Source organism: Microbacterium sp. WCS2018Hpa-23, from assembly GCF_031843845.1.
In the GTDB taxonomy this organism is placed as follows: domain Bacteria; phylum Actinomycetota; class Actinomycetes; order Actinomycetales; family Microbacteriaceae; genus Microbacterium.
The window spans coordinates 226,882-284,552 of record NZ_JAVTIZ010000002.1 but is presented as its reverse complement, the minus strand read 5'-3'; the positions used below and the strand labels follow the sequence as shown (position 1 = coordinate 284,552).

Genomic DNA, 57,671 nt, shown 5'->3' with positions numbered 1-57,671 from the left:
TGCCCGACACGTCGCTGACGATCAGCTCGGGTGCAGTTGCGCCATGGGGAATGTTCGGCCTCACCGTGATGCCGCAGGTCGTCGCCGAGTTCGGCGTACGTACCGACGTGCCTTACTCAGAGCTCTCCGATGCTGAGCGGGAGATCGTTCTGCACGGTCCAGAAGAGAAGAAGCACATCGCCGTGCGCTCCAAGAACGGCAAGCTGTTCGAGCTGGACTTCACCTACCGCAACGCGCGACTCGCGGTGCAGGAGGCGCTCGACAATGCGGCGAGCGAGAAGGGGCTGGCCAGGGTCAACAGGTTCATCACTTCGCAGACGTGCTCGGCGTGCCAGGGCACGCGCTTGAGCGACGCAGCGAGACTCCCCCGCGTCGCCGACAGGAATCTGGCCGAGGTGACCGCGATGTCTCTCGACGACATCATGCCGTGGCTGCAGACCATCCCCGCGACTCTCCCGCAGGAGATGCAGACGATGACCAAGTCGATCATCGGTCAGTTCACGCAGATGGCGACACGACTGCTCGAACTCGGTCTGGGTTACCTGAGCCTCGATCGCTCCAGCTCGAGCCTCTCGACAGGGGAACGACAGCGAGTGCAACTGGCCAGAGCCGTGCGCAACGAGACCACTGGCGTCCTCTACGTCCTCGACGAGCCGTCCGTCGGACTCCACCCGGCGAATGTCGACGGTCTGATCGGGGTGATGCGCGATCTCCTGTCGAACGGTAACTCGGTGGTACTCGTCGACCACGATGTGCAGGTGCTCCGCGAGGCGGATTGGATGATCGAGATCGGCCCGGGGTCAGGGGCTGCCGGCGGAACTGTTCTCGCCGCAGGCACTGTGTCAGAGCTCGGCACACTGCCTGAGTCGCTGATCGGCGGATTCCTCGCCGATCGTGAGCCGCTGTTAGTGCGCGACCGCGCCGAAGAAGAGAATGTCTTCGCTCGTGGCCGCATGGAATTGCGCACGCGGGAACTGCACACCGTGCGAGCCCTGGAAACTGCGATCCCTCGCGGTCGCTTGACCGCAGTGACAGGGATGTCCGGCTCGGGCAAGACCACTCTGGTGTTGGACAGTCTGGTGCCGGCGCTCCAGTCGCTCGTCGGCGACACGAGCCGCCCGGCACATGTCCTCGACCTCATCGCACCGGGCATCGCGCACGTGCACGTCGTGGATGCCGCGCCGATCGGCACGAACGTGCGCTCCACCATCGCCACGTACAGCGGAGCTCTGGACGATCTTCGCAAGGCCTATGCAGCGTCACCCGATGCTCAGTCGCGCGGACTGAAGGCCGCCGACTTCTCCTACAACACCGGGTCTCTGCGCTGTCCACGATGCGAGGGCACTGGCCAAGTCGTCCTGGATGTGCAGTTCCTTCCTGACGTGGACATTCCCTGCCCCGACTGCGCCGGCAGCAGGTACGGCGCCGAGGGCCATGCGATCCGGCGAACCCCATCCGATGCTCCCCCGATCTCGCTTCCCGCACTGCTCGAGCTCTCGGTTGCGCAGGCACTGCCCTACGTGACGGACCTTCCCAAGGTGCGGAAGAAGTTGCAGACCCTCCTCGACCTCGGACTCGGATATCTCACGCTCGGCGAAGACACCCCCGCGCTGTCCGGCGGAGAGGCGCAGCGGCTGAAACTCTCCACAGAACTCGGACGCGATCAGTCCGGTTCGCTCTTCGTGCTGGACGAGCCCAGTGTCGGCCTGCATCCGCTGGACACGCGCGTGCTCCTGAGCGTGCTTGATCGGCTACTCGAACGCGGAGCAACGGTGATCGTGATCGAACATGACCTCGACGTGATCGCGAATGCCGACCACGTCATCGACATGGGTCCGGGCGGCGGCGTCGCCGGGGGACGCATCGTGGCCACCGGAACTCCCGAACGGATCGCCGCTGCCGCGGACAGCATGACCGGTCGCTATCTCGCCGCAGCGTTTGCGCGTCACACCGCCGGCACCTCTCAGGCATAGAGGCCACTGCTGCACGGAAAGCATCAAGTACAGATCACGCACTGAAGGCCGTATCCTGAGGCCATGAGATTCGATCATTGCTCACTGCAGGAGTGCGGCGTCGCGCGGTTCCTCAGTCTGCTCGACGGCCCCTGGGCGACACTCATCGTGCGCGAGCTTCTCAAGAAGCCGCATCGGTTCAACGAGCTCCTCTCTGCTCTGCCGGGAATCAGTGCGCACACGCTCTCGAGCCGACTGCGCAAGTTCGAAGCGCACGAGCTGGTGACCCGCACCGCCTACGCCGAGATCCCTCCCCGCGTCGTCTATGAGCTGACGCCGGTGGGGATGCAGCTGCGCCCGGTGCTCGACGCCATGAACGCCTGGGCAATGACCGTCCCACCCCACCTCTTCGGCCTCGAGGAGGAGTCTGTGTCCCCGGTCACCGTCGACTGACCGGGGCCCGGTGACGGCGAACGGCGTCGTAGTTGCCGCACTTCGCCGAACAGTACGAGCGCCGCCCATTGCGACTGGTGTCCACGTACACGACAGGGCAGCGATCCCGCTGGCAGGCGCCCAGCCGAGCCCCGTCCGACTCGACGATGAAGAGCGCGAGTCCGCCCGCGGTGACAGCACGCACCCGTGCGACGACATCCTGGGCATCAGGGGCGAAGTGCAGGTGCGGACGGAGTCCGTCGTGCGTCGTGAGATACGGACGAGATGCGCCGGCCGCGAGAAGGCGATTGATGGCGCCGCAGCGCTCGTCGACGGTGACTGCGAGGAACACCGAGACGATCTGATCCGCCCATTCCCGCAGTTGCTCGCCGCCCCGTTCGTTCAGCTCTGCTCGCCGGATCTCGTGGGCGTCCAGGACTGCGGTCGCGGCGCCGACGTCCCAGCCCCGCCGCACGAGGGTCACGAGATCCGCGGCGAGCAGTGGGCCGGTCATATTGTCATGGTTGAACTGCATTGACACATTGCATCACAGTGAGGGGATGGACGTCATCACCGCGGGGATCGCCCCGATCATCCTGCTCCTCGGGGGCGGCCTGATTCTTCGGCGACGCGTGCTGACAGACGTCGGATTCTGGTCGGGACTGTCGTGGGTGAGCTATTGGGTCTTCACTCCCGCGCTCTTCCTCACGTCGATCGGCGGCGCAGATCTCACGGCCGTGGCCGCGGGTCCACTTGCGCTCAGCGTCGGCATTCCCACACTGGTGGTGGCCGCACTGTCGTTCGGCGCGGCGCTCCTCACCCGGGCGGATGGCCCCCAGCTCACATCCCTGATCCAGGGATCCATCCGCATCAACACGTACGTCGGGCTGGTCTTCGCATCCGCGCTGCAGGGGCGAGAGGGAGTGGCGACGTTCGCACTCGCCAGCGCCGTCGTCGTGCCGCTGGTGAACGTGATCTGCGTCACGACGCTCTCGCTCTTCGGCCAGCACGACACCGAGCGACGGAGTTTCGCGCTGTGGAGAGACCTCGCATCGAATCCCCTCATCCTCTCCTGCCTGGCCGGAGTGGCGCTCAACCTGGGCGGCGTCGCGATGCCTTCGCTCCTGCAGACGACGATCGAGATGATCGCGGCCCCCGCCCTCGTCGTCGGCACCATGGTCGCCGGTGCCGCACTGCGATTCACTTTCCACCTGCGAGACCTGATCGATGTCGGCACCGCTGCTGTCCTCAAGCTGGTCGTGCTGCCGCTCGCGGCATTGTCCATCGCGCTGGCGTTCGGAATCACCGGTGCGACTCTCACGAGCATCATTCTCATCACAGCGGTTCCGACTGCACCCAGCGCCACCGTCCTCGCATCGCGCATGGGCGGTGACACTCGGCTCATGGCGGCGATCACCGGCGTCCAGACCGTGCTCGCCATCGTGACGATCCCGCTCCTGCTTCTTCTCGCTGGCACCCTGTCCGCGTGATCTGATCACGCGGACGGGGTCGTCGTGCGGGGCGGGGTCAGCGCGCCCCGTAGCTCAGCCCATGCCCGTAGCGCAGCAGCGGATCGGCAGTGTCGAACGGCACATCGGAGCGCGAAGCCTCCACTGCCGCCATGCTGGACGGAAGATCGAAGGGGAGACGCCCACGTGGCTCGTCGCGACCGAACAGCACGTCGAGCACCGCCCGCGGGTGAGCCCCGTAGTTGGCGACGACAGCATCCGCCGATTCCAGGATCGGGGTGAGGATCGCCGGACGATCGAGGAAGACATCGACGACCGTGGTTGTCGATGCGCTCAGCTTCGCGATGTGCGACACGGTCTCGTCATCCATCTCGAGCGAACCTGCGTGGAAGTAGTTCTCGAAGGCCGTGGACCGCTTCTCATACGGTGCATGGATACGCACGATGGCGAGGTCCGCCTCGAGCGGATCGGCGACGAGAGTGCCGTACTCCGCAGCGATGTCCTCGGGAATGCCCTCGACGTACAAGCGCCGTCGCTCTGCGGCGGGCAAAGTGGAGCGCCCGCCCTCGGAACGGTTCGTGAGCAGCGTCAACGACGCACGCTGAGCCGCGAGGCCCGCGGCGATGAATGCTGGCGCACCGACCACACGAGAGGCTTCCACCGGATCGACGTACGGGTCGTCAAAGAGACCGAGCACGAATTTCTCGGCGAGGAGCCTGCGCGCCGAGACATCGAGCCGAGCTTCCGAGATTTCCCCCGCCTCCACCAACTCGACCAACATCGCGGGACATGCTTCTCCGCCGAACTGATCCACGCCCGCATCGACGGCCTTGCGCATCCGCTGCCGCGGAGTGAGGTCTTCCACGCCCCAGGCCCGCGCGGGGAAGGGCTCGCCTTCCACCGTGGCGTCGTTGATCAAGCCCCAGTCCGTGCAGACGATTCCGTCGAAGCCCAGCTGTTCGCGAAGAAGTTCCGTGATGATCGAGCGGTTGAACCCGAAGCCCACTTCTTCGTACTCCGTGCCGACCGGCATGCCGTAGTACGGCATCATCTGCGACGCGCCTGCGGCGATCGCCGCACGGAACGGCTCCAAGTGCAGATCGAACCGACCGCCGGGATACACCTGCTCGCGTCCGTAGGCGAAGTGCGGGTCCTCGCCATCCTTCTGCGGCCCGCCACCCGGGAAGTGCTTGGCCATCGTCGCGACCGAGTCCCGTCCGAGCGCCTCGCCCTGGAAGCCCTGGATGTACGCGACACCGAGCCGACTCGTCAGTTCGACGTCCTCACCGAAAGTGTCGAGCTGGCGCGCCCAGCGCGGCTCGGTGGCGAGATCGATCTGCGGGTGCAGAGCAACACGGATGCCGACGGCGAGATATTCCTGGCGAGCGATGTCAGCGAACTGCCGAACGACGCCCTCGTCTCGGATCGCGGCGAGCCCCAGGGCTTCCGGCCACACGGAGAACGCCCCGGCGAGAAGTCCGGCGAGCGGATTGTCGCTGTAGGAGTTCCGAGGGTCGGTCGACACTGTCACCGGAATCCCGAGCCGCGTGGTGAGCGCCAGGTCTTGGATGTGATTGTTCCAGCGCGCCATCGCCTCCGGCGACCCTCCGGTGAGGAGGTTGAAGTGACTCATGTGCCGATGTGACACATACTCCGCGTTCGATGGGAGGTCGAACTCTTCATCACCATCGGAGAGAGCACCGTCCTCCCCCATCGAGATCATGGCGTGGAAGAACAGGCCGGCCTTCTCCTCCAGCGTCATCTGCGAGAGGAGGATCTCCACCCGCTCCTCGACCGGAAGACTGCTGTCGCGGAAGCGTACGTCGATGCTCAGATTGTCTGAATCCATGAGTGCGCCTTACTTCGTGCCCTTGACTCGGAAGATGAGAACTGCGCCCGCCAAAGCGGCAGCCGCGCCGACCAGGTAGAACAACGAGTAGCCGCCGATCGCGGTCGCCGCGCCCAGCGCGATGACTCCCGGCGCGATGGCCGGAGCGATGGACTGCGGCAGCGCATTGGCGATGTTGATGACGCCGAGGTCCTTGGCCGTGTCTTCGACATCGGGGAGCACCTGCGTCGCCAGGGCGAGCGAGACCGAGAGGAAGGACCCGATGCCGAGTCCGATCAGTCCCTGACCGACGATCACCATCTCGACGGTCGGCGCGAAGGCGAGAACGACGAGCCCGGCCACCATGATGATGCCGGCGGCGAGGACGAACGGCTTCCGGCGCCCGAGCTTGTCGGAGAGGTACCCCGCGAGCGGCCCGGAGATCGCCTGCGCGCCGACTGCCGCGAGGTTGCAGATCAGGACGGCCGTGATGGCCTCCGCTTCCGTCAGGAGGAACTTGTCGGTCAGATAGAGCGGCAGATACGTGGCGATACCGGCGTAACCGAACATCACCAGGAATGTCGTGAGCCAGGTCCAGCCGAAGTCGGGGTTCTTGCGAGGGTTGAAGACGAAGGATCCGGCGAAGTCCTTCCAGCCGTAGCTCGTCGACGGCGGCGTGAGACGCACCCCATCCTTCAGCAGCATCGCGAACAGCACCGTCAACACCAGACCGATGAGCGCGGGTACCGCGAATCGCGAGAGATCCGAGTCGAGGAAGTTGACCGCGAACGTTCCGCCCAGGATACCGAGCGACGTGGTGATCCCGATGATTCCTGACGCGAGGCCGCGCTTCCAGACCGGCATGCGATCCGCGATGGTGGCGTTCAACGCGGCCAGCGTGCCATTGAGGGCGGCCTGCGCGACGCACCATCCCACGAGGACCATCCAGACCTCGCTCGCCAGACCGATCGTCACGAGAGCCGCGAATCCGACCACGGCACCGAGTATCAGCCAGGGGCGTCGCATACCGAAGCGCGACATGGTGCGGTCAGACAGACGCCCGACGAGCGGGTTGAAGATGATCGCGAAGAGCGTGCCGACGCCCATGACGAGGCTGAGCGCGGCGACCGACTCGCCGCGGTTCGCGGTGATGTGCTCGAGCTTGAAGGCCAATGAGACGAACACCGGCGTGAGCAGCGCCAGGTAGACGCCGAAGTTGGCAAGACCCAGCGTCGGCAAGTAGGCCGGAGAAACGGGGCCGGCCGGCACGGTCCGGGTGAGGGGTGTGGTGGTGGAGGGTTCAGTCATCGTCGACTCCTTGGTCGCGCCCGAAGGGGGTGGGCTCGGGCAAGAGTAGCGTAAAATCGAACAGATCGTAAGTCAATATCGAACTATTTGTAGATTAAGTACGCGTGCGATCATGAGACGGTGAGATCTTCCGAGCACGCTTCGTCCCGCGCCGCATCGACCGCGCTGACGCGACGGCGGATTCTTGCCTCGGCCAGAGCGTTGATCGGCTCACGAGGCGGCGCACAGGTCTCACTCGAGGACGTCGCAGCCGCATCGGAGATCACACGCCCTGGCCTCCTCGGCCACTTCCGCTCGACGGATGCACTGATGACAGCAGTGGAAGCCGAGTTCTGCGTCGAGACCGGGCGGCAAATGCCCCTCGGTCCCGATTCGTGGGCGAACCTGATGGAGATTCCCGACTACTGCTCGATGTCTGTGCAGTTCTTGAGCCTCGCATTGACATCCGAATCTCCGCCACCTTCCAGCGCCTGCCACCATCGGCAACTCCTCGAATCGGCCGAGAGCATGGTCATCGGCGACTCCAGTTCGACCGTACTGACCCCCCAGGGGCTGGTCGCCACGTGGGAGGGCTTGCTCGTGTTGCAGGCTTACTTCCCGTCGCTCGATCCCGCGCGAATCATCCAGGCGTGCCTCGATCCGGCGCACGCCCGGCCATCAGCGCCCTCCTCCCGCACTTCCCCTGTATCTCCGGCATCGCTGATACCCGCCGAGTTCGGTTATGCGCGTGGCCGCTCACGTCGGCGGCAGATCATCGAAGACGCCACCGTGCTCTTCGCCCGCAACGGATACCACGGGACCACCATCCGGCAGCTCGCATCCGAGGTGGGCATCTCCACGTCCACACTTCTCCACCACTTCGGACACAAGGCGGGTCTGCTCGCCGAGGTGCTTCGCCACAGAGACGAGCAGCTCGTTCATCGGCGAGGGCAGCGCGACATGGATGCGCGCACGGAACTCGCGGAGCTCGGCAATGAGGCCCGCCGAGATCTGGAGGTGGAGCGAGGGCTTGTGAACATGTACGCCGTCCTCTCCACCGAGGCCATTCACCCCGACCATCCGGCGCACGCCTACTTCACCGATCGCTTCTCCCGCACGATCGACTACTTCGAGGGCCTCATCGCAAGCAGCGACTCCGGGTCTCCGGATCCACGGCTCGACGCCGTGTGGCTCGTCGCACTGTGGGACGGACTGCAGTATCAACTGATCCTGAGTCCTGACGACATGGATCTCCCCGCACAGCTGGATCATCACATCCAGACATCCCTGGGAATCACTCCGGCGACGAGAAGCTCGATCCTTGACGAACCGTACACCCCGGACCAGCGCACATCCTCCACGGTGTAATACAGTAGCTACCAGGTTTGTAGAGTAATCCGTTTCGGACCTCATACCACAGTCGGAAGGAGGAGCCATGGCCGGAGAGAGAACTCGAGAGCGAGGCGAGCTCGAGGGCGAGGTCATGCGGCTGCTCTGGAAGCACGTGGATCCCATGAGCGCACGCGACCTGCAGGACCTCTTCACGGGACCGGTGCCCGCGTACACGACCCTTCTCACAGCGCTCACCCGCTTGGAGAAGAAGGGCCAGGTCATCCGCTCGGGAGACTCTCCCCGCAAGGTGCGCTTTCAGGCCTCGCGCTCGGGAGAGGATTTCACGAGCGATTCGATGCTCTCCGCCTTGGATCGCGCGGGAGACCGCCACGCGGCACTGCTCGCCTTCGCCGGAACGCTTGACGACGACGACGTCGCGCTGCTGAAATCCGCCTTCGGTCGGAAGTCGTCGAAGCGCTAGCAGATGCTCTTCTGGGTTGTGCTGGCCTGCGGCATCGCATCGATCACGGTCGCACTCCTCGCACCCCTTCTGCTCACCGTGGGACGCTGGCAACTTCTGCACCCGCGTACAGCTCTCTCAGTGTGGTTCGGGGCTTTCTTCATAGGCATCGGACTGGCCCTCGCGGGACTGATCATCGGCGTTGCAGGTGCCGTCGCCGCCTCGCACACCCCAATCGGTTCAGAGACGCTGCTGATGACGATCCTCGGCTGGGCGGGCTTGGGAGCCTTCGGCGCGATCGCCGCTTTTGTCGCTGTGTCCGCCGAGCCGGTGCTCTCCTCCGAGACAGGGGCACTGCATTCACTGGCACCGATCGCCATCAGCCGCGAACAGCGACGCGGGTTCACTCTGGTCCGGTTCGAATCGGATCAGCCGATCGCCTTCGCCGCACCGGGCAGACCGCCCGAGATCCTGCTTTCGACGCGAATGGAGTCACTGCTCCCCTCCGCTCAGTTGCAAGCCGTCCTCGCTCACGAGTACGCGCACCTGAGGCAACACCATGCGTGGGCCACCCGAATCGCTCGCATCAACGCTCTCTGTCTCCCCAGAACGCACTCCGCGCGCGCGCTGCGAAGGGCAACCACACTTCTCGTCGAATTGGCGGCGGATGACCAGGCGGCACGTCTCGCCGGCCCCGCGCATCTGGCGAACGCGCTTTCGACGCTCGCGGCAGCATCGAACGACGCCGGTCTGGAGCTTCGCGCCGAGAGACTCGTGGACAAAAGGTGGCCCGGCGCCGTCAAGCGTCGCCGGCCTCCTGCGGCCTTCGCTCGCGATTCCTCGATTTGAGGTGGTGGCTCTCGGGACCGGTCCGGCTCGCGCCACCTCCGCTACGAAGTTACTCAGGCCCGAGGCTTCCATCCGCATACGCGGAGCACCCATGACCACGCCGAGCGCACCCTGCGTCGGATGCGATAGATGAGAAATCTCGCCTCGCCCCACTCCTCAGCGAGAGTGGACGGGTGGTCATCCTGATCCCGCGGGGGCGCGGTGAGTCCGATGACAAGAATCAGCACCAAGAGCGCCACCACATGCATGATGGCCGAGGTCATGCTCACTGCTCCGACTCCGCTCTCTGACTCACCTCTCCACTTCCGTCTCTCCGGGAACTGCGATACGGACCTCATCGAGATCCGAAGCAGGTAGTGTTAACGCTACATCCGGTAGTTATCTTCGCCTTCGCGGCGCGGTGTTAAAACTACACGATGTAGACTTGTTCCCAGCAAAACGAGTGGAGTGATAATGTCGCAGTTCACATTTGAGGTCACCGGAATGACGTGCGAGCACTGCGAGCATGCGGTGGGATCAGAGCTGTCCCGACTTCCCGGCGTCCAGAATGTCGTCGCTGATGCGGCAACGGGACGCGTGAGCGTCACCCACGATCTCCCGGTGGACCGGAGCTCCTGGGAAGCCGCGGTGGGTGAGGCCGGGTACAAAGTGGGTTCGTGGCCTGTAAGCCACGATGCGTGAAGAGCATGCGCCGAACGCACCCCGCGATCCCGCTCTGCTGCGCCCATCCCGTCATCTCCTGATCGCGGGCGGCCTGGCCACTGCCTTCCTCGGCGTCGGTCTCCCCGTCGGCATCACTGTCGCACTCGGGGACGCACCCTACAAGAAGCTCTTCCAGTCTTTCCCCGGCCTTGACGTCGGCGTGGTGACCACCGCTCTTTTGGTGGCGGCCGACACCGGGATTCTGCTCAGCATGGGCATCCTCACTCACCTGCTCTTCCTCCGTGCCACGCCTGCGAAGCGCGCGATACGTCTTGAGCACGGCTTCGAGGTCCGCACTCTCCGAGTAACCGCGTCGGTCTGGGCGGCGAGCGCCGCAGGGCTAGCCGTGTTTGAGGCTTTCGACACCAGCGGCGTGCCACTCTCCCGGATCCTCGAACCGGGAACGATCGCGTTCCTGTTCGAGGCGAGCTACCCGCCCGCCGCCTGGACGATCAGCTGTGCGGGAGCTCTCGTGGTGCTGTTCGCATCGTTCTTCGTCGACCGCTGGACAGGGATGCTGATCCCTCTGTGGGGATCGTTCCTCGCCACGCTGGCTCCCGTCGTGTCGGGCCAGATCCTCGTCGGCCCCGATCACGACTTCGGCGGCGATGCCGCCGTGTTCCAATCGCTCGCGATCAATCTGCTCTTCGGCGTCGTCGCGGTCTACTGGCTGCGGGTGTGCTCCGGTCGATTCATCGACCCCGAGTCCCTTCGGCGACTCTTCCTCCTGGCGGCGGTCCTACTACCGGTCATCGCCGCCTCGGACGTCGTCATCACATTCTTCAAGCTCGCCGGAACGCCCCTTCTCGGATCGTTGACCGGCTGGCTGATCGTGGGGCGATGGGCGGCCCTCCTCATCGTCGCGCTCCCCCTGATCGCGCTTCGCTCGCTCTGGCGTCGCGCACGCGTTCGCGCGGCGCACATCGTCTACTGCCTCTCGGTCGCATCCTTCGGGGTGATCGCATGGATCGGCGCCACAGCCGCGATGACCCGGCAGCCCCCGCCGCAGTACTTCGTGCCCACGAGCATCTCGCAGACGTTCATGGGTTTCGAGGTCGCTGATCCACCGAGCATCGAGGTGCTGTTCGGCCATTGGCGACCGAACGTGCTGTTCCTCACGATCGCGACGGCAGCCGTCGTCGTCTACCTCCTGGCAGTGCGCGCGCTTCACCGGCGCGGCGACCAATGGCCCCCCGGCAGAACCGTCGCCTGGCTGCTGGGCTGGGCGATCATCATCTTCGCCACCAGCTCAGGATTCGGCAAGTACTCCGCACCGGACTTCGGTATCCACATGATCGTCCATATGAGCCTCAATATGCTGGCACCCGGCATGCTCGTGCTGGGCGGGATCGTCACGCTGCTGCTGCGCGCCACGCGCTCAGTGCCCGGATCACCCGTGGGGCCGCACGACTGGATCACCTGGGTGCTGCACTGGCGGGTCCTCCAATTCCTCTACAACCCCCTGATCGTGTTCGTGGTGTTCATCGGCTCCTACTACGGGCTGTACCTCACGGGGATCTTCGGCGAGTACATGCGCTTCCACTGGGCGCATCAGCTGATGAATCTCCACTTTCTGATCGTCGGCTACCTGTACTACAGCCTCATCATCGGGGTCGATCGCCCACCCCGCCCGCTCCCCCACGTGGGAAAGCTGGGGTATGCGCTGGCCGCAATGCCCTTCCACGCGTTCTTCGGCATCATCCTGATGACGAGCACGACATTGATCGCCGAGAACTTCTACCTCTATCTCAAGCTCCCCTGGGCCGACCTCCCCGCACAGCAGTACCTCGCGGGCGGCGTCGCATGGGCCGGAGGAGAGATCCCGCTCCTTATCGTCATCATCGTGCTTCTGATCCAATGGGGTCGCCAGGATTCGAAGGAAGCACGACGCAAGGACCGGCACCTCGACACGGGGAGGGATGTGGAGTTCGACGCCTACAACGAAATGCTGCGTCAGCTCTCGGCCCGTTCCGCAGCGAGCGAAGAACTACGCCCGGGCCCGCAGCCCGAGAAGGAGCCACAGCGATGAACACTCAGACCGTGCAGCAGCTCGACCCCCCGCTCGAGCTCGACGTCTCAGGCATGACCTGCGCGGCGTGCGCCGGCCGTGTCGAACGCGCTCTGAACAAGCTCGACGGCGTCACGGCAACCGTCAACTACGCGACGGAGCGTGCCGTGTTGACCGGCATCTCGACCGAGGAGTCGGCACGCGCGATCGCGCAGATCGAGAGCGCGGGCTATGGCGCCCATCTGCGTGACGGATCGGATGATGCCTGGTCGCAGCGTGCCACCGAGTTCCGGATCTCCTCGCTCCGGAGACGGCTGGCCGTGGCCGCACTCCTGACCGTGCCGCTGATGGACATCACCTTGGTCCTGGCCCTCGTTCCCGGATGGCGATTCCCTGGCTGGGAGTGGGTCTGCGTGCTGCTCGCGCTGCCGATCGTCACCTGGGCCGCGTGGCCGTTCCACCGGGCCACCTTCCGCAACCTCCGCCACGGCATGGTGAGCATGGACACGCTGGTGTCGCTCGGCATCGCGGCGTCGTTCGGCTGGGCTGTGGCGACGCTGCTGTTCGGCGTGGGTGCCGGGTCGGAGGGCTATTGGCTCGGCTTCGGCTCGACCCCCGAGGGCGCCGACTCGATCTACCTCGATGTGGCCGCGGGCATGACCACCTTCCAGCTCGCAGGCAGATACTTCGAGACACGCTCCCGCCGGAAGGCCGGAGACGTGCTCGGCGCACTGAGCGCACTCGCTGCCACGCATGTGCGAGTGCTGCGCGACGGGGTCGAGACGGTGGAGCCGGCCGGCCAGCTGCGCTCCGGTGACGTGTTCGTGCTCCTGCCGGGCGAGACCGTGCCCGCGGATGGCATCGTCCTGAGCGGCAGCGCAGCCGTCGACGCGAGCATGATGACCGGCGAGCCGATGCCGATCTCGCTCACGAGCGGAGACACTGTCACGGGCGGCACCATCAGCACCGATGGCCGGCTCGAAGTGCAGGCGACGTCAGTCGGCGCCCACACCCAGCTCGCCCAGATGGCCGCACTTACCGAGCAGGCGCAGGCACGCAAGGCCGATGTGCAGAAGCTGGTCGACCGCGTGGTGACCTGGTTCGTTCCCGTGGTGATCGGACTCGCCCTGATCGTCGGCATCGCCTGGGCCGTGAGCGGAGCTCCCGACGACAAGGCAATCGGCGTCGGAATCAGCGTGCTCATCATCGCCTGCCCCTGTGCGCTCGGACTCGCTACCCCCACCGCGCTCATGGTCGGCATCGGGCGAGCTGCGACGCTCGGCATCCTGATCAAGGGGCATGATGCGCTGGAGGCATCCGGTGCCGTGACCACCGTCGTTCTCGACAAGACCGGCACGCTGACAACGGGCACGATGACGGTGCAGGATTCCGCTGTGTTTGATGTGGCCCCGCGCGACATGTGGATTCTTGCAGCATCCGCCGAACGCGGCTCGGAGCATGCGATCGCACGCGCCATCGAGCGTGCGGCCGCACCGTTCTCGACCGATCTGCGCCCGCTCGGCGAGTTCACGGCGAAACCAGGACTCGGCGCCGTGGCCACGATCGACGGCATCCGCGTAGTCATCGGCAATGTCTCCCTAATTGAAAGCGAGTCGGTGCGTATCCCTGCCGAGGCTCGCGCGGCCGTCGAGCGTTTCGAGAACGACGGCCACACGACCGTGATCGTCGCCGCCGACGATGTCGTCATCGGCGTGCTCGCGCTGTCGGATTCCCTCAAGCCGCGTGCAGCCGAGGCCGTCAAGGCCCTCCGCGAGCAGGGGCTGGAGATCCTGCTGCTCACCGGCGACTCTCCGGCGGCCGCGGCGCGCATCGCCGCCGAGCTCGGTGTGGATGGGGTCCATGCCGGGGTCCTTCCCGCACAGAAGGCAGATGTGATCAGGGACCTTCAGACGTCGGGCAAGCGGGTTGCGATGATTGGCGACGGAGTCAATGACGCCGTCGCACTGGCCACTGCCGACCTCGGCCTCGCGATCGTCACCGGCACGGACATCGCCCTCAAGGCGGCCGACATCATCCTGGTCCGTGATGACCTGCTCGTGATTCCCGATGCGATCGCGATCTCCCGCAAGACGCTTCGCACCATCAAGATGAACCTCGTCTGGGCGTTCGGTTACAACGTCGCCGCGATCCCCATCGCCGCCGCAGGCCTGCTCAATCCCCTGATCGCCGCAGCCGCGATGTCGTTGTCCTCGGTGTTCGTGGTCTACAACAGCCTCCGTATCCAAAAGGTGCGCGGCTCGCGCTGAACCCTCCCTCCTACCGCAGGTCGTACGCCTCGCGCGCCACGAGCACCTCCTCGATGTGCTGTTCAGCCCAACGTCCGAGCGCCGTCAACGGCTCGCGGAGCGTGAGCCCCAGGGGCGTCAGGTCGTACTCGACGCGGGGCGGCATCTCGTCATAGGCCGTGCGCGTGAGAAGGCCATCGCGCTCCAGATCGCGAAGGGTCTCGGCGAGCACCTTCGCGCTGATGCCGCCGACGCGGTCTCGGATCGTTCCGAATCGCGCCGGCCCCTCGCTCAAGGCGATCACGATCATCGCGGTCCACTTGTTGGCTACCCGCGCCAACGATGTGCGTGAAGGACACGTCGCCAGCATCACATTCCAGACCGGATCAGCCATGGGGCAAACTCATTTCCTTAGTTACGTTGAGGTAACAGGTTACCATATGTAACTATAGACACATACCGCTCAACTGAAGGAGAGATCATGACTGACACCACCCCCGCCGGCATCGCCGCCACCTACTTCGGCGCACTCGCCCAGGGCGACATCCCCACCGTGATGGCGCAGTTCAGCCCCGACGTCGTCTGGCACCAGCCAGGCGCACACCAGTTCTCGGGTGTGCACACGGGCGTCGACGGAGTGGGCGCACTCCTCGGCGGAATGATGGAGACGACCGCAGGGACCTTCGCGCTCGTCGTCACCGGACCCGCGATGGTCAACGGTGAGATGGTTGCACTTCCCGTGCGCTTCTCGGGCACTCACGGCGACGCCTCGATGGACATGGCGGGCGTCGACCTGCTCACGGTTCGTGACGGAAAGATCATCGCCGTCCACCTCTTCTCCGAAGACGGCACCAGCGAAGACGCCTTCTGGGGTCAGCGCTGATCCACCTCACAACCCGGGCTTCGACCCGCAAGCGTGTAGGACACGAATGGCCGGTCATCGTCGAGCAGTTGCTCGTCGATGACCGGCCATTCGGTTCGGTGGCGTCGTCTCAGCCCGCGGTCATCCCCGCGCGGGCGACACTGTGCCCGTGCCGGAGGAGTCCCTGCGGATCGTATCTGTGGACCAGTCCGACGAGTCGTTCATAGGTGACGTCGTCGAAGGCACGGCGTCGATCCGCTTCGTCCTTCACCGCTCCGTGCACGTTGAGGATCGTCTCGCCCGTACTCCACGGGTCCATGGCGAGGGTGGCGGCATCCACCACGGCATGCACGGCGACGGAAGCTTCGGGAAGGTCCAGTCCGACGACCTGAAGATTGAAGGCCGCATCGCGCCCAGAGATGGCAGCGGCGTGCTCGGGGATCCGCGCGAATGCGCCCTGCTGGTGTCGGAGATCCCACAGCAGCATGGGCACCCGCACATCGGCTCCGACGATCGACAACAATGCGTCGGCCGTCTGCGCGGTCACCTCCCGCAACAGCGTCCCGCGCAGATAGAAGGGGATGGGCTCAGGCGGGTCGCCATGGATCGCATCGAGGTTCGTGACGGGGATCATGCTCACGTGATCGATGAGCGCGGGGGCGACCGCCCTCATCGGCGCGAGCATCTCGTCGCCGGCACCGACCTCACCCAGGTAACACACGCGCAGATGAGCGATCACCCTGCCGCGCAGAGGCTCGGGCACCGCGGGGCTCGCCGGCATCCAGATCATCGCGAGCGAGGTGCACATCTCATCGGGGATCGATTGCGTCCACTCGCCGTAAGCGATCAGGATGTCGCGCATGTGCGCTCCGTCGAAGTAGATTCCGCCACCGTAGAACTCGGTGACGGCCACGAGCTCGACCGTGATGCGGGTGACGACACCGAGGTTGCCGCCGCCGCCGCGCAGACCCCAGAACAGGTCGGGCTCGCTGTGCGCGTCGACATGGCGAACCTCACCGTCCATCGTCACGACTTCGAGCGCGTGCACCTGATCAACCCCCATGCCGAAGGCCCGCCCCATGATCGAGAGACCGCCGCCGAGGGAGTATCCCACGACGCCGACATCTGTGGAGGAACCCGCCAGCGGAGCGAGACCGAGGGGTGCGGCCGCCTCCAGCACCGCGCGCCAACGAACACCGGCGCCGACCGTGATCAGATGCCGCTCAGGATCGATCTCCAGGGAGTCGAGCCGGCGCACGCTGACCATGATCCCCTCCGTGAAGGACGTGTATCCGTGTCCTGTCGAATGCACACCGACGGCGATTCCGTGTGCCGTCGCAAAGCGCACCGTCGCCTGGACGTCAGCGACGCTCTCTGCGCACACCACCGCGAACGGAGTATGAACCACCGAGGTGTTGAACGTGGCGAGTTCCTCATCGAAACCGGACTCGCCGCGCAGGATCACCGCACCGGTGAGCACACCGGCGAGTTCAGAGACCTCGCCGGTCGAAGGAGTACCACTCATCATGACACCGCGGGGTTCTGTCGCACGATGGCACGGGCCTCGTCCTCATCCATCGGAGGCCCGATGATCGGAGTCTCGAGTTCGACGCTCAGTTTCATCAACAGATCCATGTCGAGCGTTCCCTCCCCCTCTTCCGGTAGACGCAGCTCTTCGGCGATCGGCGCGCTGCGCTCGATCAACGACAGGAAATTGTCGGCATTGTGAACCAACAGCACCTTCGTCGCTCCGTCGCTCGTGACGCGGGTGGTGTACGCGACCCCGTGCGGCAACGACACGTAGTTCCCGGGTCGGGCCACAAGTGTTCGCTCCCCCGACCGCACAGCCATTTCGCCCTCGAGCAGGTAGAAGTCGTCGTTCAGCCGCGCATGCACATGCAATGGCGCCACCCCTCCGGGCGGGAAGGTCATCTCGATCACGGCCGGCACCCGCGGGGCCCCTTCGGGATTCCGCAGCACCACCAACGATCCGAGGAACCACCACGCCCGACTGTTCTCCGGTGTCGTCTGCAGCTGACGCTCATCCGCGAATTCGGCGGAGGGGTCGATTGAAGTCATGGCGTTCCTCTTTCATCGTCGAACGAGTCAACCCTCCGCATGCATCGGGAGAGATTCACGAAGGTCGCGCCGCCCCGGGAATGTCCCGAGGGGTGTACATAAATCTAAGGATGCGGAGAGTACCCCCGTGTCACCCTCCGGGGTACTCTCCGCGGGAATCTCATCCCTCGACGTCGCGCACGATCTCTTTGGTCGTCTCGATGAATGAGGCGATGTCGTCATCTGTCATCGGTAGGGAGAGCGAGAAGTCCCCGCGCGCGACGGGGAAGAACCCTCTGTTCGCGAGCTCGAGTGAGCACATCTGGGTGCGGTCGTCATCCAGATTTCGCCAGTAGTCGCGATGGGTGCGGATCTGCAAGCCATGCTCGTTCATGAAGCCGTACGCCAGGTGCGAGATGCCACGACCATAGATGCTGAAAGCGCTGCCTCGCGCCAGACTCCACTCGTTCAGCTCGTGCATCACCCGCCCCGCCATCGAGTTGAGCCGGTCGAACGCTGCGGCATCGAGTTGCTGCAAGGTGGCGATTCCCGCGGCGACAGAGATCTTGTGACCGTGGTGCGTACCCGAGATCGACACCAGGCCGCTGTCCAGAACCGACATCATCTCAGCTGACCCGCCGACGGCGCCGAGCGGGAATCCGCCCCCTACGATCTTGCCCATCACAGTCAAGTCGGGCGTCACACCGTATTCGGCCTGCAGGCATGATGGTCGAGTCGCGGAGGGGCTGTGTGATTCTCTGGCTGTTCTGCAGACCGGCACCAACTGCCGATGGACCTGGGCACAGTGGCTGAACACCACGCTTCCCGAGGAAGACATCCCGCGCGCCATCGAAGCGCTGCACGCCGGACGTCTCGACGAGGTGTTGCGCGACGCCAGCACGATGCCTGGGCGTGGCGGTCGTGATCGACATTCCGCGCGCCAGAGCCCGGCCGGGAGGCCCGGCCAGGCGCTGTCAGTAGAGCTCAGGGACGCTGCTCTTCTCGGGTTGTGCGCCGAAGGCTGCGGCGCCGCTGGACCACTGCGAGAGTGACCGCGGCCGCGAGGCATGCGGCGCCGCCAACGGCGTCAGCGATTCTTGGCATCGGGCATGTGGTCGACGGCGGAACACCACCCGCAGGCAAGGCATGCGGGTAGTCCGAGGAAGATTCAGTGCTGAATCAGTACCGGCGCATCCTCTTCTGTCGGCGCGGGTCGCCGCACGAAGAATGTCAACACGACTGCCGCGGTGGCCACGCACGCCCCGAGCAGGAAGGCTGCGTGCACGCCCGCGTTTGTTGATGCGACCTCGCTGGCACCGGCAGCGGCGGCATCCGCCGCCCCCACCGACATCAGAGTGATGAAGAGCGCCGTTCCTGCGGCTCCAGCGACCTGCTGGATCGTGCTCACAATGGCACTGCCATGCGAGTACAGCTTTCGATCCTGCGAGCTTCACCATCGCCTTCAAACGGTGCGCGGGAGTGCCACCATCGGCCTTTCGAGAGGCGTCTCGTCGACGGCCAAAGCGGCGACCAGTAAGAAAGAGGGACTCAGAACTCTCGAGCTGCCACATCCGGCCGATGCGAAGCTGCCAGGAACTCCCGCAACCGATCCGCAGGGAGCGGGGCGCCAGGATCCTTCAGATAGTCCTCGTAGCCGCCGGCAAAGTAGATCCCGGTGTATGCGCCAGACTCGGGCTCGAATCTCCACGACTCCGCCAGGGAGCCTGCGTCTACCGTGTCGAAACCCAGAGCTTCCACGACCTCCCTCGACGCGCGCTTGGCCTCGTCATCGTCACCTGCGACCGGCAACGCTGTGCGAGGTGTCGAGTGCGCAAGCAGCGGGATGTGGTGCGCCACGATGTTGTTGAACGCTTTCACGATGGTCGACTCGGGCAGCAGCGACTGTTCGTACTCGGCAGTCGTTGTGGACAAGGAGTCCAACGCCTCTATCCGACCTTCACGGAAGGGGTAGTAGTTGCCGGTCGAGAGGATGAGGCGACCGCGGAGCGCTTCTAGCGGAAGTGCCTCGTACGCTCCTAGGGGCACCGCGAGGACGACGAGATCGCCGAACTGGGCCGCTTCCGCAGCCGTAACTGCTTTCGCTTTCGGACCGAGCTCGTCGACCAGTTCTTTCAGCGACTCGGGGCCGCGAGAGTTACCAATCAGCACATCGATCCCACCCGCGACTGCGAGTCGAGCGACCTCTGCACCTATTGCGCCACTACCGATGATGCCGATCTTCGTCACTGGTGGATCCTTTGCTTGTGGTGCTGACGCGGCGGGACCGCGCCTCAATGAACGTGCCGGCGACGGCGCACATGTGCGACCTCACTCGCTTTCGAGCACATCAGTCCGGCGAACAGCCTGCCGCCCCGAGCCTAGACGTGGACACTGGGCACAGGCAGCGTCCCGTTCGATAGGCGTAATTTCTTGGCGGTATGGCGTGGTATCCACCACTCGCCCGCCGAGGTGCACCGGTGTGGCTTTGGACACCCAGAAGCCACGCGCTCCATCGGCAAGAAGACAACCCGCCGCCGCAACCACGTGGCCGCGGACGGCCTGCGATGGCAGGGGTATCACGCTGTCAGGAGGATTCCCTGACTGTCGTATCATGGGCGAAGACGAGGTACACGCTTGCTGTCCATGTGTACGCGCGATCCCGCAATCCCTCCCCCGTGACAGCGTCGAAGTTCTCGGCGAATCCCGACGCTTCGCACAGCGCTCGGAATCGTGCGCTGACCGTATCCGCGAGGGCTACATAGCCACCCCGACGCAGGCCCTCTTCGATGATCATGGTGGATGGCGCCCAGATCGGTCCGCGCCAGTAGCCGTCGGTTTGATAGTCAGGGTCGTCAGGTCGTTGAGTTGCGGGGCCCCATGCGGTGAGGTGGCCTTCGATGGCTTTGGCGAGAGTGGCGGCAACATTCGTGGGCAGGACGTCCGCGGCGAGAATCGGCAGCAGGTTGAGCAGGCTGGTTCTCTTGCTGATGCGGCCCGACAGGGCGCCGACGGCGAAGAAGCCTTCATCGTCGCGCAGGTGCCGGAGCAGTGCGTCCCACACGCGGCCACGTTCGCGGTCCCATCGCTGCTGTTCGTCGCTGCCCAGTTCCTCTGCAAGGCTGGCGAGAACGCCCAGTTGGATGACGAGGAATGCCGCAAGGTCGGGCGCCTCGATGACACGGTCTGTGTCGAAGGTCGTGGAGTTGTCCCAGCCGCTGTCATTTCCGTGCTGGTAGTAGGGCAGGTCATGGCCGGGGATGATCCGATAGTCGAGCCAGAATCGCGTCCACTTTGACAACCGCTCGTAGATATCGCTCAGCTCGTCTATGGTCAGTTCCCGTGGCAGCCGCTCGCGGAGGCGGGTCAACGCCCATCCGTGAATTGGCGGCTTTACGAAGTTGTACAAGACTTCCGAGTGCGTGACGGAGTCAGGCATGGCTCCGCTGAGATCTTGATGATCGAAGGGGGTCAAGAACTGATCGAGCGCGTGTTCGGCAAGTCCCGGTGCGACAGCCAGTGCATTGAAGGCGTGATCCCAGCTCCACACCTTGTCCATCCAGTGCTTCGACATGAGAATCGATTCGCGAAGGAGGAATCCTGCGGGTTCGACGGTTGCCGACCACAACACGTACGCCGCGCGCTCTACCGCTGGTGTCGCCTCCGTCCGCCATGCAGCAATCGCGTCGACATACGCGGTGAAGTCCGACGCAACCCGTTTCACTACGTCCGCGAAGGGCTCGAGGCTCACGTAGGGAGGATGCGCCGCGCCGATCTCCTCGACCGCGAGCTCCCATCCCTGGGTCCCGGAGGCGGTGAGCGAACGTGTTCCTGCTCCGAGTGCTTCTGAACCGTCCGGGGCCAGCTTCCCCTTCAACGAGGTTACGCGGTACCGGCGGCCGGATTCATACGAGGTGAAGACGTATGCCCTGTCTATCGGATCTTGGAAGAAGTAGGTGCCGGTGAAAGGTGTGAGCTCGTCCACGGCGTCAGCGAGGGTCAGATCGACGCCGTCTCCGGTGAAGCGCACCGTCGTTGTCGATTCGAACGCCGCCCGGATGCTTGATCCGTCGCCGGACTCCCACACAAGAACGGACGGGTCAGCGTTGATCGTGGTCTCGATACGGCGTCCTTCTCGGGTAGGTACGAGCCGCAGAATCGCGTGCATACCGTTGAGGTGGGTGACGAGGTGCAGGTCTTCGGCGCGTCGATGGAGTCCAATGACCGGTGAGATGTCGAGCCAGGATCCACGTCGGCTGAACGGTACGTCGCGCACGTCGACAGACGGCAAAGTGAAGGAAGGCAAAGGGTGGACCTTTCGATGAAGACGGGAGAGGGTCAATCTTTGACGGCGCCGGCAGTAACGCCGGCTGCGACGTAGCGCTGCGCGACGATGAGCAGGATGGCGGCCGGGACGGAGGCAACGACGGCGGTGGCCATGATGGCGTTCCAGTCCTGAGTGTTGTTGCCTATGTAGCGGTAGATGCCGATGGTGATGGGCTGCAGGTCCGCTCCCCGGTTCAGGGTCGAAGCGAAGATGAAGTCCGACCACGCCCAGAGGAAGGTGAAGAGCGAGACCGTGACGACTGAGTTGCGGCTGACGGGCAGGATAATCGAGCGGAAGGTGCGCCACGCGCTCGCGCCGTCGATCTTCGCGGCCGCCATCAACTCATCGGGGATTCCCGACATGAACGCGGTGAAGATGAGGACTCCGAACGGGACGGCAAGGGTGGAGTCGGCGAGGATCAGCCCCGGAATGGTGTTGAGGATGCCCCAGTTGTAGAAGATGAGGTAGAACCCCATGGCCATGATGATGCCGGGGATCATCTGGGCGATGAGCAGGATGAAGTCGATGGTGGTTCGGCCTCGCGGGCGCAGCTTGGCCAGGGCAAAGGCCGCGGGGGCGGACAGCACCAGGGTGAGCAGGACCGTCCCTAGACCGATGATCAGGCTGGTTCCCAGGTAGGGCAGCTGATCGGCGAAGACTCTCGCGTAGCCCGCGAAGGTCGGGTCGACGGGGAAGAGATCCGGCGGATCTTTTCGCAAGTTCTCCGGCTGCGTGAGCGAGACGTTCACCATCCAGTAGAGGGGGAACAGCATGATGACGGTGAGGACGACGCCGACGGCGGTGGACAGCAGGCGCTTGATCATGACTGCTCCATTCGGCGCTGTGCGCGGATATAGACGAGTCCGAAAACGAACGCGAGAATGATCAGCAGGTTTCCTACTGCTGCGGCCGGGCTGAGGTCTGGCGAACCGCCACCGAATCCCAATCGATACGACCAGATGGAGAACGTCGTGGAGGAGTCCCCAGGGCCGCCTCTCGTCATGATCCAGATGATGTCGAACACTTTCAACGTGTAGACCAGGCCGAGCAGGATCGTGATCGCGGAGACAGGTCGTAGGAGCGGGAAGGTGATCTTCCAGAACGTCTGCCACCCGTTCGCGCCGTCGAGCGATGCGGCCTCGTATAGATCCCCCGGAATGTTCTGCAGACCGCTGTAGAGGATCACGAGGTTGAACGGGATACCGATCCAGATGTTCGCGATGAGGACGGAAACCAGCGACCACTGCGGAGACGTCAGCCAATTGACCTGCTGCAGCCCAAAGGCTTCCAGAGCGGCGTTGACAATGCCGGACTCACTGTTCAGCATCCATGCCCAGATGGAGGCCGACACCAACAGCGGCAGCAGCCACGGGATGAGGAACAGCGCGCGGAGCGTGGCAGACAGAGGGAACTTACGGAAGAAGAACACTGCCAGTGCCAGACCAATCGCGAACTGCACGAGAATCGAGCCGAACGTGAAGATGGCGGTGTTGATCAGCGAGGGTGTGAAGGTCGAGCTGGTGAGCACCTCGATGTAGTTGTCGAACCACACGAATGGAGCATCACCGGTGATGAACGACCCTAGGGTGTAGTCGCGGAAGCTGAGATCGAGGTTGCGCCACAACGGCAACGCATAGAACACCGCGAGGTACACGATCACGGGCGCGAGGAACGCCCATGCGGTCAACTGTGAGCGTCGGTACGCACGCTTTCGGAGTTGCTCCGAGGAGAGCGCGCGTATCGGGCGCTGCACGTTCCCCTCGAACCAGGGGGGCGTGCCCGCACGCCTGCGCGAACCTGTCCGTGTCGATGACATGTCAGTACTGCTTTCGTTTCGGCGTGCGGGCGGGATGTTACGGAAGCTTCGACGCGGCGTCGGTCTGCGCCTTCGCCAGAGCATCTGCCGGTGTTGAGGCGCCACTCAGCGAGTTCTGCACTGCGGTGAACAGTTGCTCCGAGATGATCGGGTAGGCCGTTCCCAGGTTGTCGGCTGTCCGCGGCTTGGCGTCACCGACTGCGGTGATCCACCCCTCGAGTGTCGGATCCGCCTCGAGCTGGGCAGCCTGCCCCTCCGCCGTCGGAGCGACATAGCCGAGAGCATCCGCGCCCGTGTTGCCATCGGTGAGGCACTCGACGATCTTCACCGACGTGGCGTAGCGGGCGGTGTCCTTCTGGATCGGGATGGTGATGAACTCGCCCCCGGTCGGGGCCGCGGCGACGTCTCCATCGATTCCGGGGACCTGCATCGAAAGGTAGCCAGCTTCATCAGCCGCTCCCTTGAACCACGATCCGTTTTCTGCGAACGCATATTCACCCGTGAGGAACTCGTCCCAGCTGGTGCCCTGGGTGTTCTGCAGCACCGAGTTTGGTGCGAGACCATCCTTGACCCAGTTCGTCCACAGCTCGAGCGACGCAACAGCCTCGGGCGAGTCGAGCTGTGTCAGGTCACCGCCGGCGCCCCAGAACCAGGGCAGGAACTGGAAGGATCCTTCCTCGGTTCCCACAGCCGAGAACGTGATGCCCTTCTTGCCAGCCGCGACCACCTTCGTCAGCGCATCGGTCAGCGATGCGAAGTCTGTCACGGAGGCGATGTCGACGCCCGCCGCCTCAAGGACAGCCGGGTTGTAGTAGAGACCCAGCGTGTTCGCGCCGACAGGCACACCGTAGACGTCACCGTCGAGTTCGCCCGCGGAGAGGATGTTCTTCTCGATGTTCGAGACGTCCAGGCCGTTGTCGGCCGTCGTGGTCAGGAGCCCGGCTTCAGCGAGCGTAGATACCTTCGGGTTGTCGACCAGCGCGATGTCAGGCAGGTTGGGCGCTGCCGTGGTGAGATCCTTCACGGTGTCGCCAGTGTTCCCGGCGTTACGATCAATGGTGATGTCCAGGTCAGCCGCGCAGGCGTCAATGACCTTCGCCCAGTCCGACGACGCGTCACGATCCGGGTACGGATCCCACAGCGTGTATGTGTCTGACGAGGGGGCGTCCGTGCCCCCACCGTCGTCGCTACCGGAGCAGCCGGCGAGCATGCCGACAGCGACTGCTCCGACGGCGAGGGCGGCGAGAACGCGGCCGCGGGATGAGGTGTTGATGTTCACTGTATTCCTCCTTGAATGTGATGAAACTACTTGCCGTCGAACCGGTTCGACGCGTGGCCAAAAATTGCCCTTTCAGGCACATCGGCTACGCGGAGCTGCCCCGGTTCGTGATCTCGGGCTCGATGAACTTCACGACTTGTGGTGCATAGTCGGGTTCGTTGATTCGTCGAACGAGATGTTGGACCGCTTCGCGGCCCAATTGATCGGGCGACGTCTCCACCGCGGTGTACGGCAGGAGGAACGTGCGGCCGAAGTCTCGGGAGTACAAGCTGACGACCGATAGGTCGTGGGGAACGCTGACGCCGCGGTCACGCAGGACCGCGGGCAGGGCGGCGATGGATGCATCGTTGTGGACGATGAGGGCGGTCGCCTCGGGGCGGGTGTCGAGGATCGCGTTGAGGCTGCGCTCGATGGCCGGCTGCTGAGATTCACCGTAGTGCGGAAAGAGCCGGAGACCGTATCGGCCCGCGCGTTCGAGGGCAGCATCCCGGAAACGCCATGCGTATGCTCCGCCGCGCTCGAAGACGTGACGCGGCGGCGACACGAGCACGATGTTGTGATGCCCGAGCCCATAGAGGTGGTCGACCAGGAGTCGCGCTGCTTCTCCGAAATCGAGGTCGAACACATCGAGGCCCTCGGTGTCGCGCGGAAGACCCACCAGCGCGCCGGGCTGCCTGGCCTCGCGGAGAGCTGTGAGGCGGGGATCATCGTGCGTGACGTCGAGGAGGATCACACCATCGACCATGTTCGACGACGTGATGCGCGCCACAGCGCCGGGACCATCGTCATCGGTGACCATCAGAATGTCGTAGCCGAGAGCGCGTGCGGCATCGGAGATCGCCAGGATGTACTGCAGCATCGCTGGCGGGAACTCGTCTTCGTGAAACTGGAGCAGGAGACCGATGACCATCGTCTGTGACGTCGCAAGGGCTCGCGCGCCCGCGTTCACGGTGAAGCCCAGGCTGCGAATGGCCTCTTCGATCCGTTCGCGGGTCTCCCGAGAGATGGGGCGATTGCCGGAGAGAGCATAGGACACAGTGCTGCGGGATACTCCCGCAGCCTTTGCTACGTCGCCGATTGTCGGCATGCTCTCCACCCCTTTCTTCATCGAACCGGTTCGACAATCATATGACGGTGGAGGGAAGAAAGCAAGGCGGCCTGTAGTCGAATTTGGCGGCATCGACCACGATTCATTATGCCCACAAGGAGAGGGGCCAGCCTGAGCCGGCCCCTCCCTTCATTGTGCCTGGGCTACTTCATTTTGACGGTGGTGGACGCGGAGATGTCTCGCTCTCCCGTCGCGGTGAGGGGTTGGCTGCCCGTGGCAGCGTCCGCCGGCACCCGCAGGGTGACCTTGGCGGTGCCGTTCTGGTCGGTGAGGACCGTGCCGAGCACGCGATCACCGAGGACGATCTCGACGTCACTCCAGCGCACGAATCCCTGTACTGACAGCGTGATCGTCTTGCCGCGTGTGATCGTGCCGGTGGACGGTTTGACCACAGGCTGGGTGGCCGCAGCGATGCGAACGGTGATCGTTTTGGCTACTGCCGTGTTGCCCGCGACATCTGTCGCCCGGTAGCTCACCAGCCAGTCGCCGACCTTGTCGAGAACAACTCCACGGTCAGTGGCGGTTACCCACCCACCGTCGTTCAGCTTGTACTCAACGGTTGCCAGCCCGGAGGCGGCGTCCGTGCCCGCGAAGTCGAGCGTGATCGGGTTGAGCGGCGTTCCCCCTCCCGATGCGGGGGATCTGACTACTGTCGCTTTCGGGACAGCCTTGTCGATCTTCACCACAGTCTGACCTTCCGACCCAGCAACCACGACATTGTTCTTCAGCAGCCGATGCTCGAGGACATTCTGGCCATCCTTCGATACCGTGATCGCCTTGGTGTAGGTCTTCCATGCGCCGCCGTCGAGTCGGTACTGGATTTTCACCGCCGAGCTGCCCGCCGGTGCCGCCAGGGCGACAAGGACGTTCTGGTTGTACCAGCCGTCAGTCGCGGCCGGGTCGGCGGAGGTGATCTTCACCGACGCGGTCGCTGCTTTGACGGCGACCGTCAAGACAACGGTCTTCGCGGCCTCGACGTTTCCTGCCACGTCCACCGAGCGGTACGCGACCGAGTACGAGCCAACGTCGGTGAACGAGACTCCAGCGGAGCTCGAGAGGAGCCACGCACCGCCGTTGACTGAGTACTCGGTCCTAGCGATGCCCGACACCGTGTCAGCTGCAGGGAACGTGGCGCCAATCGTGCCGCCCTCCGTGACGGTCCCGCTCGCCGGGTCCGTCACGACCGTGGTCGACGGTGCACCGCGATCCACCTTGACGGCAACCGTGCCTTCTGCACCGGCGACCGGCGTACCCTCGTGAACGGCGCGGTAATCGACGGCGTATTCTCCATCGACCGAGAAGCCCACCGGTTCGGAATAGTCCTTCCACTCAGCACCGTCGACGCGGTACTGGAGGGCGACCGCCGTGTTTGATGCGGTCAATGTGAGGGTCGCAGGACCGTTGATCCATCCCGCGGCACCGGCCGGCTCCCCCGTGACCGCGGCATCCACGGTGGTTTCCGCAGCCTCCGGTGCGTTGGTGGCTGTGAATGTCAGCCGGTCGATGTTCGGTGCGTACTGCGAGCGGAGGAGGATGCCGGGGAAGGTGTCGGAGATGTACGTCTGACCATCGAAGCTCTTCTGCTCCTCAGAGGAGAACACGATGGTGTTCTCGCCCTTAGTCAGTTCAACCGGCACGGTGAGGTCCCAGAACTGGTTCTGATGGAACGTATGCGGGAACGTGACCGACTGCTTCGTCCCATTCACACTGATATCAGCACGCCTGGCCACCGGGTCCGGGTTGTAGTGCGACGCGGGCGACTGCTCCTCGTTGGAGTAGCGCACCGTCATCGCGTATGTTCCCGGCTCGTCGACGGTCACCGTGGTGGTCAGCGTCGCGCCGTTGCCCGGGGCGCCACCGATCTTTCCGACGGCCTTTCCTCCGCTGGCGAATGACAGGTCCAGGGCGGCCGCGGCCCCCGACAGGACACCGGATTCTGCCTCGATGGTCTGCGTCGGAAGGAGGGCGGCGGACGAGCCGACGGTAACCCGATCAATGGCGACCGTTCCCTCAACCCCAACGACCTCGACCTTGTTGATCCCACCGACCAGGAACGCCGGCAGTGTCGTGCTGGAGTCGATCAGACCGAGTGACTGACCGTTCACCGAAACGGTGGCGGTGCCGCCGCCAAGGGTGTCCACTGTCAGCTGCTTCTCGGCGTCTTCTGCCGCGTACACCCAGAACGTGACGGACTGTCCCGCCGAGACGTTTGCGACGCCCGAGCCGGAGACACCGGCACGGGAGTAGTCATTCACGGCACCGTTGAAGGTACCGTTCTCGGCCTCGTAGATCGGCACGTACGACGCGTTGGCGAGCGCGAGGTCGATCTTGTCGATGATCGCCGCTCCCACTGTTTGCTTCGTCCCGTCGAGGCTGCGCGCCGCTAGGGTGATCGTGTGCTGGCCGGCGGTCAGTTCCACGGTGGTGTCGGTGTGATCCCAGACCACCCACTTGTAGCCGAGGTTCGCCCGGATCTCCTGCTCGGCGGCACCATCGACCCGCACGAACATGTTCACCGGCCCCTGGGGGAGGTTGCGAGCCTCTTTATTGAACCCGTTCGCAAGTACGCTGAGGTCGTAAGTTCCTGTGCTGGGCACGGTGACATTGAAGTTCAGCTCCAGCGTCGAGCCGCTCTCGATACCGCCGACGTTACGGGTACCGGAGGTGTAGAAGCCGCCGACATTGCTCGGGGTTCCCTCCGGGCCGTTCAGGTACCGAGGCGAACCCGTGAATGCTGCATCCTCAGCTTCGTAGGTACCCCTCCAGCTGAACGGAGCGACCGACGGCGAGGTCGTGTCGACACCGGGCGTGATGACGACTTCGTATGCGGAGTCGACCCCGAGGCCGGGGAGATCCCCCGCGCCGAAGCCCAAGGACACGGAACCCCCGACTACCGGCGCATCGAACTCCTTCACCGTCTGAGGTTCTGCGGAATCCCCGATCTGACCGGTCCAGCGAATGTCACGGATCAGGACGTGTGCGCTGGATCCGATGTATTCCGGCAGACGGTCGAAGTATACGTTCTGCGAGCCAGAGCTGCCGCCGAAGAGCGCCCGGATCTGCTGCTTGTCGTCATCAACGGTCGCGACGCCCTGCAACGTGTAGCTTTCGTTCGGGCGGGGTGGGGTGACCTTCACGGTCTGGCCGCTCATGTTCGCGTACGACTGGAGCAACCACCACTGGCCGTTTCCTCGATTGGCTTGCACGGCCGAGTCGCTCAGATTTCCGTCGATGTTCCAGTAGGCGATGTCGCCGTCGACCTTCTTGTCCTCGAGCGCTGCGATCCATTGGATCATCTGGGCAGGCACCGACGTGTGGTAGTTGAAAGCGTACTCATTGAGGTTGATCGGCAGCTCGCGGCCCTCGTACTCGGTGCCCGCAAACGCCGCTCTTTCCCAGCCTCGGTAGGTGTCTACCGACCGGCGAATGGATGCCGGTTCGCTGAGCTCGTGCCAGGTGAAGGAATCCGGGACAGTGTCAGCATCCACCGTGTGCTGAAGGAAGCCCTGCACCTGACTGAACAGCAGGCTCGTGTTGGGCCCCGCAATACGCGCATCCGGCATCTTGTCCTTGATCAGCCGATACATGGCGTCCCATCCTGCAAAGAACCGGGCCGGATCGTTGAGCCAGCTCACCCCGTAGAACGACTGCGGGCCGTCCCCGTACATGTTGCCTTCCGGCTCGTTGAACGGCACGAAGACGATGTTGTCCTGGTACTTTTCGGGCAGCGCGAGCACCTGGTTGACCTGCGTCTCGATCTTCTCCGCGAAGTCAGCTTCCTTCTGCGGCCCGGTGGATCCAGGCACTTCGTACGGGAATCCGCGATAGATGTCGGTCATGTAGATGTACACGTCACCGTCAGAGGAATCGGCGAGCGGCTTCACGATCTCGAGCGCGTCGGCGCCCGGGTGCTGGGGGCCGTCCTGGGCCTTCGTCGACACGGTACGAAGGTTGATCGCATCGATCAGGTTGTTTGACGGCAGTCCCTGGTCATACAGGCCGTAGAGCGTGCCAGACGCACCGCCGAGGAAGTCGCCGGTCTTCTCTCCGACATCAATCGTGAGCTCGTTCGGGGCCTTCACCGTGACGGTGGCCGTCACAGTAGTGTCGGTCGCATTCACCGTGCCCTGGACGGTGAAGGTTCCACGGTCGGCGTAGGCGGATACTGGCACGCTCGCCCAAGTGACGGGAGCAAGTCGGTCCTGCCCGTCGCTGTACCGTGCAGTCACACCGCCCGGAAGGTTCGGTGCCGTTCCCACGTCGGTGCGCACAGACACCGTGGTCTGGCTGACAGTCTCAATCGAGAGTGCAGCATCGCCAACGAGCTCGACCACTTGAGCGGCGGTTAGGGCCACGTCGTATACCCGGAAGTCGTCGATAGCCCCATCGAAGAACGGGTGCACTCCGGTCCAGAACGGCTGACCGATATAGCCAGAGTTCGGCGAAGAGTCCGCGAACAGTGCGGTGGCGACGTCGGCTCCGACGGACGTGCGCGAGACCTCGAGCCCATCCAAGTAATAGACCAACGTGTCTGCGTCGATGGTCGTGGTGACGTTGTGCCATTCTCCGGAAGGCAACTCCGAGCCGCCAGAAGCTCCTACCTCGGCACCGTTCGTTGCGGGCTTGACACTCGAGCGAGCGACATTCGCGCCGTCAAACTTCGGCGTGAAGAACGTGGCGCTGCTGGCATCCTTCCCCAGCGTGTACAGCCACTGGAAGGCGTCTCCACCATCCCACCTCACCCATGAAGAAATCGTCGTCTGCGTCAGGTCCTTGAACAGACCTTTCGGAATCGTGACGAAAGACGCGCTCGTCGACGAACGGTCACCGCCGGGAAGGCTCAGCGCAGAACCACCATCCGGGCGCTGCACCAGCGTCGAGGAGCCGGGGTTTGCCAGGAAGCCATCTCTCCCGTTGCCTGACTTATCCGCAACGACGGCGGTGTCAAGGTCCAGCCCCTCGAAGTCGTAGTCCAGGATCAGGTTCGATGCAGTCACCTCGCTGACCGCCGCTGCCGCGGATGGCGGGACGAACGGCTGTCCAATCGCGAGTATCGCAATGGCGAGCGTCGCGACAGACGTCGCGATCACTCCCCCGTGTTGGCGCTGATTCCTAAGCATGTGCGCGGCGCTCCTTCTTCATTGAAGTCATCGTTTCTTCGTCGAACCGGTTCGACAGATGACTTTAGGAGATCGCACCGGCGAAAGCAATAGACGTGCAAGACCCTGGAGCAGAGGACTGCAGCTGCCACCATCGCCGACACGTTGAGCCGGGCTCTCCTCGTCCCGGGCGTCTCGCCGCTCTCCCGACCTCCGTACCGCTGGCCCATGGCGCCAGGCTACGTCCGTGATGTAGTCGCGATTTTCAGTATCCCGGTGGCTCGAGTGCCTCGCTCCACGACTTCGCACCTGCTCGGAGGCGGTCTCTGAGTCGGGATCAGATCGACAGCTCCTGGCGGTGAGGACCGTCTCCTTTTCGACGCCTCGGTGAAACAATGGGGCACGAGGGATAGCGAGGAGATGACGGTGTCTCGACACAAGGAGTTCAGCCCAGATGTGGTCCTGGAGCAGGCAATGCTCGTGTTCTGGGAGCAGGGGTTCGCGGCCGCATCAACCAGCGAGCTCAGCACACGGATGGGCATCGGCAAGCGAAGCATGTACGACACCTTCGGTGACAAGCGAGAACTGTACATCGCGTCTCTCCGCCACTACATCGGCACGACCGACTCCGAACGCGATAGGGCTGCCTCACAAGCCGATTCATTGCAGGAGGCATTGATTGCAGTGCTCGGCGACCATCCCAGCAAGACACCGCGCCCTGCGGGCTGCTTCGCTACGACGGCCGCGGCTATCGCGCCGGCAGGCGATGATGAGATCCGAAGTCTTGTGGAAGACCACATCGAGCGAGGTCGGAAGCGGATCGCGACTCAGCTCCTACGTTTCACTGCTGCATCCGCCGCAAGTGCAGCGGATATCGCTCGCCTGGCTCAGGACACGGTGATGGGGCTACGCGTACGAGCGCGTGCAGGTTTGACTCGCCCCCGACGATGTCGCAACCTTGGTCGCTACGGTCGCCGCGATGGCCGACCGATCCTGACACCGCCATCCAGCGGCGCTACACACATCAGCGCCGTCCGGCGGGAGCGTCGGAGCCGAAGCTGACCCTGACACCGGCGTCGATCATGCGGCGCAGTGATACCACCCGCAGATGCGCTTGTCCTGCACCTCGCCACGCCTGGTCGAAGAACGGCCCGGTACCGAAGAGGGTTCCCGGCTTCGCCACCAGGTCGACACCGAGATCAGCCATCCGCGGCGCCTGACCGGGTTCGGCCACGTAGGCGTGCTCGAGACGGAGGAGATCATTGCCTCCAGTGCGGCGCACCGCTTCGTATGCGTCGAGAACCGCATCGACAGCCCAGTTGCCCATCGCATGGATCGCCGTGCGGATCCCGAGCTGATTCGCCGCGACAGCGAGCTCGACGACCTCCTGCTTGCCGTAGTAGGCGCTCCCGGTGTGCGAGTGGCAGCCTTCGTGAACCCTGTTCATGATCGGCCCGTCAGGAAATCCGTGGTCCAGGAAGATCTTCATCGTCCCTCCGCGCAGGCGATTGCTCTCACGATCCCTCACGCGCTCCGAGAAGCCCGTGCGACGAAGATCCTGCTAGCCGAAGAAGTCATCGGCGGTGTGCATCTGATGCACGGTGAAAGGGAGCGCCCCCTGGCGGTCAGCCCTGGCATACATCTCCGCCGAGTCCGGGGTCACGGCGGCGTCGCTCAGTCCGGTCAGACCGACCGCGGCATACTCGGCCATCTTCCGCGCGAGCAGTTCGACGGTGGCATCCCAATCTGCGGCACCTATCGCGCGCCACGACGCTGTCTGCACGGGGTTCATCGCCGCTTGCAGGAGCCCTCCGGTCGGCACGCCGGCATGATCGCGCTCGATCTGGCCTCCCCACGGCTGTGGGCTGAACTCGTCGATCCCGACGATGTCGAGCGCCGCGGAGTTGGCCCATGCGCGATTGCACGACACATCCAGCAGGAAGAAGGGATTGTTCGGTGACGCTTCGTCGAGTTCACCGCGCGTGGGCGCTCGCCCCTCACGAACGGCGACGGGGGTGAAGTTCATCCCCCGCGCCCACTGACCAGGCACCATCGTCGCGGTCGCTCCGGCGATCTCGTGCAGCAGCTCATCGATGCTCGGCATCAGCATCCCGGAGCAGTCGAGGGACACGGCATCCAGCGCCGTCAAGCTCAGATGGTTGTGCGGATCGATGAACCCGGGAACCACCGTGCGCCCTCCCAGATCGCGGACGCGACAGTGCGTTCCCGCCACGGCGCGCACATCCGCCTCACGCCCGACCGCGACGATACGCCCGTCACGGACCAACACCGCGTCAGCGACGCTGTCTCTGTCGTCCACGGTGCGGATGATTGCGTTGACGAAGGCCCATTCTCGGGTCATGGCACTCTCCTGCGTACGAAGCGGACTGTTCGGTTTCGATCTCAGACTGTCGCGGTGGTGCTTACGATCGTCGAAGTCGACCGTGTTGCCATTCAAGGGGGCGGCGGGGACGGAGGCCACGTTCGTCCGGGGGGTTCTTTGCACCCCCTCGTTTGCAGGGGCCACCCGTCTTCTGCGGGCGTTGAGTCCAGGATGAACGTCGAACCTCGACGGGGATCGAGAGTACCCCTTCGAGTAGTGTCTGCCGCAGCTTCTCGCGCCTAAACTCGGCGGTGCACGACCCCGCTGTGAGTGAGTTTTCCGGCGCAGCGGAACATAGGCGAACAACAGGAGATGAGTAGCGCATGCAGACTGAAACCCCGAGCCGGCGCTGGTGGCTTGAACTGTTTACTGAAGAGGATGGTTCGAATCCCTACGACGGCGACTACTTTACGGTGCGTAGCGAATTTGGGCAGCGTCCTGCTCTTCTGGTCGTCGATGTCATGATGTCGTTCACCGGCGAAGAGGGACTGACCTTGGCTGATTCTCAGGTCGAGTGGCCCACGTCGTGCGGCCCCGCCGCCTGGGATGCGATTCCGAATATGCGACGGATGATCGACCTTGGGCACAAGGCGGGGTGGCCAGTCGTCTACACGACCGGCCTGCCCGGAGGAGGGGCCTTTGGCGGGACTGTCAAAGGGGAGCGAGTCCACGAGGTCACGACCATGGATCTCCCCGGAGCTGTCGATATCCCCGACGCCGTCAAGCCGTTGCCAGGTGAGCTCGTGCTGGCCAAGCCGAAGGCCAGTGCCTTCTTTGATACACCCTTGGCCTCGTACCTCATTCGGAACAAGATCGACACGGTCATCGTTGTCGGCGGGGCTACCTCAGGCTGCATCCGAGCGACGGTGATCGATTCCTACGCACACGGATTCCCGACGTTCGTTATCGAGGACGCCGTTTTCGATCGGTCGCGAGTCAGCACGGGTGTGAACCTCGGCGAGATGCACATGAAGTATGCGGATGTCATGACGGCCGATGAGTTCGAGGCACTGGTAGCAGAATACGCGGCCAAGACCGCAGTCTGATTCGTGAAACGTAACTCTTCCCGAGACCCTGACGACGCGAGCTCGGTCTCGGGAAGGGCTGTATCTGCCGAGGGCTGCCAGCATCCCGGCTCTGCCGATTCAGTGGCAGCAGGCGTCGGCCACCATCGGGCCGCACTCGCCTTCTGCGTCGGACGTCTCCAGCCGACATGCGCACGATGCTTTGATGGTGCTGTCGGCGGCAGCGACCGCCAAGTTGCGCTGCAGGGCGATCATCGCGGCTTCCTCTGTGCGTCCGAGCCGGGTCAGAGCCTCGTGGAGTCCGTGGAGGCTCCACACATTGTTCGGGTGTACTCGGGTGCGAGGAAGCGTGCCGTCGAGGCCCAGGTCGGCGCGGTAGACGGCAGCGGCCTCCTCCAAGTGCCCCTGCTCGAGGAGCAGCGCGCCGTAGGCATGCCGCACGGGTTGCAGCCACGGTCGGGGATCGGAGTAGAGAAGGGCGTCCTCTCGTTCGATGGCGTCCCGAAAGTGCGCGTACGCCTCTTGGTGATTGCCCTTGCGATATTCCAACTCTCCTTCCAGCATGGCGTCCGCAACCCGGAGGATGTCGACCTCCTTGTTCGGCAAAGTCATGCGGGACTCCGGAATCAGGGTGACGGCCGCGCGGAACTCGACCTGGGTCTGCTCCGCTTCGGCGATGCGTCCGGTGGCGGAGTAGGCGATCCCTTTGGCATACAAGATCATCGCCGTGGTCACGCAGAACAGTTCTCGGTCCTCAGGTAGATCGAGCTCGATGATCTGGTCCCATCGGCCAAAGCGGATCAACACGTGCGCGTAGGTCGCGACGTGACCCTCCACCCAGTCCGCCATCGGCGGGCTGGTGACCCTCAGCATGTCCGCAGGCAGGCCGTTGTAGAGCCTTTGCGAGGCCTCCCATGCCTCGTCAAAGCTCCCCAGCATCATGGCGGCGAAGATTTTCACATAAGTGTCATGGGCCCGGTATACGTGGTAAAAACTCCAGTCATCGACCGTGGCCAGGTAACGATCGTTGGCCGCGATGGCGTCGGTGCCGGAATCGACGGCGCGCCGGTAGTCACCACAGGAGATATCGACATGCGTCGACATATGAGCCATATGTCCCGCACTGGGCATCATGCCGCGCAGGCGGCTCGATGCGCGAGATGCCACTTCTGGGAACTGTGACATCTCCATCAAGTGGATGTACAGGTGGTTGATCGCCGGGTGGGCCCGTCCAGCCACCGTATCCATGGCTCGCTCCAGGATGCCCCGGGCCTCGACGGTGCCGTACCCGATCGGCTCCCCGGTCACCGTGTGCCACAACCGCCGCGGGCTCACACACATCAAGGCCTCGACGAACAACGCGGCCACGTCGAGGTCATCCGGGAGAGCCTCGTGAACAGGGCGCATGGCTTCCGCGTACGCCAGGTTGAGCGCAGGTCGTTCATCGGGCCCGAGACCAGGTGCGTAGCGAGCACGCAGCGCCGTGATCAGCGCGCGCTCGGCCGGCGACGCGTGATCGAGATGCACATTGGCGTCGGCGAGAGCCCGAAGAGAGAGCTCCGTCGATGCTTCGTAGTCGGCAGTGTCGAAGAGCGGCCATGCCTTGTTGTAGTTCGGACCCGAGGCGAAGGCGATTCCCCAGTACGCGATCGCGCACTCCGGGTCTTCTGCGACGGCGCGCTGAAAGCAGCGCACAGCCTCCTCAAAGTTGAACCCGTAGCACCAGGCGAGACCGCGGTCGAACCACCGCTGGGCTGATGCCGAAGATGTGGTGACCTTACGTCCCACGTCGCCCAGGTCGAAATAATTCTCAGCGGTCATCTGCACTCCTAGGATCATTGACTAGTCAGGCCATCGGGTGGGGTCAGACCTGGATGAGAGCCGCGGCCGGATTGGTACGCGACGCTAACGAGACCACGCCACCACTGTGCTCGCCACGGTAAGCAGTAGCGACAGGTTAGTAGGGTGCCTCATGTGCCGCCATTCCCCATACGAGTACTTTCGCCTTCGGGCTCGGGAGTTATGCGCAACGATGCCGGGGGACACGTCCGGATGGACGCCGCCACGGAGAAGAAGAGAGCGAGCAGTGCACTCAGCCCGGCAGATCGGTCCCGGCATCCTTGTACTCGTAAGAGGGATAGATCAGACCCTTGCCAGGATGTAGCGTCCTGCCCTATGACCAACTCACAGACTGTCCCGGAGCGGCACCACCAACTGGCTCGGATGCGGACCCTTCAGGTAGCTGACGTAAAACTCACCTTCGTGCCAGACGGCTCCGCGTGGATCGACCCTGCCGCGTTGTTCCCAACCTCTACTGAGGCAGACTGGCAAGCGAATGCAGGATACCTCGATGACGCCGGGCAGCTCATCAACACGATTGGTGGGCTGCTCGTCGAGCGCGACGGCCGAGCTCTGCTCATTGACGCCGGAGTCGGAGCGGTTTCTTCTCCTGCGTGGGGCGGAGTGATCGGCGCAGTGGAAAGTGGAGAGATGCTCAATAACCTCGCGCGCATCGGGTGGGCCCCCGAGACCATTGAAACCGTGGCCATTACACATCTTCACTATGATCACATCGGATGGGCGTGGAACGACGCCCCGAGCAGCGACCAGCCGGCCTTCCGGAATGCCGAGTACCTCATCTCTGATTCGGAATGGGCAGGCCGCGCAGAGGTCGGCGAGCACGGCATACATCCCGAAGCGCTGGAGAGACTGGAGCCACGAATTCGCACGTTCGGAAATGGCGACGAGATATTCCCCGGAGTGCACGCCGAGGTCAGAGGTGGCCACACCTCGGGTCATACCACCTTCGTCATCACCGCTGGCACACATCGCGTCGTGGTTTTTGGAGACCTGTTCCTCACCTCGGCACAGGTTGCGCATCCCGACTGGCCTCTCACCATCGACCATGATCCTCAACTGACTGTCGCTGAGCGTCACCGGCTCCTTGAAGACCTCGCCAAGCCAGACACCATTGGGGTAGGGGCTCATTTCGCAGACGTGGTATTCGGCCGCATCGCATCCGACGACGAAGCCACATGGGTTCCGGTGGAAGCTCAGGAAGTCGTCTGACGGGCGCTCTTTCGACCACTGCAGGTCAGCAGGCCATCAGACTATGAAGTGCCTTTCATTGCTCATCGCGATCGGCGTCTGTCACCCGTGCGGGTAGATTCGACCATGAGACGGCGTTATCCTGTCTAAGTTCCTTCACAGAGGGCACCATCGGTGGCACCATTCGGGCACGACCGTTCAGGTCGCTCTGCAGATCACATCGTCGTGGAGGTCCTCGTGGTGGTTCAAGTTCAGTCGGATCGCGAGCAGTTCGTCCATGCCGCGCATTCGGCGTTGTCATTCGCGGATATCGGTTCGGCCTTCATGTCCACGGCCGGGTCCGTCATTGAGGCCGAGGTGATGGGACTGTACAGATTCCCTGGTGCGCGGCAGATGCCGATCGAGGTGATGTCCGACGGCGGTGTCGAGTTCCTGAAGTCCTACGAAGAGCACGGTCGTGACGACGATCCTGTACTCGACTTCGTCGCTACCCATCGCCGCCCGATCGACTCGAGCCGCGCGTCCGCTCGCTCCAGGTGGGATGAGAGCGGTGCACGCGCGGTACTGGCCGAGGCAGGTCTGAGTCACTCCATGCAGGCGCCCCTGCTGGTGGCGGGCGAGCTCATCGGTACGGTGAACTTCGCTCGCTCCTCCGCCAATGACCAGTTCGACACCGATGACCTCATCTCGGCGCACATGCTCAGCGAGCATCTCAGCATCGCGATCGAGCGAGCATTCCGCTTCGAGGTGGCCGTCCGTCTCGGGGAAGCTCTGGAAGGAGCTCTCGACCGGGTCCCCGAAGGCATCGTCGTCTCCAGCTTCGACGCAGGAATCGTGTACTCGAACCGCGCTGCTCGCGAGATCATCGCAGGGAGCGCCCCGGGGCTCGACCGCCACCAGGCCGCCGCGGTCATGGTGCGTGATGCGACCGAGGCTGTACGTGGGGGCAGCCGTGTCCACTCCGGCAGCGTCAGACTGTCCGACGGCTCGGGGCATATCGTCGCGAAGAGCTGGTTGCAGAACGAGCGGCATGGTGGTGTGGTCACTGTCATGAATCGCTCGTTGGGCGGCGAGAACGGGTATCAGCCGACGCTGTCGGTGCTGTCGTCACGCGAACGCGAGATCGCCCGTTTGGTCGCACAGGGCTTGACGTCCAAGCAGATCGCGGAGCGCGCCTTCATCACAGAGCACACAGTCAAGCAGCACCTCAAGCGCATCTTCGCCAAGACGGATGTACGCAACCGCGCCGGACTCGTACAGCTCATCTGGTCCAGTGGCGTACGCTGACTGGCACGTTTGCGAATGCCTGCACGTTTCACTCAGCCGCCGGCCCGACTCGGATCTGCGACCAGCCGAAAGGCGCGAGGACGACGCCTTCCCCTGAATCCTCCGGGCTCGAGCAACGATCTGGCGATGTAGTTCGTGAAGTTGCGGAAGCCGAGGGCGGAGCCGCGGAGGTGTCGAGGCGCCCGTTGATGGCCTCCGTCCCATACGGGTGCCGGGCCAGTCGAAGAGCGCGAGGGTCTCCGCGGCCCTCTGCTTCAGACTGTGGCCGAGCGTGCGGAACTCGACGAGCGCGGGGGGACCCGCTGGTGACGGAATCGATCACCGTCTGCATGAGTTGCTCGCCGATCTCCATGTCGGTTTCGCGGTGGACGACGATCATGAGCTGGTAGATGCCCCAGGTCGCGTTGACTCCCACGCGCTCCTCGGCCGTGAACTGTGCCTCGAGCCGAGTTGGTGCCGCTCGGCGGAGGCGAGGGATGAGGGGCGGCTCTCTGGGAGCGACAACACGGCGTCGACATCCCCGAAGAGACCTTCGATCGTCCGACCCTGCAACACTCTATCGAGAACCCATGTCCTAAGATCCGCTGTCACCGGAGAGTTACGGCGTCACCGATCTGCCTGATGACTCGGACCCGATTCATGGAGCGACCAGACGAGCTGCACCAACTCGGCGCGGCTCGTGACACTGACCTTCGCGAAGATGCGTTTGAGGTGTTGCTTGATCGTGTTCTCGCTGATGAACGCCTCCGCCGCCATGTCCTTCGTCGACAGACCGCGTGCCACCATCGCAGCGATCTCCTGCTCACGCGGCGAGAGTACCTCGACCGCAGGCAATGCCGTACGTGCGGAATGCGAATCCGCGTACAAGAAGCAGACGAGAGCATCCCGACGCCGCAACCGGTGCATCTTGAGGATGAGACGGCGATGGGTGAGGGAATCCTCCACTTGGGTCGTGCGTGCGAAATCTCCGCCGTCGGCGAATTCCTGGATCGCATGCCGAACCCGCCCGGCGACGCCCTGTTGCTCGGAAGCGAAAGATGTGCCGAGAAGCTCTTCCGCGCGCTTCGTGACGAACACCGGTTCGCCGCTGGGCGTGCAGATCACCACCGCACCGGAACTGCGGTCGAATGCCCCCTCGAGAACAACCGTCCGCGTCTCCATCGCTTCGTATCGCTTCGCCCGCTCCAGGGCCAAGCCGACATGCTGTGCGAGGACGTTCGCGGTCGAGAGCTCTTTTGCGCTGAACGCCCGTGGGCCGCCGCGTGCGAAATTGATCGTGCCGACGATCTCTCCCGCCAGCATGATCGGCGCCTGCATCGAGTGGGACAGATCCGCCTGTGCGAGAACCTCTCTCGCACCGGATCTGTCCCACTCCTCGCGTTGCAGTCGCCCGGAGTCGACAGGCAACCTGTGGCGCAGCACATGCTGCAGCACGGGGTCGTCCGGACGACCGAATGCCTCGTACCTCGACAGGAAATCCGATCCCAGGTTCGCTGCGATCTCCAGCGGCGGGGCGTCCGACGCCCCGCTCAATCGATAGAAGCCGATTCCTTCGGCCGCGATGACGTGACCGACCGCAACCAGGTACGCCGACCTGATGTCCTGCAAGGTCATAGCGAGGTTCAACTCACGCAACAGAGCCCTGTAGCGTGAGCCGCTCTCCCCAGAGGACCGTTCATGACTCGCCATTTGGATGACCTCGTCGCATCAGTGCGATCGTTGTTGCAGCGATCTATTCGGATGATACCCGCAGATAGGGCATCACAGGCGGTTCAGGAACCAGTCTGCGAGCCGGGCAGAGGCGACCGAGAGGTAGTCGTAACTGCAGTGCAGGGAGCCGGCGCCGTCATAGATGTCCACCGTCACATCGTCGGTCTTCAGCGCGGCGACGAACCGACGGGCGCCTTCGATGTCCATGATGATGTCCGCCTCGCCGTGCATCACATACACGGGGATGTCGAGCTTCTCGGCGACGCCGTCGAGTGTGAACTCCGCGAGCTTCGCCCGAGCCTCGGCATCGTCCCTCGACCCCGTGAGCCACTGCAACTGCTTCTGCAGCGGCGGGTAGAACTCGTAGAAATCGGTGAGGATGCTCCACGTGCCGCACCACGCGGCCACAGCCTTCACACGCGGCTCGAACGCGGCAGCGCGGGGCGCGTAGTACCCACCGAAACTCACTCCTGCGAGACCGATGCGCTCTGCATCGACGTCGTCACGCTTCTCCAGGTGATCGAGGATCGCCCGGACGGGCACCTCGTAGTCCGGGCGGCTGTAGAGCTCCTTGAAGCGCAGCGAACTGCCGCGGCCGGGAGTGTCGATCATGACGACGTTCATGCCACGATCCGGGAACTCCGTGCCACCGAGGAAGTAGAGCTCCTCCGCCCAGGAGTCCGCACCGCCGAGGAAGAGGACCGTCGGTCGGGCCTGTCCGGAGTTGTCCGGACGCACGATGTAGCCCTCCATCTCGATGCCTTCGAAGGGCACCGCGATGCGCTCGATCAGTCCGTCGGTCAGCTCGGCCGCCTTCTGGAAGTTCTTCGTGCCCTCGAGATACGCCTCCGTGCGGCGCGGATCGAATGAGTCCAGGAAGAACTCCGAGTGGCGCCAGTAGCTCAGCGAACGGAAGAGCGCGCGTCGCGCGGTCGTCGTCTCGCCGCGCTCGAGCGCCGCGTAGCCCTGTGCGGCGACGTCGGCCGCCGTGCGGGACCATTCGCGCTGCCACACCTCTTCATCCAGTGTCGTGGTGCCGATCCGCGCGGCCGTGCGGGCGCACTCGAACATGTCCGCGCCGCCGACGGCCACCTGTCCGAGAAGACGCATGGTCTGCAGCGACCAGTCCTCGTCCTGCGGGAAGAGCTCGATCAGCGACAGTGCATCGCCGTTGTTGGATACCATCTTGTTCTCCTTGCCGTTGTACTGATGGATTCAGAGGGATGCGACACTGACGGAGTGCCCGTCAGCGAACTGATCCCAGCTCACGTTGTCGCGGATCGCCATCCGATAGGCGGCCAGCTGGCGCGGCGCATTCACACAGACCGCGCCCCGCAGCAGACCGTCGCGTCCGAAGAGCACGATCAGACGGTCGTCGCTCATGTGCTCGATGTGCACATGTTCCGCCGCGCCCGCTCGTCCGACGAAGCGCATGCGGGCGTCGTACTGATCACTCCAGAAATACGGGACCGTGAGGAAGGCGTCGCTCCCTCCGAGCAGGGTCCCCGCGGCATGGCGTCCCTGATCAACCGCATTGGACCAGTGCTCGATCCGCATCTCCTCATCGAAGATGGCGTTGTACCAGCGAGCCACATCCCCCGCGGCCACCACGCCCGGCACCGTCGTGGACAGGTCGGCTTCGCACATGATCCCGTTGCCGATGCTGACGCCGCTGCCCTCGAGCCATTCGACCGCGGGCTCCGCGCCGATGCCGGCGACGATGACGTCACCATCGACAGAGCTCCCATCGCTGAGGTGCACCCTGACACCGCCACCACCAGGTCTCTGATGGATCGATTCGAGAGAGTGCCCGCAGCGGAATGCGACGCCGTTGCGCTCGTGCAACGCGCGATACCAGGAGCCGATGACGTCACCGAACGCACGCGCCAGCGGCACCGGGGCCCCCTCGATGACCGTCACCTGCATGCCGAGTTGTCGAGCAGCGGCCGCCACCTCCAGTCCGATGAACCCTCCACCCGCGATCACGAGATGGCGTCCGGCCTGCAGGTGCGGGCGAAGCGCTCGGGCATCCTCCGATGTTCGGATCACATGCACCGTCGGGCCGTCCTCCTCGACCCGGACGCGCCGCGCCCGCGAGCCCGTCGCAATGATGAGGCCGTCGTAAGGAAGCATTGCTCCACTGCGCAGTTCCAACTCGCGGCTGTCTGTATCGAGTCGTACGGCGGGGTCATCGAGGAGCACGGTGATGTTCTGCTCGCCGTACCACGCAGGCTCATGCAGCAGGAGTCGGTCATGATCGATCCCCTCCATCAGCGCCTCTTTGGACAGTGGCGGACGGTCATAGGGCAGCTGCTCCTCGGATGACACGATCGTCAGCTCACCGTCGTATCCACGGTCTCGCAGCGATTCTGCGGCGTGCACTCCAGCGAGCGAGCCGCCCACCACCACGATCTTGTGCATCAGGACTCCACGACGTGGATGGCGCGCGCCGGACACCCGTGCTGCGCAGCCACGGCCTGACTCCGAAGGTTCTCGCCGGGCTCAGCGATGAGAACCACGGCTTTATCCGTATCTTCATCGAAGTCGAACAGTGCGGGCCCCTCGATGAGACAGTTGGCGTACCCCTGGCAGGCGTGCAGATCCAGAGTCAACGTGAGTGCCATGTCTTGTCTTCCTTCGATTCGGCGGCGCGGTCAGTGACCGGCCGACTCCAGGTGCATCTGTCGCGGAGTGACGGAAGCCGCGCGGGCGGCTTGCGGCGTGTTCCGGCTGCGAAGGGTCCGCAGGACCCCTCCGGTGATGACGGCTGAGATTCCCGGGATGTCTCCGAGGCTCAGAGCGCTGAGGGCGTCGTCACGAGTCGACCCCCAGGGGGCATCCATGATGACGATGTCGCCGGCCTTGCCTGGTGCGAGGAATCCCGCCGGCAGCTCCCAGGTGACCGCATTGTTGCCGGTCGCGGCCGCCCACACCTTCTCCGGCGCGATCCCGCCGAGAGAGGAGAGCTCCGCGACGGTCTTGATCACTCCGAGCGGCATCACGCCCGTCCCCGTGGGGGTGTCGGAGCCGATCACGACGCGGTCGTAAACGTCGCGCTCTTCCGCGCGGCGGATGATGCGGACCGCCGACTGCAGGTTGCCCGCCTGGACCAGCTGAAGAGCCATCTCCGTCTCATCCATGACGCGATCGACACCGTCGATGTCGAGCGATGTGGGACCGCCGTTGATGTGTCCGCACACATCAGGTGCGAGTTCCAGCAGATGGTCGGGTGTGATGGGCTTGCTCCCGGGGATGCTCGCCCCGCCGGAGTGGCACATCACCTTGATGCCGTGTTCACGCGCCCAACGCACCTGGTCGGCACCGTCTGACGGGTCGGAGTACAGGCCGAAACCGAACTTCGCCAGTCGGACTCCCGCCTTCTCCAGCTGCCGGAAGTCCTTCTCCCGCAGAGTGGGCTCGAGAACCACAGCCCCCGCATGCACTGTCATGCCGCCGGGGTGGAAGTTGTCGAAACACGACTTCGCCGCGATCGCCAGCGCTTTGACTCCGGTGGCGTCGTGCGGACGGCCGGGAGCGTGGATCTCCCCCGGCGAGACGACCCTCGTGATCCCACCGTGCACGTAGCTCTCGAGGAAGTCGACGGTCTTCTGCCGGGGCGTGTAGTCACCGAGCACGACGTGACAGTGCGAATCGATGAGGCCTGGTGCCACCGTCGTACCCTCGGCATCGACGACGATCGGGGATCGGTCGATCTCTGCCTGCAGGTCCGTGTACATACCGATGGCGGTGATCAGGCCATCACGCACGATGACGGTATCCGCACCCTCGATGATCGGGTTGCGCCAGTCGCCGGACAGGATCACGCCGGCATTGACGACTGCGAGGTCGCCGTTCACTTGTCTGCCTCGTGCACTTCGTCGACCGTCATCCCGCCGACGCGGGCGTTGATGCGACCTCGGCTGGTGACGGCCGCGATCACGACCAGCTCGTCGGCGTGGGGCGCATCGGGAATCCGCACCTCCATCGCGTCGTAATGGCTGCGCACCCAGACGTCGTCCTTATAGGCGGTGGGCACATCGATGAGACTCCCGGGGCCACCCGGCTTGGTGACCGACGTGATCCACGCCTCGCCACCGCCGATCGCCTCGCGGAACGCGTTGCCGAAGACAGACGTCAACGCGGCGTTGATGTGCTCCTGCTCACCACCGGTACCCACCAGCCCCGCCTTGCCGTAGCTCTCGACGGGAGCGCCCAGCAGGCGCAGTGCTTCGGCGCCGAGCAGGCGACCGATCTCATCAGACGCCTCGATGACGGAAGACAGATCCTCCACGTAGCCTTTGCCGGCGAAGGGATTGTTGACCACAGCGCAGACCGCCACCTTGCGAACCGGGCCGCCACCGTCCGTGCGGCCACTGACTTCTCGGATCTCCTCGATCTGAGAGAACATCTTGCGAATGGCAAGAACTCCTGCACTCATAACAACCCGCTCCTTAGTGAAAGGCATCAGTGCCTTTCATCGACCGACATATTCACAACGTTAGGAATTGCACGGCGGGCCCACATCACCCGCCTGGGTAACTTCCGCCTCCGCGGCATTCACATTCGACGGCCGGCGTCGGAGCGGATGATCATCCCCGTCACCGCGCGCGCATCTACCGGGTCGGCCAGAAAGCGATATGCACCGGCATGATCGATGGGATCCGCCGTGATACCCAGCAGCGTGGCGCGCGCGATGCGCTGGTCCCGCCCCTCCACGGCATCGGCGGATGCTGTCTGCCCGAGTGCTACCAGCCCACCGAACCGTGTGCCGCTGGTGCCACCCGGCGCGACACCGTTGACGCGCAGCGGCGCCAGCTCGGCCGCGAGGTGCTCCACCATGCCGCGCACAGCCCATTTCGAACTGCCGTAGAGCACCCCGCCACCGACGGCATTGAACGCGGACTCCGAGACGGTGAGGGTGATCGACCCCGCGCCCCGTGCGAGCGAGGAATGCGCGATATTGACCGCCAAAAGGGCGCTGAGCACGTTCATCCGCCAGCTCTCGCCGGCCGCAGCGACGAGGTCGTCGGGCGAGAGCTCATGTATCTGCGCATAGAAGTCGAAGATCCCCACCCCACATGTGAGGTGGTGCAGTGCTCCCCCGGAGTCCGAGGCGAGCTCGACCGCCGATGCGAGGACTTCGGGGTCCATCGCATCGCCGACGATCGATCGGATCGCGCCGCCGGACCCCGAGACCACATCGTTCGCGTGCGATGCGGAGCGCTCGAGGATCGTGACGCACGCGCCCTCCGCGTGGTAACGCTCGGCAGCGGCCCGGGCGATGCCCGATCCCCCGCCCGTCACCAGAATGTGCTGCCGAGCGAGGGATCCGCTCATGCGCCGGGCGTCCTGCTCAACAGGTCGGTGATGAACTCCGGTTCCTGATAGCTCAGAACATCGAGAGCCACCGCGTCGAACCGGATGCAGGTGCCACGTCTCGGCGACCACAACTCCAGGCGTACGCCGTTTCGCGTCATCACTTTTCGCACGATGACATCCGCGAACTCGTTCGCGACAACGATCGGACCCTCGTTGCCCCCATCACGGGGCATCTCGAAGGTCTCACCGGGGTCCGGGTTCTCGGCGGCGGGCTTTCCGTCAGTGGATTGCATGGTGTGCCTCCTCAGATGAAGATCGACAGATTGTGAGCGTTGATGACGGCCTGATCGATCGCCGCCCAACGACGAGCGAGCCGATAGCCGTCGTCCGTGCGCCGGATCAGATCCTTCCGCGCCACCGACAGGAGGTTCGGATCGATGCTGTCTCCGCGACTCCGGTAGATGAAGCACGACGAGTTCACCTCGTACTCGTTCTCGTTCTCGGTCGCATCGATGAGAACGTTCGTGATGTAGTGGCGGGTCCGCGAGGGCGGTTGCTCTGCCCAGGCGAAGTCCGTCTCCAGGCGGCGCACCCGCACTTCCAGCGTCTGTCTGTTGTCCTGGAAGATCCTGCCGTTGGGAGAGAGCTCCCACTCGGCGAGGTCTTCACGCACGACGCGCAGAGGCACGTCGTAGGTGATGTCATCCGTCAGGAACCCCAGCCAGTCCCGGAAACGCCGCTCGTCGAGTGCGAGTGCCTCCCGATACATGACCTCACGGATGTCTTCCTGGACCCGGCGATCGACCGTGCTCAACATGACCATGGCCCTCACACCTCGCCGGTCAGATAGTCGGCCCAGCGCAGCCAGAGGTTGCGGAAGTTCGAATCGTTCACATAGGGCTTCACGACGTGTCCAGGGCCAGGGAACTCCGGGTCTTGAACCGCATCCATGCCCATCATGTACGGGAACTCGATGTCGCGCGCCATGGTCGATTTGGCCATGCGCGTGACGCGCGCCCAGTTCTCCAGGTCGTCCTGTTCGAACGTGCCCGCCTGCGCGAAGGCCAGGGTGTACGCCTGGTACGCCGCATCCTTGTACTCCTGCGACGCGTCCTTCGGCACCAGACACCACGAGTACATCTCCGAACGGCCAGGACCGATCGGGTGGTACAGGCGCATCGTGACGAACCTCACACCGGGTTCCCCCGGCACCAGACTGAACGGCTGCATGAGGAAGGACAGGTTGGGGAACACCGTTCCCACCGCTGTGCGGGTGTTACTGAACACCTCGATCTGCTCGGGCGTGAAGCTCTGGCGCATCTCGTCGGCGAGTTCGTCCGGGAAGCCGGAGAACGGGACCATGCCGGGCGTATGCCCCAGACCGATGCCGTGCCCCTTCCCCGGGATGCTCGCGGCCCACCCCTGGCTGTGCGTCGCTCCCGACGACGGGAAATAGCCGAGGTTGAAGCCGAACTGATGCGCGACCGGGGTGTGATATCCGTCGCCGGAGAAGTTCTCCGCCGCGATCTTCCAGTCGGTCTCCGTGATCCAATGGTCCGGAGGCCCGTGGACCTCGCTACCGGCGAGGCCCTGCTTCAGATACAGATCCAGGTAGAACTGGAACCCTCCGAGGTACTCCTCCAAGGACGGTGCGTCCTCGTCGAACGTGCCGAAGACGAGTCCGGCGTAGGACTCGACCCTGGCCTTCTTAAGGCCCCAGTCCTTGCGCTTGAGCGCTCCCCCGTACCCCTCGGCCATGTACGGCACCCCGATGAGCTCACCGGAGTTCTTGTAGACCCACCCGTGGTACGAGCATCGGAAGTGAGAGGCGTTTCCCATCTCCGACTTGCACATCATGTTGCCTCGGTGGCGGCACATGTTCAGGCTCGCGTGGACCCCGCCGTGCTCGTCACGCGCCACGATCAGGTTGTTGTTCCCGATGTAGCGCGTGACGTAGTCACCGGGCTCGGGGATCTCCGTCTCATGCGCGAGGAAGCACCATGCCTTGTTGAAGAGCCGCTCCTGCTCGAGATCGAAGATCTCCTGATCGTTGAACACGTGCGCCGGAAAACGCCCGGCTGCGATCCCTTCACGGATCTGGTGAATTCGCTCATCCATGGCTTCGCCTGACTCCCTCGTCATGATTCGTCACCCTCTCATGCGTTGCGGGACCCCAGCTTGGCTGTGATCTCCGCGGTGATCTGCTTGTAGCGCTCGACGTGCTGCAGAGTGGTGTCCCAGTGCACCTGGGGCACCGACTCCTCGGTGTAGGGCACGCGGCTCTTGCCGACGTGGATGTAGCCGGCCGCGTTCACGCGGATCTTCTCGAGCGGGATGTTGTACTTCGCGAACTCGAAGAAGTCCTGACCGACGATGAACGGCTCGTGCGCCCAACGGAGACGCTCGGTCAACCAGCGGGCATCCTCGGTGCGTCCTTCACGCAGCGCGTCGCGCAGGTGCAGGACGGGGTCGGGGCCCATGGCGGTGGTCGAGGACCAGGCCATGCCGACGAGCTCCTCGCCGTACATCTCCCACGCGGGGAACCAGTCGGTCTCGATCGGCATCAGCGGGAAGCGCGTGCCGGTGTGCGCCATGTCGTTGTGGTAGCGGAAGCCGACCGATGCACCACCGGCGTACTTCACGGCGACGACCTGGGGCAGCTCGTTCAACGTGCGGTACACCGAACGCGGGATGATGCCACCGAAGGCGGCCGTGTTGTCGTAGACGACGATCGCCATCTCAGGCACGGCCTCGGCCACATCACGGTAGAACTCAGCCATGATCGGGGCGACCATCTCGCCCCACATCGGACGACCCAGCAGCGTTCCGGTTGCTCCGACGCTCGAGAGGAACCGCATGCGGGAGATGGTGTCGCGCGTGTTCAGCGTGGTCGCTCCCACGAAGATGGGGAAGTCGGGGTTCACCGAGTGGGCGGTCTCCACAGCGCAGGCGGCGAACGCCTTCCATTCCTCGAGAGTGAGGGTGGCCATCTCGCCGAGGGTTCCGTTCAGCGCGATCGCGTCGACGCCATCGGCCATGAGCGCCTTGATCATGCGCTCGGTCTCGACGAGGTCCACCGTGTCGATCGCGTCCACGCGCTCCGCGCCGGGAAGGGCGGGGGTGGGCGGGTATGCCATCACACCGCGCATGTCCTTGCCGGTGACTTTGGGGAGGTTGCTCATGTGGTTTCTCTTTCTGGTTGCGATGCCGTGGTGCCACGGCATCGAAGGTGTGGTTCTGGGTTCGGATTCAGGAGCTGCGCGGCTCGCCGGCGGCGACGGCCGTTCCGGTGAGCCATTCGGGCACTGGTTCGTAGGCGAGCACCGAGAGAGGAGCCCCGAGAGCGCCGGCCGCTGCGATCCAGGTGCGGACCTCGTGTGCGCCGTTGCCTGCCGCATCGATCTCCTGCGGCGAGTAACTCTTCAGCTGCTCCGGGTCGCCGCTCTCGATCCTGGCGATGAAGTCACGATCGAACTCAACGTTCACCTGGCCGGACTCCGGGAGTCCCACCCAGTGGGAGAGACCTCCCGTCGCCAGCACGACCACTCGCTCGACCTCGGTCTGCGCTTCGACCGCGGCACGGATCATCTCGCCGAACTCGTAGCAGCGCTTCGCCGTCGGCCACGGCGGATTGACACCGTTGACGATGATCGGCACCAGCGGATACCTCGACTCCGGATCGAGGTGCTTCAGCGGGACGGTGAAGTTCTCGTCGAAGACCATCCCGCCCTCGACCAGTGCCGGATCGAACTCAGAGGAGATGGCGTACTCGTAGATGTGCCGTCCGAGCGCACCGTTGCCGGGATACTCGTGCGGTTCGATATTGAGGAATTCTCCCATCTCGGCCGTCGCCGGGCCGAGGTAGGAGTCGGCGGTCGTGATGGCGAAAGCGGGGAGATTTCCAAAGTTGAAGTTCGTGAAGTGCTCGACGGACACCGCGACGATCGCATCGGGACGCAGTCTGTCGAGCACTTCGCGTGCGTCTCGGAAGGCCTTCTGGATGGCTTCGCGCGGTGCCTCTTCCGCCCGCTCCGGCCATCCGGTGATCCCCGGCGAATGTGAGGCGGCGAACGCCCCGACGATCTTGCCCATTACTTCTCCTCACGAATCTGTGCGTAATAGCTCGCCCTGTCGACCTGCAACTGAATGGCGCAGAAATAGATCAGGTATGGATTGGCGCCGATCTCGTGGAGCTTCTTGAAATCCAAGGTGCGCATTGCCTCACGAGCGTCACCTTCGAGCCCATAAAGATCGAGAACGGGATAGGGATTGTCGAGAAACCGCTTCGCGATCTCGGGATTCTTGCGAATGTCCCACAGCAATTTGTGAAGGTTGTACACGCCGCGCCTCCTTGCTCGCATGTTCGGCCGTGCCGGCCTGACCTCGAGATCGTGCCTTCCCGGAACGACCTACTGCGACATTAGGCACGCCGTCCTCTCGTGCGCGTCACCCTCCTGGGTCCTTTCGACCTCTCGGCTGATCCCATCCGGGCACCGTGACGAATTGACCCGCCTGGGTGACACAGGGGTCCTCCTGCCCTGCCTAGGGTTTCCCCAATAGATCCGCTGCCGCGCAACGACCGCCGGCAGATCTGGCCTCACCGCAGAGGCACAGACGTCCGCAAGATCGACGAGCGTGAGGAACACTGATGTCACCCAGCACAGATTCGATCCACGACCCGCACTCCGCGGTGGGACTCCGAGTGACAGACGTGACTCGCACCTTCCATCGTGGGGGAGTCGACGTACAAGCACTGAAGCCCGTATCGCTCGACGTGATGAAGGGTGAGCTGCTCACCATCGTCGGTCCGAGTGGATGCGGCAAGAGCACACTGCTGCAGATCATGGGTGGCTTCGACACCGCGACGACCGGAACCGTGAGCACACCGAGGGGTTCGGTCACCGGGCCTTCCCGGACCATCGGAATGGTGTTCCAGCGAGCGACGCTGTTCCCGTGGTGGAACATCGAGCGAAACGTCGCCTGGGCACTGCGCTGCGGTGGCGTGAATCGCCGCGCGGCACTGGATCGAGCACGCGAACTCCTTGATCTGGTCGGGCTGAGCGGCTTCGAGACGGCCTACCCGAATGAACTCTCGGGAGGCATGCAGCAGCGCGCAGCACTCGCGCGTACGCTCTCGCTGGAACCGGATGTGCTGCTGATGGACGAACCGTTCGGGGCTCTCGACGCACAGACGCGCGAGCTCATGCAGGAGGAGCTTTTGCGCATCCAACAGGTGGCCGGGACCACTATCGTCTTCGTCACTCACGACATCCGAGAAGCCGTGTTCCTCGGTGACCGCGTCGTCGCCCTCAGCGGGTCGCCAGGAGAGATCGCCCTCGAACTCGCGCCCGGCCTCGCTCGCCCGCACACACATGATGTGATGCGCAGCAAGGAGTTTCTCGACGCTTACGAAGCAGTGTGGGCCTGCATCCAGACGGGCGGACGCCGTGGGCCGGTCGTCGCCGCCTCATCGGCTGCGGCGGGAAGCACAGTGGGCACCCCATGAGATTCCCCGTCAGGAAGATCCTCAGCCCCATCGTCGCACTGTTCGTACTGTTCGTACTGTTGGGACTCTGGCAGGCGTCGTCTCTCATCTGGACCTTCCCCGCCTATTTTTACACCCCCACCGAGATCGGTAGCGCCTGGGTCGCCTCGCTCGATGCCAACATGTGGCAGGCCACCTGGGACACACTGTTCCGTGCGGGTGTGGGTTTCCTGATCGGCACGATCCTGGCGCTGCCGATCGGCGCGATCACCGCCCGGCTGCGTCGGGTCGAGAACACCGTCGAGCCCTACATCGGTTTCTTCTACGCACTTCCGAAGATCAGCCTTCTGCCCGTGCTCGTGGTCTGGCTGGGATACACGGACACCGCCCGCATCACCATGATCGCGATCTCGGTGTTCTTCCCGGTCTACGTCTACATGAACGCCGGCGTCAAGGGCATCAACCCCGACTACCTCAAGGTCGCCTCCAATCTCGGTGCCGGTCGGTGGACGACGTTCCGCGACGTGCTCGTACCTGCTGCCGCGCCGATGGCGATGGCCGGTCTTCGCGTGGGATTGGCGATCTCGCTGATCGTGACGTTCGCGACCGAAGTGGTCGGTCAGAGTCCGAACGGCCTCGGTCGCATCATCCAAGACGGATTCATCGCCGTCGCCTACAGCGAGATGTACGCGGGCATCATCATGTTCGCCCTCATCGGCCTCGCGATCGATCTCGCGCTCCGGCTGCTGACACGAAACAGCCGGACTCTTTGGGGAGAAGCGGAACTCGCATGAGCAACATCGACACGCACACACTCGTCACACAGCAGGCTCGCTCCCGTCGAGCGCCCGCAGGCCTCGGACAGAACCTCTTCGCCTGGGGCGCCCTGCTCAATCCGTTGGGCTTGATCGCGGTCGTCGTCGGTATCTTGCTCTGGCAGCTGGTTTCGGCCGTCTCGGGAAACTACTACTTCCCCACGGCCTCCCAGGTCGCGGTAGATCTCGGAGACATGATCGTCGACGGCACTCTGGCGAACGCTCTCGGCATCACGCTCGGCAAAGCGCTCCTCGGTGTTCTGATCGGCGGGGTCGCCGGACTGCTGATCGGCCGACTCATGGTGGTCAGTCGATATGTCGCGGATGGTCTAGGGCCCCTCGTCAACGCCGTCTACCCGATTCCGCGTCTGGCGCTGTACCCGCTGCTCGTCGTCGCCTTCGGAGCCGGCGGGGAGGCGACGATCCTGCTCGTGTCGATCGAAGCTTTCTTCCCGATCCTCTACAGCACGCAGGTCGGGGCGGGTTCGCTCTCCCAGCGCTACCGCTGGCTGATGGGCAACACCGGTGCCTCATATCTACGGCGAGAAGGGATCGCGATGCGGGCGATCACGCCGTATCTGGTCGCCGGCCTGCGCAACGCGGTGCCCACTGCGCTCATCGTCGTGGTGACGACGGAACTGCTTCTGGGTAGTTCCGGTGCGGGCTTCCTCGCCCGAGATGCCGGCAATCAGTTCCTCCCGGCCCGATCATTGGCCGTGGTATTCGCGCTCGGCGTCGTCGGCGTGCTGCTGAACATCGTGATGCGCCTGTTCTACCGGCGCACGCAGCGATGGAACCTCTCGCTACAGGCTTGATGCCGTCGTCGGCCGTCCGATCACCGGGGCCGACGTAGGAAAGGACACACAGATATGGATGACTCGATGAGCGCGAAAGAGTCCGCGATCGAACGAGGAGAAGTGCTCGTCCTCACGACAGCGGAGGTCTCCGGCCTGGTCGACGCGGCGGATTGCGTCGATGTCATCGACGCCGTGCTTCGAGAGCCTGCCGCGCTCTCCCAGCAGACGCTGCCCCGACGACGCCTGTACATGCCGGTCGAGGGCGAGGAATCGGAGTATTACTGGCATAACAACATGGCCGGCGCGTTCTTGGGCCGGGGGACGCTCGCTGTGCGTCTCGACGTGTCTCGAACTCGTATCCGCGAGGAGCGTCAGGAGTTCCCCGGCGACTTCACCGGCTTGGTGCTTCTCTACGACCTTGCGACGTCCCATCCGTACGCGATCATCCACGACCATGGGCTTTCGCCCCTCCGCGTCGCAGCGACGAGCGCCGTGGCGACGCGCGAACTGGCACCATCCGGGTCATCGGTTCTCGGCATCATCGGCACAGGCGAACAAGCCCGCGCCCATGCGCTCACTCATCGAGTCGCTATGCCGGGTCTCACCACGATCCTCTACTACTCGCGATCCGCCGACAATCGAGACCGGGCGGCAGCGGCGTCCGAGTCAGAGACCGGCATCGAAGCAGTCGGCGTCGGCAGCGTAGAGGAGCTCATCGCGCGGAGTCATGTCGTGATCGCGGCGACCAACGCGACCGAGCCCGTGTTCGACGGGCACTCGCTTCAGCCTGGCCAGCACCTCGTCAGTCTCGCCTCCTCAGACGGATTCGCGCAGCGGCGAGAGATCGACGAGACCAGCATCGAGCGATCCGATCTCATCGTCGTGAATTCGAAGACGCAGATCATCGCCGATCGCCAGGGGCACTACGGCAGCCCCTCGTCCGTGGAAGACCTCCATCACATCGTCGAGCTCACCGATGTTCTCTCGGGACGGGCCCCGGGCCGGACATCCGACGAGCAGATCACCCTGTACGACAACAACGTCGGTATGGGCATCCAGTTCGCCGCGCTCGGCGCATTGACGTTCGAGAAAGCGGTCGCTGCCGGCCTCGGAACCCCGCTGCCCGCCGATCTGTTCGTGACCCGCAAGTCGGCCGGCGAGCTCTACGCGCCCTGAGGAGAATCATGACTATCGAGATCGCCATTGAACCCTATGACCGCCACCTTCCTCTGATCGAGGGCGCCGTCGCCGCCGTGCGTGATCATCCGTGGACGTTCAAAGAAGTCGGACAGCTCGCGGTGCACCGCGACGGGAACGACCGTCACGAGCGTTTTCTGCGCGACGGTGAGTTCCAGGCCGCCGAGCTCTCGCTCTCGAGCTACCTGCTCTACCGCGAGAATCATGACGATGTCACCGCACTGCCGATCTTCCCGCGACGCCTCTTCAGCTTGTCCAATATCTGGGTGCGCCATGACTCATCCGCCCAGTCATGGAAAGACCTGCGTGGCGCCGTGATCGGCATCCCCACATTCCAGATGTCGTTGGGTGTGGTCGCCCGGCACGACATGCAGGCGGTGGAGGGTGTCGACTGGCGCGAGATGGCCTGGGCATCCTCGCACCCGGAGAACGTGCGGCTGGAGAGCCCCGTCCGACGCATTGCCGCAGCATCGCTGCACGACGCGTTGGACAGCGGCGAGATCGATGCTCTGCTCACGCCGGAGATCCCTTCGGATCCGGCCTTCCGGGAGGGGGCACGTCGCCTGTACGGAGCGCGTTCGATCGAGATCGAGCGTCGACAGCTGCGCGACAACGGATACGCACCGATCATGCACGTGATCGGGGTGCGCACGCGCATCCTGCAGGAGAACCCTGCGCTCGCTCGTGATCTGCTCGAGGCGTTCACCCTCGCCCAGGAGATGGCGTGGACCCGTTACGACGACCCCGGATGGGGCCTCAGCTTCTGGGGACGTCAGGAGATCGAGAGGCAGGACCTGCTCTCCGCTCGGCGGCATTGGGAGCACGGGCTGGAACCCAACCGTCGAGCGCTCGAGGAGTTCCGCGACGCGTCGTTCTCACAGGGCATCCTGCGCTCACGTCCCGAAATCGACACACTTTTCGCGCCGACGGCGTGACCCTCGCATTCGCTCGTCCTGAATCCCACGAAGGAAGACTCATGTCATCACCTGCCATCACCGTCGACAGCCTCAAGGCGCACGAGTACGGAATGCTCATCGACGGCGAGATCGTCGAGAGCATCGCGAAGGGACGCCGCCCTGCTGTCGACCCCTCATCCGGTGGAGTCGTGACGACTTTTCCCGAAGCGACAGCGGCGGACGTGGACCGTGCCGTCGCGTCGGCGCACCGCGCCAGAGAGAACTGGGAGGCGATGGGCGTTTCCGGTCGCGCTGACTGTTTCACGCATTTCGACCAGCTGATCAGAGACAACACCGAGCGTCTCGCGATGCTCGATGCCCTGGATTGCGGGAACCCCGTGACCGCCATGCGGGCAGACATCGAGATGACGCACGAGTACATCAATGGATGGCCGGCGCTAATGAAGGCACGCACCGGACAGCGATACCCCGGCAGCCCCGGCAACCTGCACTATTCGGCTGACCGCCCGTACGGTGTCGTCGGCCGTATCACCGCGTTCAACCATCCCGCGATGTTCGCCATCACTCGGCCCCTGCCCTCGCTGATGGCGGGCAACACGATCGTCATCAAGCCGTCGGAGGAGACCTCGCTGTCTACCCTCGCGCTCGGAGAGATCTTCAACGAGGCGTTCCCTCCTGGGGTCGTCAATGTCGTGACGGGTGGCGCCGCGGTAGGCGATGCGATCGTCACCCACGATGCGATCAAGCGACTGGCGTTCACCGGCTCGATCGGCACGGGTCTCATGATCCAACGCCGCGCGGCCGAATCGGGGCGGGTGAAGCACGTCTCGCTCGAGCTGGGCGGCAAAAACGCCATGATCGTCTTCCCCGACGTCGATGTGGAAGAAGCCGCCGCCGGCGCCGTCCGCGGAATGAGCTTCAACATCTGCCAAGGGCAGGCATGCGGTTCGAACTCGCGCATCCTCGTGCACGCGAAGGTGTACGACGAGTTCGTCTCGCGAGTGTCGGCACTGATCGCCTCCTATCGGGTGGGCGTCGCTTACGACGAGACGACCGATGTCGGTCCGCTCGTGAGCGCAGCGCACTGGGAGCGGGTATCGGGGTTCGTCGACAGTGGCGTGTCCGAGGGTGCGTCATTGGTGCGAGGTGGCGAGCGCCCTAAGGGACTTCCCACCGCAGGCAACTTCCTCGAGCCGACGCTGTTCGCCGACGTGGATCCGAGTATGCGCATCGCCCGCGAGGAGATATTCGGCCCCGTGATGTCGGTCTTCGTCTGGGATGACTACGACACGATGATGGGGATCGCGAACGGTCTCGACCTGGGTCTCACCGCGAGCGTATGGACGAACGACCTCTCGGTCGCACACAAGACCGCCGAGGCGTTGGAGGCCGGTTACGTGTGGATCAACGATGCGTCGCGGCACTACTTCGGCACCCCGTTCGGGGGCCACAAGGACAGCTCTCTCGGTCGCGAGGAGTCTGCAGAGGAACTGCAATCATTCCTGGAGCAGAAGGTGATCCACACGCGGCTGGCATCCCCCCAGGATGCCTACCGACGGATGATGGAACGCATCTGAGGCCGAGACGCCGACCACCGCACCGCCCGAGCGAGGAGGAAGACATGCAGGAAGACAAGATCGGTTCACGATGGTGGCATGACCGGTTCGCCGAGCTCGAGGCGTCGCCGGCGTACGACGGCGGGTACTGGTCCATGCGGAGCGAGTTCGGTGAGCGGCCGGCACTGATCGTCGTGGATGTGGTTCGCTCTTTCACCGGGGCGGCAGGTCAAACCCTCGCCGAAGCCGCCGCGGTGTACCCGACGGCCTGTGGCCCGAGCGCCTGGGAGGCCATGCCAGCCATTGCGCAGACGGTGCGCGTGGCACAGGACTCCGGATGGCCCATCGTGTACACCACCGGTCTGCAGGGTGGCGGGCCCTTCGGCGGAACCGTCAAGGGAGAGAACCTGCATGGATCCGTGATGGACCTCCCCGGAGCCACCGACATTCCCGATGAGATCGCACCGCCGCCAGGGGCCGTGGTGATCGGCAAGCCCAAGGCGAGTGCGTTCTTCGACACACCTCTGGTGTCCTTCCTCGTGCGCAACCGTGTCGACACGGTCATCATCCTGGGAACCACCACCTCCGGCTGCGTGCGGGCGACCGTCGTCGACTCGTTCTCGCACGGGTACTCCACGTTCGTGGTCGCCGACGGCTGCTTCGACAGATCCGCCCTCAGCCACACCGTCCATCTCGCGGAGATGGACGTGAAATATGCCGATGTCATCACTGCCGATGAACTGGCAGCGTCCGCGCTCGTACACCGATCAGAGATGAGACGTTCCCATGCCTGAGACCCCCCTGCGCACGCTTGCCGACTACGACTACTCCCTCGGAAGCATCCACCGAGATGTGACGACCGAATCCGTCGATGCGCAGGCATGGTTCGACCGTGGGCTCGCCTGGTCGTACGCCTTCAACTTCGAGGAAGGGGTCCGGTGCTTCCAGCGCGCGATCTCGCATGACCCCGATCTCGCGATCGCCCATTGGGGTGTCGCCTACGCCGCGGGGCCCAACTACA

General features: G+C 64.2%; 52 protein-coding genes and 3 pseudogenes (2 of these 55 only partly in view). 23 read left to right on the top strand and 32 right to left on the bottom strand.

Annotated features, from left to right (window positions below):
- On the top strand, positions 1 to 1,973 hold the 3' portion of the coding sequence (locus tag RQG77_RS04875) for an excinuclease ABC subunit UvrA (protein WP_311243693.1). It extends 580 nt beyond the left edge of the window; 1,973 of the gene's 2,553 nt are visible here — the last part of the coding sequence; the start codon falls outside the window, past its left edge; it ends in the stop codon at positions 1,971 to 1,973.
- A 63-nt stretch (positions 1,974 to 2,036) separates the two neighbouring features.
- The gene (locus RQG77_RS04870) at positions 2,037 to 2,405 is read left to right on the top strand and encodes a helix-turn-helix domain-containing protein (RefSeq protein WP_091029980.1); all 369 of its coding nucleotides are present in this window, start codon (positions 2,037 to 2,039) and stop codon (positions 2,403 to 2,405) included.
- Here RQG77_RS04870 and RQG77_RS04865 read toward each other — a convergent pair.
- The gene (locus RQG77_RS04865; protein ID WP_311243692.1) at positions 2,392 to 2,898 is read right to left on the bottom strand and encodes a CGNR zinc finger domain-containing protein; all 507 of its coding nucleotides are present in this window, start codon (positions 2,896 to 2,898) and stop codon (positions 2,392 to 2,394) included. The genes RQG77_RS04870 and RQG77_RS04865 overlap by 14 nt on opposite strands.
- 46 nt (positions 2,899 to 2,944) lie before the next feature.
- On the opposite strand from RQG77_RS04865, the gene RQG77_RS04860 reads away from it, so the two are divergent.
- A complete protein-coding gene (locus tag RQG77_RS04860) occupies positions 2,945 to 3,874 on the top strand; it encodes an AEC family transporter (protein ID WP_311243691.1) in 930 nt (309 codons plus the stop codon).
- Between the two features lie 37 nt (positions 3,875 to 3,911).
- Here RQG77_RS04860 and RQG77_RS04855 read toward each other — a convergent pair whose 3' ends face one another.
- A complete protein-coding gene (locus RQG77_RS04855) occupies positions 3,912 to 5,702 on the bottom strand; it encodes a glycoside hydrolase family 3 protein (protein WP_194764940.1) in 1,791 nt (596 codons plus the stop codon).
- 9 nt (positions 5,703 to 5,711) lie between these two features.
- Positions 5,712 to 6,989: an MFS transporter gene (locus RQG77_RS04850; protein ID WP_091029993.1), complete on the bottom strand. Its 1,278-nt coding sequence runs from the start codon at positions 6,987 to 6,989 to the stop codon at positions 5,712 to 5,714.
- A 120-nt stretch (positions 6,990 to 7,109) separates the two neighbouring features.
- On the opposite strand from RQG77_RS04850, the pseudogene RQG77_RS19370 reads away from it, so the two are divergent.
- The 4 genes and pseudogenes from RQG77_RS19370 to RQG77_RS04835 all read left to right on the top strand — a co-directional run.
- Positions 7,110 to 7,298, top strand: a pseudogene (locus RQG77_RS19370) (helix-turn-helix domain-containing protein); the annotation flags it as partial.
- Positions 7,299 to 8,336, top strand: a complete 1,038-nt coding sequence (locus RQG77_RS04845) for a TetR/AcrR family transcriptional regulator (RefSeq protein ID WP_311243690.1) — start codon at positions 7,299 to 7,301, stop codon at positions 8,334 to 8,336.
- A gap of 67 nt (positions 8,337 to 8,403) precedes the next feature.
- A complete protein-coding gene (locus RQG77_RS04840) occupies positions 8,404 to 8,781 on the top strand; it encodes a BlaI/MecI/CopY family transcriptional regulator (protein ID WP_311243689.1) in 378 nt (125 codons plus the stop codon).
- A 3-nt stretch (positions 8,782 to 8,784) separates the two neighbouring features.
- On the top strand, positions 8,785 to 9,609 hold the full coding sequence (locus tag RQG77_RS04835) for a M56 family metallopeptidase (RefSeq protein ID WP_311243688.1): 825 nt from the start codon (positions 8,785 to 8,787) through the stop codon (positions 9,607 to 9,609).
- Positions 9,610 to 9,662: 53 nt separating this feature from the next.
- On the opposite strand, the gene RQG77_RS04830 is transcribed toward RQG77_RS04835, so the two are convergent.
- Positions 9,663 to 9,872 carry a hypothetical protein gene (locus RQG77_RS04830; RefSeq protein WP_091030006.1) on the bottom strand — a complete coding sequence of 70 codons (210 nt, stop codon included), beginning with the start codon at positions 9,870 to 9,872 and terminating at the stop codon, positions 9,663 to 9,665.
- Between the two features lie 190 nt (positions 9,873 to 10,062).
- On the opposite strand from RQG77_RS04830, the gene RQG77_RS04825 reads away from it, so the two are divergent.
- Genes RQG77_RS04825 through RQG77_RS04815 form a run of 3 tightly spaced genes read left to right on the top strand, consistent with a single transcriptional unit; the run spans position 10,063 to position 14,586 of the window.
- Entirely contained in the window at positions 10,063 to 10,290 is a 228-nt protein-coding gene (locus RQG77_RS04825; protein WP_311243687.1) for a heavy metal-associated domain-containing protein, read from the top strand.
- Entirely contained in the window at positions 10,283 to 12,340 is a 2,058-nt protein-coding gene (locus RQG77_RS04820) for a cytochrome c oxidase assembly protein (RefSeq protein ID WP_311243686.1), read from the top strand. The genes RQG77_RS04825 and RQG77_RS04820 overlap by 8 nt, the downstream gene beginning before the upstream one ends.
- On the top strand, positions 12,337 to 14,586 hold the full coding sequence (locus RQG77_RS04815; protein WP_311243685.1) for a heavy metal translocating P-type ATPase: 2,250 nt from the start codon (positions 12,337 to 12,339) through the stop codon (positions 14,584 to 14,586). The genes RQG77_RS04820 and RQG77_RS04815 overlap by 4 nt, the downstream gene beginning before the upstream one ends.
- A gap of 10 nt (positions 14,587 to 14,596) precedes the next feature.
- Here RQG77_RS04815 and RQG77_RS04810 read toward each other — a convergent pair whose 3' ends face one another.
- Positions 14,597 to 14,959 carry a helix-turn-helix domain-containing protein gene (locus tag RQG77_RS04810; RefSeq protein WP_311243684.1) on the bottom strand — a complete coding sequence of 121 codons (363 nt, stop codon included), beginning with the start codon at positions 14,957 to 14,959 and terminating at the stop codon, positions 14,597 to 14,599.
- An 87-nt stretch (positions 14,960 to 15,046) separates the two neighbouring features.
- On the opposite strand from RQG77_RS04810, the gene RQG77_RS04805 reads away from it, so the two are divergent.
- Positions 15,047 to 15,448, top strand: coding sequence for a nuclear transport factor 2 family protein (locus RQG77_RS04805; protein ID WP_311243683.1), 402 nt, complete (start codon positions 15,047 to 15,049; stop codon positions 15,446 to 15,448).
- A gap of 109 nt (positions 15,449 to 15,557) precedes the next feature.
- Here the strand turns inward: RQG77_RS04805 and RQG77_RS04800 are convergent, their stop codons facing one another.
- The 11 genes from RQG77_RS04800 to RQG77_RS04750 all read right to left on the bottom strand — a co-directional run bounded on the left by RQG77_RS04800 (position 15,558) and on the right by RQG77_RS04750 (position 31,102).
- A complete protein-coding gene (locus RQG77_RS04800) occupies positions 15,558 to 16,952 on the bottom strand; it encodes an FAD-binding oxidoreductase (protein WP_311243682.1) in 1,395 nt (464 codons plus the stop codon).
- Entirely contained in the window at positions 16,952 to 17,377 is a 426-nt protein-coding gene (locus RQG77_RS04795; RefSeq protein WP_311243681.1) for a cupin domain-containing protein, read from the bottom strand. Before RQG77_RS04795 ends, RQG77_RS04800 begins: the two co-directional genes overlap by 1 nt.
- A gap of 289 nt (positions 17,378 to 17,666) precedes the next feature.
- Positions 17,667 to 18,323 carry an aminotransferase class III-fold pyridoxal phosphate-dependent enzyme gene (locus RQG77_RS04790; RefSeq protein ID WP_311243680.1) on the bottom strand — a complete coding sequence of 219 codons (657 nt, stop codon included), beginning with the start codon at positions 18,321 to 18,323 and terminating at the stop codon, positions 17,667 to 17,669.
- A gap of 330 nt (positions 18,324 to 18,653) precedes the next feature.
- The gene (locus RQG77_RS04785; RefSeq protein WP_311243679.1) at positions 18,654 to 18,893 is read right to left on the bottom strand and encodes a hypothetical protein; all 240 of its coding nucleotides are present in this window, start codon (positions 18,891 to 18,893) and stop codon (positions 18,654 to 18,656) included.
- Between the two features lie 140 nt (positions 18,894 to 19,033).
- Positions 19,034 to 19,780, bottom strand: coding sequence for an NAD(P)-binding domain-containing protein (locus RQG77_RS04780; RefSeq protein ID WP_311243678.1), 747 nt, complete (start codon positions 19,778 to 19,780; stop codon positions 19,034 to 19,036).
- 289 nt (positions 19,781 to 20,069) lie between these two features.
- Complete coding sequence (locus tag RQG77_RS04775; RefSeq protein WP_311243677.1) at positions 20,070 to 21,788, bottom strand: MGH1-like glycoside hydrolase domain-containing protein; 1,719 nt, start codon at positions 21,786 to 21,788, stop codon at positions 20,070 to 20,072.
- A gap of 32 nt (positions 21,789 to 21,820) precedes the next feature.
- Positions 21,821 to 22,633, bottom strand: a complete 813-nt coding sequence (locus RQG77_RS04770; protein WP_311243676.1) for a carbohydrate ABC transporter permease — start codon at positions 22,631 to 22,633, stop codon at positions 21,821 to 21,823.
- The gene (locus RQG77_RS04765; RefSeq protein ID WP_311243675.1) at positions 22,630 to 23,496 is read right to left on the bottom strand and encodes a sugar ABC transporter permease; all 867 of its coding nucleotides are present in this window, start codon (positions 23,494 to 23,496) and stop codon (positions 22,630 to 22,632) included. The genes RQG77_RS04770 and RQG77_RS04765 overlap by 4 nt, the downstream gene beginning before the upstream one ends.
- 166 nt (positions 23,497 to 23,662) lie before the next feature.
- On the bottom strand, positions 23,663 to 24,904 hold the full coding sequence (locus tag RQG77_RS04760) for an extracellular solute-binding protein (RefSeq protein WP_311243674.1): 1,242 nt from the start codon (positions 24,902 to 24,904) through the stop codon (positions 23,663 to 23,665).
- 85 nt (positions 24,905 to 24,989) lie between these two features.
- Positions 24,990 to 25,991 carry a LacI family DNA-binding transcriptional regulator gene (locus tag RQG77_RS04755; RefSeq protein WP_311243673.1) on the bottom strand — a complete coding sequence of 334 codons (1,002 nt, stop codon included), beginning with the start codon at positions 25,989 to 25,991 and terminating at the stop codon, positions 24,990 to 24,992.
- Between the two features lie 164 nt (positions 25,992 to 26,155).
- Positions 26,156 to 31,102, bottom strand: coding sequence for an OmpL47-type beta-barrel domain-containing protein (locus tag RQG77_RS04750; RefSeq protein WP_311243672.1), 4,947 nt, complete (start codon positions 31,100 to 31,102; stop codon positions 26,156 to 26,158).
- Positions 31,103 to 31,537: 435 nt separating this feature from the next.
- On the opposite strand from RQG77_RS04750, the gene RQG77_RS04745 reads away from it, so the two are divergent.
- Positions 31,538 to 32,173, top strand: a complete 636-nt coding sequence (locus tag RQG77_RS04745) for a TetR/AcrR family transcriptional regulator (protein ID WP_311243671.1) — start codon at positions 31,538 to 31,540, stop codon at positions 32,171 to 32,173.
- On the opposite strand, the pseudogene RQG77_RS04740 reads toward RQG77_RS04745, so the two are convergent.
- A pseudogene (locus RQG77_RS04740) lies at positions 32,136 to 33,473 on the bottom strand (amidohydrolase). The gene RQG77_RS04745 and the pseudogene RQG77_RS04740 overlap by 38 nt on opposite strands.
- Before the next feature lie 344 nt (positions 33,474 to 33,817).
- Between RQG77_RS04740 and RQG77_RS04735 the strand changes: the two are divergent.
- Positions 33,818 to 34,540: an isochorismatase family protein gene (locus RQG77_RS04735; RefSeq protein ID WP_311243670.1), complete on the top strand. Its 723-nt coding sequence runs from the start codon at positions 33,818 to 33,820 to the stop codon at positions 34,538 to 34,540.
- A gap of 99 nt (positions 34,541 to 34,639) precedes the next feature.
- On the opposite strand, the gene RQG77_RS04730 is transcribed toward RQG77_RS04735, so the two are convergent.
- On the bottom strand, positions 34,640 to 36,340 hold the full coding sequence (locus RQG77_RS04730) for a tetratricopeptide repeat protein (protein WP_311243669.1): 1,701 nt from the start codon (positions 36,338 to 36,340) through the stop codon (positions 34,640 to 34,642).
- 354 nt (positions 36,341 to 36,694) lie between these two features.
- On the opposite strand from RQG77_RS04730, the gene RQG77_RS04725 reads away from it, so the two are divergent.
- Entirely contained in the window at positions 36,695 to 37,588 is an 894-nt protein-coding gene (locus tag RQG77_RS04725) for an MBL fold metallo-hydrolase (RefSeq protein WP_311243668.1), read from the top strand.
- A 303-nt stretch (positions 37,589 to 37,891) separates the two neighbouring features.
- Positions 37,892 to 38,854, top strand: a complete 963-nt coding sequence (locus tag RQG77_RS04720; protein WP_396653391.1) for a LuxR C-terminal-related transcriptional regulator — start codon at positions 37,892 to 37,894, stop codon at positions 38,852 to 38,854.
- A gap of 32 nt (positions 38,855 to 38,886) precedes the next feature.
- Here RQG77_RS04720 and RQG77_RS04715 read toward each other — a convergent pair.
- The 14 genes and pseudogenes from RQG77_RS04715 to RQG77_RS04650 all read right to left on the bottom strand — a co-directional run.
- Positions 38,887 to 39,305: pseudogene (locus RQG77_RS04715) on the bottom strand (transposase); the annotation flags it as partial.
- A gap of 155 nt (positions 39,306 to 39,460) precedes the next feature.
- On the bottom strand, positions 39,461 to 40,468 hold the full coding sequence (locus RQG77_RS04710) for a LuxR C-terminal-related transcriptional regulator (RefSeq protein WP_311243666.1): 1,008 nt from the start codon (positions 40,466 to 40,468) through the stop codon (positions 39,461 to 39,463).
- 147 nt (positions 40,469 to 40,615) lie between these two features.
- Complete coding sequence (locus RQG77_RS04705; protein WP_311243665.1) at positions 40,616 to 41,749, bottom strand: alpha/beta fold hydrolase; 1,134 nt, start codon at positions 41,747 to 41,749, stop codon at positions 40,616 to 40,618.
- 30 nt (positions 41,750 to 41,779) lie between these two features.
- Positions 41,780 to 42,985: an FAD-dependent oxidoreductase gene (locus RQG77_RS04700; protein WP_311243664.1), complete on the bottom strand. Its 1,206-nt coding sequence runs from the start codon at positions 42,983 to 42,985 to the stop codon at positions 41,780 to 41,782.
- Positions 42,985 to 43,188 carry a ferredoxin gene (locus RQG77_RS04695; RefSeq protein ID WP_311243663.1) on the bottom strand — a complete coding sequence of 68 codons (204 nt, stop codon included), beginning with the start codon at positions 43,186 to 43,188 and terminating at the stop codon, positions 42,985 to 42,987. The genes RQG77_RS04700 and RQG77_RS04695 overlap by 1 nt, the downstream gene beginning before the upstream one ends.
- A gap of 30 nt (positions 43,189 to 43,218) precedes the next feature.
- Entirely contained in the window at positions 43,219 to 44,421 is a 1,203-nt protein-coding gene (locus RQG77_RS04690; RefSeq protein ID WP_311243662.1) for an amidohydrolase family protein, read from the bottom strand.
- Positions 44,418 to 44,972, bottom strand: coding sequence for an amino acid synthesis family protein (locus RQG77_RS04685; RefSeq protein ID WP_311243661.1), 555 nt, complete (start codon positions 44,970 to 44,972; stop codon positions 44,418 to 44,420). The genes RQG77_RS04690 and RQG77_RS04685 overlap by 4 nt, the downstream gene beginning before the upstream one ends.
- Positions 44,973 to 45,121: 149 nt before the next feature.
- Positions 45,122 to 45,901, bottom strand: coding sequence for an SDR family NAD(P)-dependent oxidoreductase (locus RQG77_RS04680; RefSeq protein WP_311243660.1), 780 nt, complete (start codon positions 45,899 to 45,901; stop codon positions 45,122 to 45,124).
- A complete protein-coding gene (locus RQG77_RS04675; RefSeq protein WP_311243659.1) occupies positions 45,898 to 46,176 on the bottom strand; it encodes a hypothetical protein in 279 nt (92 codons plus the stop codon). Before RQG77_RS04675 ends, RQG77_RS04680 begins: the two co-directional genes overlap by 4 nt.
- 11 nt (positions 46,177 to 46,187) lie before the next feature.
- Positions 46,188 to 46,706, bottom strand: a complete 519-nt coding sequence (locus RQG77_RS04670) for a 3-phenylpropionate/cinnamic acid dioxygenase subunit beta (RefSeq protein WP_311243658.1) — start codon at positions 46,704 to 46,706, stop codon at positions 46,188 to 46,190.
- 5 nt (positions 46,707 to 46,711) lie between these two features.
- On the bottom strand, positions 46,712 to 48,001 hold the full coding sequence (locus RQG77_RS04665; RefSeq protein WP_311243657.1) for an aromatic ring-hydroxylating dioxygenase subunit alpha: 1,290 nt from the start codon (positions 47,999 to 48,001) through the stop codon (positions 46,712 to 46,714).
- Between the two features lie 38 nt (positions 48,002 to 48,039).
- On the bottom strand, positions 48,040 to 49,065 hold the full coding sequence (locus RQG77_RS04660) for a dihydrodipicolinate synthase family protein (protein WP_311243656.1): 1,026 nt from the start codon (positions 49,063 to 49,065) through the stop codon (positions 48,040 to 48,042).
- A gap of 67 nt (positions 49,066 to 49,132) precedes the next feature.
- Complete coding sequence (locus tag RQG77_RS04655; protein WP_311243655.1) at positions 49,133 to 49,975, bottom strand: hypothetical protein; 843 nt, start codon at positions 49,973 to 49,975, stop codon at positions 49,133 to 49,135.
- On the bottom strand, positions 49,975 to 50,223 hold the full coding sequence (locus RQG77_RS04650) for a hypothetical protein (protein ID WP_311243654.1): 249 nt from the start codon (positions 50,221 to 50,223) through the stop codon (positions 49,975 to 49,977). Before RQG77_RS04650 ends, RQG77_RS04655 begins: the two co-directional genes overlap by 1 nt.
- Positions 50,224 to 50,531: 308 nt before the next feature.
- Between RQG77_RS04650 and RQG77_RS04645 the strand changes: the two genes are divergently transcribed.
- The 8 genes from RQG77_RS04645 to RQG77_RS04610 all read left to right on the top strand — a co-directional run.
- Positions 50,532 to 51,389, top strand: coding sequence for an ABC transporter ATP-binding protein (locus RQG77_RS04645; protein WP_311243653.1), 858 nt, complete (start codon positions 50,532 to 50,534; stop codon positions 51,387 to 51,389).
- Positions 51,386 to 52,162 (top strand): ABC transporter permease subunit, encoded by a 777-nt coding sequence (locus tag RQG77_RS04640; protein WP_311243652.1) that lies wholly within the window; start codon positions 51,386 to 51,388, stop codon positions 52,160 to 52,162. The genes RQG77_RS04645 and RQG77_RS04640 overlap by 4 nt, the downstream gene beginning before the upstream one ends.
- Complete coding sequence (locus RQG77_RS04635) at positions 52,159 to 52,998, top strand: ABC transporter permease subunit (protein ID WP_311243651.1); 840 nt, start codon at positions 52,159 to 52,161, stop codon at positions 52,996 to 52,998. The genes RQG77_RS04640 and RQG77_RS04635 overlap by 4 nt, the downstream gene beginning before the upstream one ends.
- Before the next feature lie 66 nt (positions 52,999 to 53,064).
- Complete coding sequence (locus RQG77_RS04630; RefSeq protein WP_311243650.1) at positions 53,065 to 54,156, top strand: hypothetical protein; 1,092 nt, start codon at positions 53,065 to 53,067, stop codon at positions 54,154 to 54,156.
- An 8-nt stretch (positions 54,157 to 54,164) separates the two neighbouring features.
- A complete protein-coding gene (locus RQG77_RS04625; protein ID WP_311243649.1) occupies positions 54,165 to 55,112 on the top strand; it encodes a hypothetical protein in 948 nt (315 codons plus the stop codon).
- A 41-nt stretch (positions 55,113 to 55,153) separates the two neighbouring features.
- Complete coding sequence (locus RQG77_RS04620) at positions 55,154 to 56,671, top strand: aldehyde dehydrogenase family protein (RefSeq protein ID WP_311243648.1); 1,518 nt, start codon at positions 55,154 to 55,156, stop codon at positions 56,669 to 56,671.
- A gap of 44 nt (positions 56,672 to 56,715) precedes the next feature.
- Positions 56,716 to 57,444, top strand: coding sequence for an isochorismatase family protein (locus RQG77_RS04615; protein ID WP_311243647.1), 729 nt, complete (start codon positions 56,716 to 56,718; stop codon positions 57,442 to 57,444).
- Positions 57,437 to 57,671, top strand: partial view of a tetratricopeptide repeat protein gene (locus RQG77_RS04610; RefSeq protein ID WP_311243646.1) — the 5' end (the start) only. The gene runs 1,598 nt beyond the window's last position; the window shows 235 of its 1,833 coding nt (coding positions 1-235); its start codon is at positions 57,437 to 57,439; its stop codon lies off the right edge, out of view. The genes RQG77_RS04615 and RQG77_RS04610 overlap by 8 nt, the downstream gene beginning before the upstream one ends.

Coding starts and splice junctions, on each gene's coding strand:
- RQG77_RS04660 (WP_311243656.1), bottom strand. CDS start 49,065: ATGAGCAACCTCCCCAAAGTCACCGGCAAGGACATGCGCGGTGTGATG.
- RQG77_RS04635 (WP_311243651.1), top strand. CDS start 52,159: ATGAGCAACATCGACACGCACACACTCGTCACACAGCAGGCTCGCTCC.
- RQG77_RS04845 (WP_311243690.1), top strand. CDS start 7,299: ATGACAGCAGTGGAAGCCGAGTTCTGCGTCGAGACCGGGCGGCAAATG.
- RQG77_RS04870 (WP_091029980.1), top strand. CDS start 2,037: ATGAGATTCGATCATTGCTCACTGCAGGAGTGCGGCGTCGCGCGGTTC.
- RQG77_RS04665 (WP_311243657.1), bottom strand. CDS start 48,001: ATGGATGAGCGAATTCACCAGATCCGTGAAGGGATCGCAGCCGGGCGT.
- RQG77_RS04720 (WP_396653391.1), top strand. CDS start 37,892: ATGTCCACGGCCGGGTCCGTCATTGAGGCCGAGGTGATGGGACTGTAC.
- RQG77_RS04625 (WP_311243649.1), top strand. CDS start 54,165: ATGACTATCGAGATCGCCATTGAACCCTATGACCGCCACCTTCCTCTG.
- RQG77_RS04755 (WP_311243673.1), bottom strand. CDS start 25,991: ATGCCGACAATCGGCGACGTAGCAAAGGCTGCGGGAGTATCCCGCAGC.
- RQG77_RS04855 (WP_194764940.1), bottom strand. CDS start 5,702: ATGGATTCAGACAATCTGAGCATCGACGTACGCTTCCGCGACAGCAGT.
- RQG77_RS04835 (WP_311243688.1), top strand. CDS start 8,785: ATGCTCTTCTGGGTTGTGCTGGCCTGCGGCATCGCATCGATCACGGTC.
- RQG77_RS04710 (WP_311243666.1), bottom strand. CDS start 40,468: ATGACCTTGCAGGACATCAGGTCGGCGTACCTGGTTGCGGTCGGTCAC.
- RQG77_RS04640 (WP_311243652.1), top strand. CDS start 51,386: ATGAGATTCCCCGTCAGGAAGATCCTCAGCCCCATCGTCGCACTGTTC.
- RQG77_RS04630 (WP_311243650.1), top strand. CDS start 53,065: ATGAGCGCGAAAGAGTCCGCGATCGAACGAGGAGAAGTGCTCGTCCTC.
- RQG77_RS04735 (WP_311243670.1), top strand. CDS start 33,818: ATGCAGACTGAAACCCCGAGCCGGCGCTGGTGGCTTGAACTGTTTACT.
- RQG77_RS04790 (WP_311243680.1), bottom strand. CDS start 18,323: ATGTCTTCCTCGGGAAGCGTGGTGTTCAGCCACTGTGCCCAGGTCCAT.
- RQG77_RS04655 (WP_311243655.1), bottom strand. CDS start 49,975: ATGGGCAAGATCGTCGGGGCGTTCGCCGCCTCACATTCGCCGGGGATC.
- RQG77_RS04805 (WP_311243683.1), top strand. CDS start 15,047: ATGACTGACACCACCCCCGCCGGCATCGCCGCCACCTACTTCGGCGCA.
- RQG77_RS04705 (WP_311243665.1), bottom strand. CDS start 41,749: ATGGTATCCAACAACGGCGATGCACTGTCGCTGATCGAGCTCTTCCCG.
- RQG77_RS04685 (WP_311243661.1), bottom strand. CDS start 44,972: ATGTTCTCTCAGATCGAGGAGATCCGAGAAGTCAGTGGCCGCACGGAC.
- RQG77_RS04730 (WP_311243669.1), bottom strand. CDS start 36,340: ATGACCGCTGAGAATTATTTCGACCTGGGCGACGTGGGACGTAAGGTC.
- RQG77_RS04810 (WP_311243684.1), bottom strand. CDS start 14,959: ATGGCTGATCCGGTCTGGAATGTGATGCTGGCGACGTGTCCTTCACGC.
- RQG77_RS04825 (WP_311243687.1), top strand. CDS start 10,063: ATGTCGCAGTTCACATTTGAGGTCACCGGAATGACGTGCGAGCACTGC.
- RQG77_RS04850 (WP_091029993.1), bottom strand. CDS start 6,989: ATGACTGAACCCTCCACCACCACACCCCTCACCCGGACCGTGCCGGCC.
- RQG77_RS04620 (WP_311243648.1), top strand. CDS start 55,154: ATGTCATCACCTGCCATCACCGTCGACAGCCTCAAGGCGCACGAGTAC.
- RQG77_RS04725 (WP_311243668.1), top strand. CDS start 36,695: ATGACCAACTCACAGACTGTCCCGGAGCGGCACCACCAACTGGCTCGG.
- RQG77_RS04695 (WP_311243663.1), bottom strand. CDS start 43,188: ATGGCACTCACGTTGACTCTGGATCTGCACGCCTGCCAGGGGTACGCC.
- RQG77_RS04615 (WP_311243647.1), top strand. CDS start 56,716: ATGCAGGAAGACAAGATCGGTTCACGATGGTGGCATGACCGGTTCGCC.
- RQG77_RS04815 (WP_311243685.1), top strand. CDS start 12,337: ATGAACACTCAGACCGTGCAGCAGCTCGACCCCCCGCTCGAGCTCGAC.
- RQG77_RS04670 (WP_311243658.1), bottom strand. CDS start 46,706: ATGGTCATGTTGAGCACGGTCGATCGCCGGGTCCAGGAAGACATCCGT.
- RQG77_RS04800 (WP_311243682.1), bottom strand. CDS start 16,952: ATGAGTGGTACTCCTTCGACCGGCGAGGTCTCTGAACTCGCCGGTGTG.
- RQG77_RS04770 (WP_311243676.1), bottom strand. CDS start 22,633: ATGATCAAGCGCCTGCTGTCCACCGCCGTCGGCGTCGTCCTCACCGTC.
- RQG77_RS04680 (WP_311243660.1), bottom strand. CDS start 45,901: ATGAGCGGATCCCTCGCTCGGCAGCACATTCTGGTGACGGGCGGGGGA.
- RQG77_RS04830 (WP_091030006.1), bottom strand. CDS start 9,872: ATGACCTCGGCCATCATGCATGTGGTGGCGCTCTTGGTGCTGATTCTT.
- RQG77_RS04675 (WP_311243659.1), bottom strand. CDS start 46,176: ATGCAATCCACTGACGGAAAGCCCGCCGCCGAGAACCCGGACCCCGGT.
- RQG77_RS04700 (WP_311243664.1), bottom strand. CDS start 42,985: ATGCACAAGATCGTGGTGGTGGGCGGCTCGCTCGCTGGAGTGCACGCC.
- RQG77_RS04820 (WP_311243686.1), top strand. CDS start 10,283: ATGCGTGAAGAGCATGCGCCGAACGCACCCCGCGATCCCGCTCTGCTG.
- RQG77_RS04840 (WP_311243689.1), top strand. CDS start 8,404: ATGGCCGGAGAGAGAACTCGAGAGCGAGGCGAGCTCGAGGGCGAGGTC.
- RQG77_RS04865 (WP_311243692.1), bottom strand. CDS start 2,898: ATGACCGGCCCACTGCTCGCCGCGGATCTCGTGACCCTCGTGCGGCGG.
- RQG77_RS04860 (WP_311243691.1), top strand. CDS start 2,945: ATGGACGTCATCACCGCGGGGATCGCCCCGATCATCCTGCTCCTCGGG.
- RQG77_RS04645 (WP_311243653.1), top strand. CDS start 50,532: ATGTCACCCAGCACAGATTCGATCCACGACCCGCACTCCGCGGTGGGA.